A 41,558-nucleotide genomic window follows, 5' to 3' on the forward strand; every position below is an offset into this window, starting at 1 on the left:
TCCATATCCACGGAGTCTCTGCATCTCCGACAGCATTACATGATGAAAGAGGAAATGCTGTATTTTTAGAAGCTCAAGATAGTCCGATGATTGAACATATTGCAAGGGGAGTGGCTGTGCGGATGGGTGGTGTTGCTCATGCAGCAATGTACAAGATGACAGGAAAAGAAGTAAAAGATACATCGATTCATAATACGATGAGTTTATGCATTGATTTAGGCAAAGCCATTCGTGAAACACAAATCACAAAGCAAAACCCAATTGAAGTCATAAAACATGTGACGAAGAATTCTATATATGGCGAAGCCATTGTTCTGTTTGAAGGAAAGGTAACAGATGTTGAACGTAAATCAACAGATGGTTTTGTAAGAGGTAAGGCCACTGTGTCTGGATTGAAGTCGTTTATAGGTAAAACCTTACAAGTGGATTTTCAAAATGAAAATTTATGTGCTCAAATAGATGGCAAAGTTGTTGCTATGGTTCCTGATTTAATTACATTTTTAGATTCAGAAACTGGACTCCCGATTACAACGGAGGGTATGAAGTATGGTTTCCGAGTTATCTGTATAGGTATTCCAACGCCACCAATTATGCGATCTGATAAAGCCATTGAGGTTTGGGGACCTCGCTATTTCGGTTATGACATGGATTATGTAGAAATAGAAAAAATTCATGATAAGGAGGAAAGTCATGTATAAAATTGGTATAGATGTCGGTGGAACAAACACAGATGCCGTTGTATTAGATAAACAAAATCATGTGATTGCAGAAGTAAAATCCTCAACAACAGAAGATGTCGAGTCGGGTATTTATCAAGCATTAGAAAAAATATTGGAAGTTTCTCAGGTCGACCCAAAAGATATAGATACAGTGATGCTAGGAACAACCCATGCAACCAACGCTATTATAGAACGAAGCAGATTAACAAAAATTGCCTGTGTTCGAATTTGTTTACCGGCAGGAACTGCGGTTGAACCTATGTTTACTTGGGATGAATCTCTAAAAAAGGCAGCAGGAGATACTTACTATTTTGTACATGGAGGTTGTGAAACCGATGGACGACCTCTTGCTGGAGAACATCTTGATTATCAGGAATGTGCAGATATTTTATCTAAAATTAAAGAATCAGATGTGCAGTCACTGGCAGTTACAGCCGTTTTCTCTCCAGTCCTCGACACGTATGAAAAAGAATTTCAAAAAATCGCTTATGATGTTTTAGGAGAAGAATTCCCAGTTACAATTTCTTCAGAGATTGGAAGTATGGGCTTGCTAGAACGTGAAAATTCCGCAGCATTAAATGCCGCCCTCGTTAATGTTGCAAAAGCCGTTTCCGATGGACTGGAACAATCCCTTTTGAAATATGGTATAAACGCTCGCATCTATTTCGCGCAAAATGACGGGACGTTAATGGAAATGGAGCATGCGAAAAAATATCCTATTCTAACGATCGGTTCAGGTCCTACAAATAGTATACGGGGAGCAGCGGAATTAAGCGGTCTTAAAGATTGTATTATTTGTGATATTGGCGGAACAACGACTGATATTGGGATTTTAGTAAATGGGTTCCCTAGAGAATCAAGTGTCGCTGTTACCATAGGTGGCGTGAAAACCAACTTTAGAATGCCAGATATTGTATCTATCGGTATTGGCGGCGGGAGTATTGTCCGATTTGATGACGGGAATGTGACTGTCGGTCCTGATAGTGTTGGTTATAGAATTACTGAAGATGCAATTGCTTTTGGTGGAGATGTATTAACAGCAACGGATTGTTTGTTAGCCACGGGTCGAGTGCATATTGAACATCCGAATATAAATTTGGATCGATTAAAAACAATACCCCAATCTGTATTGGATCAAGCAGTATCCACGATTACTGCCCAGGTTGAAATGGCAATAGATAAGATTAAGACAAGTGCTGGTAGTGTACCAGTTGTTTTAGTTGGTGGTGGATCAATATTAATTCCTGGTGACATCGAGGGAGCATCTGAAGTCATAAGGCCAAAACATGCAGGATGCGCTAATGCATTAGGTGCTGCCATTGCACAAGTTAGTGGAGATATAGATAAAATGTATTCCATGGCAGGGGTTTCAAGAGAAAAAGTGCTTCAGCAAGCTTCAAAAGAGGCGAAGGATAAAGCAATTGCTGGAGGTGCATTAGCTGAAACTGTTGAGATCATCGACCTTGAGGTATTGCCGATGGCTTATGTAACATCTGAATTTGTACGCATCAAAGCTAAAGCAGCTGGTAAGATGAACATATAGAAAATAGTTGAAACACAAAAGAGGGGCGCTCCCTCTTTTTTGTGTTTTCTTAAGATGTTTTTGGTTTTTGTCACTTACTTTGGATTTTTATTGTATTACTATATAGTACAGGAATTATTAACATTATATGATCGAATTCCTTCAAATATGATTAGTTTAAAAGGGTTTAATTATGTAATTCATGAAGTAATACTTCCCTCTATGAGTCCTTTATTGGGCTTATTTTTTTGTCACAAAAATAGTAAAAGAGTCGATGCTCAGTAAAAAGTATGGACTCTTGATTGTTATTGATCCAAAAAAACTATTGTGTTGAGAATAGATAACTACCGTTTTTTCTTAGAAATAATTGTTAATCCTAAGGGGAGATTTGCAACTTTGATAAAACTATTTCAATATCTATTGCCTAACATTTAAACCTATTTATGTTTTTTGTTGAAAAATAGATTTAATCATTTATTAAAGCAGGATATTGCCAATCATCCCACTTTTCAAATAATAGTTGTTTTCATGTAATGTTGAATGATCTTTTTTAGGGAAAGAATCTACCACTTTATCGCTTTTCTTATCAACAGCTACAAAATCAATGTGAATACCTTTTATTTTTTACTTGAACTTAGTTCTTTTTTGGTCCAAATGTCTCCTACCTTCTTTTGAACACTTGGATCTTTTTACATTTAGTAGGACCCATGGGATTCGACTTTCATCAACACCATTTGAGCAATAATCAGTTTAATGAATCAAATGATTTTGCCTGTGGATCACTATTATCAAACCTTAATTTTCCTGTTTCGTAAGCATCAAAAGGTAGAACTTTTTTGTTTCATTTGTCATCGCCCTAACAGCCTGTCGGGAACTAGGTTCCTTTAAATATCTTAATATATAAAAAAACTGTATAGAGATTATTTACTCAAGATTAGGTACCATAGTTATCACAGACTTTTGCTCCAATAGATTATAACACCTCGTAAAGAATTTGAATGTTAGTTAAAACAGAATGTATTATTAGATTATTAAAATAATTTGTAAGAATATCTAACATTAAACTTGATCTTTAAAAATTGTGAAGTATAATTTGTCTACATTAATTCAATTACGCATTTTTTAATGCACCAACGCATTATTTTATAAAAATCCCGTAAAAATTAATCTTCAATAATTTACTACATTTTGTAATGGGAGGGGAATTAATGATAGGTGGATTAAGTCTTTCAAATGAGTTGTTATGGAAAACAATTGATAATATACCGAATCCAGTTATTGTAACATCGTTTAAAGGAGAGATTGTTGTTGCTAATCAAGAAGCAACTCCTTTAGTAATAAATAATAATATAAATGATTTCGGGAAATATTTAGTCGAAGAATGCTTAGAAAAAGATTTGATATTATTTGGTGAGAAATCTTATCGTAGTAAAAGTAAGGAAATTAATCAAGAATATATTGTTTGGTACTTAATAGATTTTACGGATTATATAACAATTCAAAAAAATAATGAAGAGCTATTAGAAGTATTTCAATCATCTAATGATGAAATATTTGTCACAGACGGTGAAGGAACGGTTTTAAAAGTAAATAAAGAAGGTGAGAAGCACTATAATTTGTCTGCTGATGAGATGATAGGGAAAAAAGCGGAAGATTTAAGTTTAGCCGGTTATTTTACACCTGCGCTTACACCAGATATCATTCAAAAAAGAGAAAAAATGTCTATTTTACAAACAACAATGGATGGAAGAAGTCTATATGTTACAGGAAATCCTGTTTTTGATAAAGACGGTGAATTGACTCGTATTATATATAATTGTCGTGACCTTACAGAATTAAAAGCTTTAGAAAAACGATTGGAAGATACAGAATTTCTTCTTACTAATTATAGAGTTGAACTTATGAAATTAGGAAAAAAAGAGGCATTTATACCGCTAACTTCACAATCTACCTTGATAAAAAAACTTGGAGAAGTGATAGGTAGAGTAGCCACTTTAGATTCAGCTGCATTAATATTGGGTGAAAAAGGCGTAGGTAAAAGTAACATTGCCAGAATTCTTCATGATTGGAGTCCACGTAAAGATGGACCATATATTAGAATGAAATGTAAAAAGATACCCGAAAATGTAGTAGAAAATGAACTATTCGGATATAAGAAAAAAAGTTCTATTAAAACAGGGGAAACCCAAGAAAAAGGGTTAGTTGAAATAGCTGATGGAGGGACACTGTTTATTGACGGGATAGATAATCTTAATTTAAGTATTCAAAAAAAAATCCTGCGCTTATTAGAAACAAAACAGTTTAATAGAGTCGGTGATAGTACGCTAAGAAGTTCTAATATTCGTCTTATTGCCTCCAGTAATCAAGATCTAAAATTACTTGTTGATTCAGGATATTTTCTAGAAGAACTATACTATCATCTTAGTGTTCTTCCGATTCAAGTACCGCCATTACGACAACGGTTAGAGGAGATCCCATACATTATTGACTACTTCATTGGTCAATATAATGAAAAATATGGATTAAACAAAGAGATCGATATTAAAGTTCGTGAAAGATTCTTATCTCATCGTTGGCTTGGTAACATAGATGAATTAAAAGATATTATAGAAGGTTTAGTGTTAACTTCAAAAAATCAAGTTATACGTGAATCCGATCTTCCAGACTACATTAAGCCTTACGAAAAACCACAGCTTGCGATTAGTGTGCATCGTATTATTCCTTTAAAACAGGCAGTGGAAGTAGTTGAGTTAGAATTATTAAAAAAAGCATATAAAGAATGTGGATCAACTTATAAAATGGCTTCTATCTTAGAAGTCAATCAATCTACTATTGTTAGAAAGATGAATAAAATAAAGAAAAGTTTTCAGGAGAAATAACAAAAGTTATTGAATATTGACCAATCTAAATAAAGAGTCTAATTTGAGGAGGCGATGTAACACAAACACACTTAAAAATATCTAAATATTGATAATATAAAAAATAGGAGGATTAATAATGGGAAATAAAAATGAAACAAAATTTGAATTGCCTAATGCAGTTGAGATGCCAAGGTATAGTGGTATTCGTAGTTTTATGAGGTTGCCGTATGAGCAGGAGATTAGCGGAAAGGATTTTGTTATTTTAGGTGCTCCATTTGACACAGCAACAACTTACCGGTCAGGCACGAGATTTGGTCCAGAGGCAATTCGACGTAGTTCAGTTCTGTTAAGAGCAGCAAATGTTTATCATAATATACGACCTTCAGACTATCTAAATGGAGTAGATGGTGGAGATGTGATGACTATTCCAGGCAATACAGAAAGAAGCCATAAAAAAATAACTGATCATGTCAAAGCATGGGTTGAAAAAGGTGTTGTACCTATTATACTAGGTGGGGATCACTCTATTTCTTTACCCGATTTACGAGGTGTTGCAAGTATACACGGACCACTTTCATTAATTCATTTTGATGCTCATGGAGATACATGGGATGAATATTGGGGTGAAAAATATACACATGGTTCACCATTTAGACGTGCTATGGAAGAAGGATTAATAGATCCTTCAAGATCTATTCAAATTGGTATGCGAGGAACCGTCTATGACCCCAATGATATTAATGAAGCTCGCGATCTAGGTTTTCAAGTCATTACATCAGATGAAATAAGAGAAATTGGTTTAAATAAAACTATGGATTTGGTCAAGGAAAGGGTAGGACAGAATAAAGTATTCTTAACCTTTGATATTGACTTTTTAGATCCAGCATTTGCCCCAGGAACAGGGACTCCAGAAATAGCGGGATTTTCTAGTACAGAAGCTCAGTCAATGCTTAGAAGGCTGGCAGGTATAAATTTCGTTGGTTTTGATATTGTTGAAGTACTCCCAGCGTTAGATCCTACTGAAATAACCGCATTGACTGCTGCCACTGTAGTATTTGAATTCTTGAGTTTATTAGCTATTGCAAAAAAAGAATCGATTTAGGGAAGTAAGTAAAAGCTTAAACTTAAATTAATTCTATGTTTGAATATATGATATTGGAGATAGAAATTAACTATGGTTATACAAGAGCTTCCTAAAATGAACAAATAATGTGAGTTATTGAATTATAACTTTGTTCGGCTAATGAGGATGGTAATTAAAATGAAACGATTTGAAAATAAGACCGTTTTAATAACTGGTGCAGGAAGTGGAATAGGAAAAGAAACGGCACTGTCATTTGCAAAAGAAGGTGCCTATATTCTATTAAATGATTTGGAAAGTAATCCAAGAATACATCAAGTAGCAAAGTTACTTGCGGAAAGAGGTGTTAGTTATGAACTGAAATTGGGTGATATTTCGAATGCTGATAAGGTTAAAATGATGTTTAGTAATATAGAAAGATTAGATATTCTCGTTAATAATGCTGGTTATCTTAGTGAAACGAAGATAATTGATATGACTAATATGGAATGGGATAGAATGATTAAAGTTCATTTGTATGGAACATTTTATTGTACAAGAGAAGCAACTAAACTAATGCTTAAAGAGAAAACGGGTAGAATCATTAATGTTTCCTCAGATCTTGGACAGATAGGTTGTGAGAATCTGGTGCATTATTCTGCAGCTAAGGGAGGTATCATAAGTTTTACAAAAGCGTTAGCTCGAGAATTGGCTTCTAATGGAATTAACGTTAATTCAGTTGCTCCTGGTGGAACATTAACTCCTATGGTTGAGAAAATGGGAGATAATTACATTCATAATGAAGGGAAAAAGTATCCACTGCTTAGACTTGGAACCCCAAGTGAGATTGCTAATGTGATTTTATTTCTTGCTTCTAATGATTCAAGTTTTATGACGGGACAGATAATAGGTGTTAATGGTGGAGGCGTAATGAATGGGTAATAAATAAAAGGGGGGAAGTTGAATGGGATTTTATAAATTTATTGGATATGATAAAGATGGTGAAATTAGTACACTTTCTACAACCTTAAATAAAGAAAAATTAAATACATTTGAAGTTGTTTTAGCAGCTTTAGGATTCAACGCACCTGCTTGGGTTGCAGCATCCTCGATGTCTATTTTGTACTTGATTTCTGGACAGGCTGCTCCTTTAACTATATTAATAGCTTATTTTTTTCCAATGTTAACATTAGCTTTATGTATGGTTTATTTAATAAGGCACGCTCCTTCGGCCGGTGGTATTTTTACCTTTGCTCAAAAATTTATCCATCCGCATGCATCTACTATCCTTGGATGGTCCTACGTTGTAGCTTGTTCTACGGTTACTGCAATGACAACGGTTATTGGTTCATCTTATATTCAAACCCTGATTCCTAGCTTAAAAGGTGAGTGGGAAGCCAAAATAATTGGAACAATTTTACTTCTTTTTTTTCTTGTAATTTGTCTTAGAGGCATTGAGTTGACTGCAAAGGTTGCAGGAGTTTTTCTTATTTTCGAAATAACAGTAGTAGCTGGGTTAGGAATTTGTGGTATTGTTTCGCCTCATGTTGAAAACCAGTCATTTTTTGCATTGTATTCTCCATCTTCTGTTGGGGGGTGGTCAATAATTGGGCCAGGAGTTTTATTTGGTGTTTGGATGTTAGCAAACTTTGATTCTGCTATAAACCTTATTGAAGAAGCTAAAGTTCCTGTAAGAACAATTCAACGTTCACTTGTTCTTGTGTTATCCATTGCGTTTGTCGTATATAGCCTTGCAGCTATCGGTTGGCAATATGCAGTTCCTGTCAAAAAACTTGCGGCAATCGTTGAAAATGGAAATGGGGGACCAATTGCTGCAGTTGCACAGCAATATTTGCCTTCAAGTTTAAGTTGGATAGCAATCTTTGTTGTCATAACTTCTGCTACGGCAGGCTTGCAAATTTCAATGACTTCAGGATCTAGAGCAGCATATAGGATGAGTGTAGAAGGTCATCTACCAATGTTTTTAAGTAAAGTAAATAAACATAAAGTACCATGGATTATTAATTGTGGTATAACTATTTTCTCTATTATTGCCATATGGATAAAACCGATATCGAAGTTACAATGGTATTATGATGTTGTAACAGCTACTCTAGTGTTATCTTATGTATCAGTATTAATGGCTTTTATTTTATTAATCTTTAAAAGAAAAACTAAATTATTAGCAGTATGCACATCCATTCTTCCTTTACTAGCCATAGCTGTTCTTTCTTATATATTCTATACAGCTGGTGCAAAACCTGCCGTTCCAAGTGATTTATATCATGCATGGTATTTAGGAGGAATAGTCGTTGTGAGTGGTATCGGTTTAATTATTTACGAGATAAAAAGTAAGAAAATTAGAAATAATAATAATGATGAAAATTTAGAAGAAAAGAAAAACATATTATAAAAAAATTTCGGAATGGAGAAGTTTTTATAAGAATAAACAATAAGGGTGAAAGTTAATGAAAAATATTAAATGGCCAAATAAAGCTAAAATGGCATTAACATTAAGTTTTGATGTTGATGCTGAATCTGGCTGGATTTTAAATGAGGAAAATAAACAAAGGTTATCTTTATTGTCTGCTAGTGCCTATGGAAGAAGAGTTGGTATTGATAGGATATTAAGATTACTTAAAAAATTTGACTTAAAAGCACAGTTTTTTATTCCAGGATATACGGCTGAAATTGATGAGAATATAGTTCGAAAAATAGATGAAAATGGTCATTCTATTGGGTGTCACGGTTATTATCATGAACGAACAGAAACCCTTTCCTATGAGAAAGAAGATAGTATTTTCCAGAAGTCAAAAGCTATATTAAGTAAGATTACTGGAAAAAATCCAGTGGGTTATAGAGCTCCCCTTTGGGAAATAACTCCTCAAACATTAGAACTTCTTAAAAAGAACAAGTTCTTGTTTGATAGTAGTTTGATGGGAGACGATGTACCTTATGTCGTTCCAGTAAATGGATATAAATTACTAGAATTGCCGGTTGCTTGGTTACTAGATGATTGGGAGCAATTCCATTATTCTGCTGTTCCACAAAATGGCACGGTAATTGAAGAGCCCGATAAAGTATTAAGGTTATGGAAAAAAGAATTTAGCGCTCTTTATGAAGATGGTGGCTACTTTTTGCTTACTATGCATCCTGAAGTTATTGGAAGAGCTTCACGTATTAAAATGTTAGAAGAATTACTTTCATTTATCAAATCTCATGAAGGAGTATGGTTCTGTACACCAGAAGATATTTATAGGGCTTGGCAAGATAATAGATTAGAACTTAATGAGTATCCATATTGAAAATCAGCTCACTTAATATATAGGGGTTAGAAAGAGGTGTCACCAATTGAATACTTTAGTAACAGGTGGATTGGGATTTCTAGGATCAACAATTTCGAAATTACTTTCTGAAAAAGGAGAGACAGTCATTTGTTATGATCAAAGATCATCTAACGGTGAAAATAAACAATCAATTTATAATGTACAGGGCGATTTAAGAGATTTACCTTTTATATTAGAGACGATTAAAAATTATAATGTGGATAAAATTATTCATACAGCAGCAATTTCTCATCCTTATTTTTCTAGAAAAATTCCATATCAAACTGTAATGATTAATGCTGTAGGAACTACTAATATATTTGAATCAGCTAGATTAACAGGAATTAAGCGTATTGTTAATCTTAGTTCAGAATGTGTCTACGGAAATAACCGTGAATTAGGAATAATTACCGAAGAAGCACCACTTAATCCAACAACACCATATGGAGTTACAAAAGTATTTACTGAAAAAATGGGACAAGTATATAATAACTTATATGGCATGGAAATTATATCATTAAGACCGGGTTGGATCTATGGTCCTGGTCAATTTATGCAATGTTATATGAAAACATTGTTACGTAATGCTATTGATGGATTGCCAACATACGAAAAAAACGGGAAAGATTATTTATTTCAGTATGTCCATGTAAAAGATGTTGCAAATGCGTGTATTATAGCAGCAGATGTAAATATACCTTCTCTACAACATAATGTATTTAATATAACTGGTGGTAATCAAATAAGTTACGGTAATTTGGTAGAAAGAATAAAGAAAATATTTCCCCTTGCTCAAATAGAAATCGGGGGTGGCACAATTGATGTATTAGACCAGAACGCTGAATTTGAAATTAGAAGAGCTAGAGAGGAATTAGGCTTTGTTCCCCAAATTTCATTGGATGAAGGAATAAATGAATATGCTAAATGGCTAGAAAAACATGAGTACTAATGAAAATTAAACCCGTTATTTAAATATTTGTAATTAGGTATTGAAGAGGTTGTTAAAGATATCGGGAGAATTTGAGGTAATAAATTAGTTGTTCCTCTGTTCCGAGGTGCCTACCACGACCCGAGTTAGGTTAGAAATCCCAGTGTAAGATGTATTATGAAATCTACAATACCTACGAAAAGATCGAGTAGGTAATTATAAATGTCAATTATATTCAAAAAAGTACAGAATTCTCCTAAATAAAGAAGTTTTCCGTGCTTTTATGGTTTAGTTAGTGTGGCGATATTGTTTTTACCACTTCATTTTTTAGTATTGTCTGTGGTGATTACAACATTTACGAAGGAGCCGTTTTGTTTTTTTTTAGATGTTGGATAAAGGAACTAGTGCTTATATGATAGATGATAGAGGGAATAGGGAACTTCTCTATGGTGATGTACTTCCTTCTTTTTATTGGACATATGTTTTCAAGATGGAATGATGGTGGGCATTATCGCAAAGTACAGTGACAGGTACCGCAAAAGGACATTATCTGCTTAATAGTCTATGCCATATAGACACTATGAAAGTCATAGTATTACTCCGATCTACCTAGATACTTGCTATTTCTGTTTGAAAGCTCGGAATTTAGACACTAAAGTAAATGTTTTGCGTAAAGAAAACAAGATTAAATTATGAACTGCACCCTAAACGTTAGACACCAACTAACAATGTGAGGTGCAGCTTTTTTATGCGGAAAAAATGTTTTTAGAAGGGGTGGATGGTAACAAAACCCCGTAATATCAATTGGTGTGTCACACATAATGGTACCGGGTGCCGCCACTTGTACCAGAAAAAATACTTATGAGGATTTTAACAACGAAAAGACAGAATTGTCCTTTACTATGATGAAAATCAAGTGTTTGTTTTATTTGTATGATCCAATAAGCTCATAATTGTGAATGGAGATGATCTCCCATCCCCCTTCCATGAATAAACTCTTTTTAAGCAGATCCTTTGTTTTCCTGCTTTAATTGTCTTCCTTCTTTTCCATTCACAAGATGGGCTAATAAAGCGAGTAACGGAAAGGCGATGCCGATGGATAACGCTGTTGCCGCATTAAATTGAAAGTAACTATAGCTTCCAATAAATGAACCAAGCGCTCCTCCAAAAAAGAACATGGTCATATATAAACCATTTAAGCGATTTCGGTGTGACGCACTTAAACTATAGATAACTTTTTGGCCAGCAATTAAATTTCCTGAGACACCGATATCTAATATGATGCCTGATATGATTAATATAACAATGGTGAGTAGAGAATGACTTTTAACGAAAAATAAGATGCCGACTGAAAGTATGACGCATATCATGGATACATTTGTTAATGAGTAAATGTATCCTTTATCCGCTAATTTACCGAAAGTAGAGGTCAATAAGGCTCCCGCTATTGAAACAAAACCAAATAATGCAATTTCTGTATTTGTAAAATCTAATGAACGTAAAAGAATTGGAACGACGGTCCAATAAAGGCTGAAGGTTGCAAACAAGCAAGCATGATAAAAACCTCTTTGTTTTAAAGGTGATGTGTTTTTAAGAATTTCAACCATTGAAACGATTAACTTGGAATAGGTTAAGTTCTCAGATTCAACATCAAAGTTTGGTAGAAACTTAGTCACCAACAGTAATATTATAAGTAAAAGGATTGTTGAAAAGAGAAATACCGTTCGCCATCCAAACCAATTGGTTATTTCGATGGATAGTGGTCGTGCAATCATGATGCCAATCAGCAAACCGCTCATCACTTTTCCAACATAGTTACCAATTTCTTGTCTTGGTGCTATTCTGGCTGCGATCGGAACTAATATTTGAGCGGCACAAGCGCTAATGCCAATTAATCCTGTCAAAAACAAGAAAAGCATTTCATTTGTTGCGATCGCTGCAAATGCCGAAGCAATGATCGTAATACCTAATAAAGTAACAATTATTTTTTTGCTTTTAATGAGATCTGCCATTGGTACTAAAAAGAACAACCCTAAACCATAGCCAACTTGAGTCAATGTCGTGAGCAGACCGGATAAATGAGAAGACATATGTAGATCTTTTGAAATGAACTCAATGATAGGCTGTGTGTAATATAGATTAGCAACAAGAGAACCACAGCTTATAGCCAATAAAAAGATAAGAAAATTTGTTTTTCGATGCATCATATCATTCCTTTAATTTTATTTTGGTACGACCGTTCCAAAAAAGTTAAAATAAAAAATTTATAGTGATGCAATGGTCTTATCAACTAACTTAAATGCTAAAAGTTTGTCTTTTTTAAATTTTGACATTAGGTTGATACTATGATTGAGACTTAATAACGAGTAAGCAATCAATTGAATATCTTCCTCTTGAGAAATTTCATGTTTCTTTTGTCCTTTTTGAATGACTTGTTTAAACATGCTCTCCAATTCATTAAAATCATTAATTATGGTCCTTTCAATGGAAGGGTCGATGTGACCAATCAATAATGATGAATTCGTAATCATGCAACTATAGGGTGTTCTATCGGAATACACTTCTTCAATATGTCTATAAAAATACAATATGAGTGATTCTTTTGCACTATCCTTTGAAAATAATAATTTTTTCTTTTCCAACCCGCGATTCTTATAATTTTCTAATACAAGTGCAAATAATTGATCCTTATCTCCAAAACTATCATAAAGTGTTGATCGGCTGATCTCCATTGTTTGTATAAGGTCAGAAATGTGTGTTGCCTCATATCCTTTATCCCAAAATAGGTACATAGATTTGTCAAAAGCTTTCGTTTTATTAAAATCTGGTTTTATTTCCAAAAACATCACCTTTGATTGGATAACCACAGTATAAATATTTTGGTACGAAAACTCCAAAAAGGTGCTTAGTGTGGTAAATAGATCAAAATAAAAAGAAAGATCACCGTTTTCATAGTAAATGGAAGGACCTATCACAGAACTTCCAATTACCTAACCCCACCATAAGGGATGAAAACGGTGGTCTATGGAGCAGCTTTCATCCATCGTTTTGAAGAGTCCAATTCCTACAAACAAATTCAATTATTAGAAAAGAAAACCAAAGATATATTTGTTCAGACTGATGGAGCTTTCATACTAAGTGTTTCTAGAATAGGTGTTGTGACGGGTTCAAGTCAACGAAGTCAAGATGATGCTCAGTCTTCTTGTTTATAACTTAACCAAACAGCTGTGAACATTGACTTTCCCAAAGGGACAAAAGACGATGCAACTTGAAACCATCCGCACCCGGATTATTAAAGCGGCGAGTAAAATTATTATCAAGTTTTAACTATCAGAAATTCTTTTGGAAGACAATAGCTACAGCTGGAATAACGCATTCTTTTAACCATATTCAGTTTGAATAGAATCATGTTTTTTGATTTGTTTTAAAAAAATCTAATATATTTTAAAACAATATAAAAAAGCGGGAAATTTTTTTAAAAAAATATAAATAATTATAAAAAATTAAAAATAATATGTTAGCATTTCTTACATTAGCCTTGTATTTTTTAATTTTTTAAAATAAAATATAAATTATTAAAAGTTTTATAAATGTTTCATCCGTTTTAAATATTTAAAAATAGGAGGAGTTGACAGTGACTAATAAAGAACAAATACTCCATCACTATAAGTCAACTGCAGATATGATTGTTGAAACGTTTGGTGAGAATTGTGAAGTTGTTATTCATGACCTAACCAATCTAAATGAATCTCTCATTTACATAAAAGGAAATGTGACGGAGAGACAATTGGGGGCACCAGCCACGGATCTAATATTAAAAGAGCTTTATAGATTTCAAAATGATGTGAAAGATAAATTTGGATTCATGGCGAGGACAAGCTCTGGAAAGATTATTAAAACATCTATGACATTTATTAGAGACAATGATGAAAATGTTATAGGGTGTTTAGGAATTAATTTTGATATAACGGATTTGATTATGGCAACAAGGGGTCTTCAATCGATATGCAAAACAAGCGGGATTGAGACGATTGATCAGCAATTTACTGAAGAATACTATCCAAAATCTATCGAAGATGTATTTCAACATGTTATAGACCAAACAGTACAACAATTTAATGTGTTTGGAAGTAGTATGAGTCGTGAAGACAAACTGCGGTTTGTAAGAATGCTTGATGAAAAAGGAATCTTTATGATTCAAGGAGCCATTGAAAAAGCAAGTGAAATATTACATGTATCCAAACAGTCTGTTTATAACTATTTAGATGAAATTCGTAGTATAAAGTCTTAAATATATAAAAAATTGATGGGGTGAAAGAAAATGAATGAAATGATTTATGGTAATACACCATGTTTTTTAGGAGCTAAAAATGTATCTAACGGAAAAGGTATTGATCAATCCGATGTTGTTGTTTACGGTGTGCCTTGGGAAGGTGCAGTAACTTGGGGAGATTATACGGGATGTGAGCAAGGTCCAAAGGTGATAAGGCTTTGTTCAGCACGTTATAGTGGTTATTTACCAGAGCTTGACGATATAGATGTATTTGAACATTTAACGTTAGCAGATATAGGTGATATCGATGTTATACCTGCTGATGTTCCAAAAACAATTGAAAGGATTGATGATTTTTCAAAGAAAGTTTGGGATTCAGGGAAATTTCCAATTGCTTTAGGTGGAGATCACGGCATAACTTACCCTATAGTTAAAGGTTTAACTCGATCACTCGAAGGTAAAAAAATTGGCATTATTCACTTAGATACGCACTACGATAATATGCCATCTCATAACGGTGATGAATTTGCTCGTTGTTCACCCTTTGCTCGTATTTATGAATTAGACGGCGTCCGAAATGAAAATATTATCCATACTGGGATTCATGGGCCAAGAAATAAACCGGAAAGTGGTCGCTTTGCGAAGGCAGCTGGTGCAAAAACAATAACGAACCGAGATATACGTAGGGCAAACGATCTAGTTCAGTTAGCTGATGACATTTATAAGCAAGCAAGTGAAGGGGTAGATGCGGTATATTTAAGCATTTGCAGTGATGTTCTCGATTACGCTTTTAATCCAGGTGGACCTGTAGATGGGAATGGATTGACTTCTTATGAGTTATTAACACTTGTATATGAGTTCTGTAAAAAGGGTATCATCGGTATGGATTTTGTAGAAGTTTATCCTCAACAAGATCCTAATAAATTTTCAGCACACTTAGTTTCAACTGTAGCTTTGTATGCGATGGCAGGCGTCATACTTAATAAACAAAACCAAGTTGAACAAAATGCAGTTCATGCTAAATAATAATAGATTGACTTTCTTACAGAATACAATGAATTACAACAAAAGAGTTGTCAGATAATGATAACTCTCTCTATACATTATAAAGTTTGAAAATTCAAAAATATGTTAATTCTTACCGGAATTATTGATATAGTGGAGGTTTTCTGATGAAAAAAATATTTATGTCTGTTTTAGTTTTAACACTTTTACTTATTGTCTTAGTTGGTTGTGGTTCGAAAGGATCAGATAGTTCAAGTAGCTCAAAATCGGATAGCACATTAGAAAATGCTAAGAAAAAAGGTGTTCTTGTGATTGGTTCATCTAATGATGCTCCATTCGCTTTTATTGATCAAAAAACAAAGAAGTTTTCAGGAATTGATGCTGAGATTATAAAAGAAGCTGCCCGTCGATTAGGCATACCAAAAGTAGAAATGAAAGAAATAAAATTCGAAAATTTATTGCTGGAACTGAATCAAAAGAATATTGATATGGTAACAGACGGCATGTATGTCACACCTGAACGTGAAAAAATAGCTAAGTTTACAAATACTTGGTACAAAGAAGGTGAAGCGCTTGTTGTTGGAAAGAATTCAACGATCAAAGGCATTGCTGATTTAAAAGATAAAATAGTGGGTGCACAAAAAGGATCAGTATTCTTAAATTTGGCCAATAAATTGCAAAAAGAAGGAAAAATTAAACGAGTTGTAGTTTTTGGCTCGCAATCTGAGCTCTTCTTAGCAGTTAAAACAAACAAGATTCAGGCAAGTATTGTTGATGGATTCGTAGCAGCTTACAGTCTTCAAAATGATAATTCTTTAAACTTAAAACTCGTATCACCATATAAACCACAAAATACGGGGATTATTGCTGCAGCCGTTCGAAAAAATGATACAGAACTCTATAATGCGATAAACAAACAAATTGATGAATTAAAAGAAAATGGTTTTATCCTAAAAGTCTTTAAAAAATATGGTGTGACAAAGGATTACTTTGTTCCAGTTTCTGAAGAAAAACATTAATTTTTATAATAAAGAGGTGTATATATGGATGTACTCAATAATTTAGATTTTGCGACGGCTTTCCGTGCGCTTCTCCCTGATCTTCTGGGAGGGCTATGGATATCAGTAGAAGCTACGGTTGCCGGATTTATACTTGCCGTTGTCATTGGAGTACTGATTGCTTTAGGACGACTATCTAAGTCAAAACTACTAAATGGAATTCTGGTAGTATTTTTGGAAATCGTTCGAGGAACCCCTTTACTTGTCCAGCTTGTTTATATGTATTATGTTGTACCTTTATTGATTATGCTTGTTGTACAATTTTGGCAACCAAGTTTTCAGTTTACCTTCAGTCCTTTTCTCGCAGGAATGCTTGGATTAGGAATAAATTACGGCTGCTATCTATCGGAGGTCGTTCGCTCAGCTATTTTATCAATTGATAAAGGACAAACCGAAGCGGCATTAGCTTTAGGATATACAAATCGGCAGTCCATGTGGTCTATTGTCATGCCACAAGCAATACGGAATTCTGTACCTGTGTTCGGTAATTACCTTGTTATGATGATTAAGGACACGTCCCTCCTTGCTTTTATCACTGTTAGTGAGTTATTACTGCGTACACAAACTTATGCATCGCAAACATTTTTGACGATTGAATCTTATACAATATTGGCACTTGCTTATTTAGTTATTAGTCTACCATTAGCACAGATTATGCGCTTATTAGAAAAGAGGTTGTTAAAACATGGTTAACGCGATGATAGAAGTGAAGCAGTTGCATAAATCATTTGGTTCAAATGAAATTTTAAAAGGAATTGATTTTGAGGTCAAAAAAGGTGAAAAAATAGTCATAATTGGACCATCAGGATCAGGGAAGTCAACACTATTAAGATGTTTAAATTATTTAGAGAGACCGACTTCCGGAAGTGTGAAAGTTGAAGGTCAATATTTTGTAGAACCTCAAAATAAATTTAGTGAAAAGCATGTTGCCTCTCTAAGAACTGAAATTGGCATGGTTTTTCAACGGTTTAATCTTTTTCCAACCATGACAGCTCTTGAAAATGTCATAGCTGCACAAGTGAAAATACGAAAAAGATCAAAGGAAGAGGCCCGAAAAACGGCTGAGCACTATTTAAATAAAGTCGGACTAGCTGAAAGAATGGATCATTATCCGAGCCAACTTTCTGGTGGGCAGCAACAACGTGTCGCTATTGCAAGGGCACTCGCTATGGAGCCAAAGGTCATGCTTTTTGATGAAGCGACTTCGGCACTTGATCCTGAATTAGTAGGAGAGGTTCTAAAAGTAATACGTGAATTGGCTGATGAAGGAATGACGATGGTCCTTGTCACGCATGAAATGAAGTTTGCAGAAGAAGTGGGAGATCGTATTATTTTTATGGATAATGGTTTTATCGTTGAAGAAGGGCATCCGAAGGAATTCTTTCGTAATCCTAAGAATGAGCGGACAAAAGCTTTTATTAGTCAGGTGGAGCATCCAGAGAATATGGTAGCGCATTAATCTAGAGTACCTGATTTTGTATGATTGGAAAAGAAACGCCAATATGTGTCTTAATCTTTAGATAAAGGATGGATTAAATGAGTGATGAAGCAATAAAACCCATTTTAATTAATGAAATTTTGGTTCGTCTCTTTAACCATGTTTACAGAGTAATAGATCAAAATGCAGGTGAAAAAGGTATCGAATGTGTTAAAAGAGGTATTGCATTAATTGGAGACAATAGAGTCTCGCAAATAAGAAATGCAATACGTGATATAGAAAATTCAGATCTATTGATGGGAATCATTGAAGAGCAATATGCTTTTACACAAGAAAAAATAGATACAAAAAAACAATTAACGATATACGGTTTAATGGCTGTGTTATTTGAATATATTTCTAAAGAAGTAGTTGACACCTTTGGTGAAAAAGGTGAAGATCTTATGAGAGAAGGCGTGACACATTTTGGATTGGAACGTGGACAAGATATTGCAAGAAGGGCAGAATTAAGGGGTCAAGTGAATAATACGCAAAATTATCTTCATAATTACGATATGGGTAGAAGCGACCTTTTTGAATATGATACGATTTATAGAGAGAATGAAATAGAGCAGACCTTTCATCGTTGTCCTTTTGGAGAACAATGGAAAAATGATGACATGGGAGAGTATGGCATATTATATTGCCAAGTTATAGATCCATCTATTGCAAAAGGGTATCATTCCTCTTTTCAAGTTATCCACGATCAATATATTATTAATGAAGGAATTTGTCATTTTAAATTCCAACTTTTAGATAACCCACAAACTGAAAACAAACATTAAGTGAACCAATTGAAATTCAGTGGATTGTTCCTTATACTCCAAAAAAATTCAAACTCCAGTCATACATCAAATCTATCTAATTCCTGATTTAAGCTTGAATTTTTTGTTTGAAGGTTTAAATGTAGGTGACAGGTAACGCAAATGACTTTAACGCCATAATAATTCACCTCATATAGACACTTTCAAAAACTAGTTTTTTTCTAATCTACTTGGCTAATTACTACTTCTATCTTTAAGCCAAGAATCTAGAGGCAACCTTTATGCTCGGCACATACAATGAAAAACTAGCCCAAGTTCACACCTAGGCTAGTTTTTTTGCCTTATCTTCATTTTTACCTTTTTTTCTGCTTTGTAGGAAACACCAAGTTATTGACAAGAGGATAGCTACCCTTTAATATAATCCGAACGTATATTCTCGCATTTATAAGAGGCTTATCATGTGGCAACTATTGTTCAGGGCATAGGTTTAAAAGGGCTAGAATAAGGTCAAGGTCGAGGTACAAGTGATGCCGGGTAAAGAAAGTGTCTGTATTGTATGTTTGCCAGATGCGCGTGTGAAAGAGTCGAAGGAAAGAGTGGTTGGTGCACTCTATTCGCTAGAATGTGAGTTTCCAGATAAGAAAGAGATGAATCTTTCCCCCGCGGAACATAGGAGAAATAGCCAGGTGTTTGATTTGACTATAGCCGTTGGGATGGTGAAAGATGTTAATCATTTTCAAGATAAAATACCTGATGATGCTGCGTTCTTAGGTGCTTGTCACACGATGGAACCATTAAACCGATGGAAGGGACTTCCCGTCATTTTTGCCGCAAAGAAAAAACGACTCTATCTCCCTATTATTCCAGACTTGCCTTTGACAGGGTGGGCATTAATCTCTATTTTGTCCATTGATTAGAGGAGCTGCTGTAAACACTTTTTGGACAACTAACTCTCCATACCTCTACAAACACCTCAGGGGGGGCAACTTTAAAGTTAACGATTAAAGAGGGAATAAAACGAATGACAAACAAATAACAAGGTAGGTAAAGTATGGGTAGAAAAAAGCGCATTTAGCTGCCAAACTATTTTTACCATGTTGTCTGCCGTGGAAATCGTAAGGATCCTCTATTCAATAACGCTTCCGATTTTCTGACCTTCATGAATATTCTTATGAAAGTTTATGAAAAACCTTTTTTTGATTTGATCTCCTACTGCTTGATGACAAATCACTTTTACTTGCAATTAAGATCTCTAGAATACCTATTTCAAAAATCATGTCCCTCATTAATAAGTGCAATGTAAATTATTACAATACATGTTACCACCTAACAGGCCATGCATTCCAATATCGTGTCAGGCACCGCAAAAAGACACTTTGTTCAATAAGTACACCTTGCACAGACATTGGTATGGTAATTAGTCTTTTGTTAAGCTTAAGTTTTGATATCCTTCTTAATTCTCCTTACACCTAATCGTTTACCAAAAAATAGTTGTTAAAATGTGATAATTCAAAAAATATGTTAGAAAACCTTACAAACTTGTTGCCGAGTCTTTTGTATTCACACTATACTTAGTTACAAGAAGAAGGACAACAACATATAGGTTTTCACAATTTGTTGAAAACAACAATGCTGTCTAGGGTTCCGTTTAATAGCTTATATTAAAGCCAGGTCCGAGAGAGAGCGTACGGAAATTTCGTATACACGGAAGGACAAAAGCCTGGGAGAATGTAAACCATTCTCCCGGGCTTTTTTTAGTGCGCCCGGCATGGGCGATAACTTGGTGGTGAAAGTCCACTACAGGCTTGGCAGTAGGAACTGTTAGCCAATGGCAAGGGTGTCCTCCGTGAGAAGGAATCTGAAGGAAGCCGGAGGCAAATTCTCGAACTGACGAACAGAAACTATATACAAGGCTGAATTGGGACGGACGAGTCTGCTAAACATGATAAAGTCCAATACTGCCCGAATCCCATACAGTAAATATAGCAGTTACATGAGAAGAAGGTTATCGCTCTTACCCGGGGAGGTCTCATGGACGAGCAATTTACGCTTGGTTGAAACAAGATTTATCGTGAGAAGTCAGCAGAAGTCATAGTAGTTTCCGCTGGAAATGAAGGACTGAACAATCTTAAATCTTGGAAAACAAGGAGGTGTAGGCATCACCGCCTAAGCGCAGAAAACATCGCGGTACATACCAAAAGATGACTACCTATGAAGAAATAGGTTGGAAACCGAAAGGTACATAGGAGTGCGTAGGGATGCCAACATGGATATGAAAGAACAAGATGGTATCAATCAAATCAATAAAGTTATCGCAAACGAGAATCTTTGGAAAGCATATGAAAAAGTGAAAAGTAACAAAGGAGCTCCCGGAGTTGATGGGATTACTGTATACCAATTGAAAACACATATGGAGAAATTATTCCAACCACTTAAACAGAAACTTTTGGACGGGACTTATCAGCCTCAACCTGTTAAAAGAGTTGCCATTCCAAAACCAGACGGTTCCAAAAGATATCTAGGAATACCATGCGTGTTGGATAGAGTAGTACAACAAGCTATCCTCCAAGTAATTGAACCAATCATAGACCAACACTTTTCTGAAAATAGCTTTGGTTTCCGTAAAGGGAAAAATGCCCATCAAGCAATTAAACTTGCAGAGCAGTATTATCAAGAAGGATACCGGGTAGTGGTGGACTGTGACTTGAAAAGTTATTTTGATACAATCCACCACCAAAGAGTTAGAGCATATTTGGAAGAGTTTATCTCGGATAAAATTGTCCTTAAACTTATCTGGAAATTTCTTCGTTCAGGCATTCTTGACAAAGATATTTATATTGAAACCACAGAGGGAGCACCGCAAGGTGGTCCATTATCCCCCATTTTAGCAAATGTCTATTTGAACAAATTGGACAGAGAGCTAGAAAAGAGAGGACATCGTTTTATTAGATATGCGGATGATTTCGTCATCTATGTCAAAAGCAAACGTGCGGGAGAAAGGGTAATGGATAGCATCACAAGCTACATCGAGAATGACCTCGGGTTAATTATTAACCAAAGGAAAAGTAAAGTCTGTGGGGCAACCTCTGCTACATTCCTTGGATTCAATTTACAAAACCTCATGGGAAAGTCGGATGCCGACCTAGTAAGTCGGCAAAACAACGCTTTAAGGATAAATTGAGAAAGTTGACCAGTAGGAAGCAACCTGGAACTTTTGAAGAAATTATCAAGAAAATAAACCAAGTAACCACTGGATGGGTTAACTACTATGGAATATCACGAATGAAAAGGTTCATTACAGACACCCAGGGATGGTTAAATCGCCGACTTAGACAGCTTATCTGGAAGAGATGGAAAAAGCCAAAGACCAAATATAGGATGCTTCGCAAATATGGAATCAACCATGATGAAGCCATGAAATTAGCAAATTCCCGGAAGGGATATTGGCGGATATCTAAAAGTGAAATCCTACATCAAGCGATAACAATAGGAAAACTCATAAAGTGGGGATTGAAAAACATCTCCCAACTTTATGAGTTAAGATACTTAAAAGATTGAACCGCCGTATACGGAACCGTACGTATGGTGGTGTGAGAGGTCGGGGATTAAACTCCCCTCCTACTCAATTTTTCAAAAAAACAGGGAGAAAGAAGGTCTAAAAATGAATCAACAAACAAAATTAGTAAAGTCCTTGAAAGTTCATCACCTCGTTTTTTTCGGCTTAGCATGGATGACACCGATGATTTATTTTACTGTATTTGGTGTTGCATACGAAGCGGCAGATGGCATGATGGTAGCTGCTTATTTGGTCGCATTTCTAGCAATATTCTTTACAGCATATAGCTATAGCAGGATGGTAAAGGCTTATCCAATCTCTGGTTCTGCTTACACGTATACAAAAAAGTCAATTCATCCGCTATTTGGTTTTTTTGTTGGATGGGCGCTTTTGCTTGATTATATTTTTTCTCCCATTATTGCGATTTTAACGTTTGGTATTTTTATGAATACTGAATTCCCTTCTATACCCATTTACATGTGGATTATCGTAATGAATGTTGTTTTAGCGATTGTGAACATTGTTGGAACTAAATCAGTCGCTAGAGTCAGTTTTATCTCCGTTATGATTCAAATCTTGTTTATTGCTCTTTTCTGCTTATTTATTGTAAAAAATATGGTGGTCGGCCAAACAGGTCTTTCTCACTTTTTTGCTCTTGGCAATCTCATTCATCATGATGCACCTATCACAACGATCTTCTCTGGGGCAGCTATTATTTGTTTTTGCTTTTTAGGATTTGATGCTGTCACAACCATGGCGGAAGAAACCATCCACCCTGAAAAAACAATTCCAAAAGCCATCTTTTTAATTGTTATGATTGCTGCAGCCATGTATATTGCTACCTCGTATTTTACTCAAATCGCCTATCCAAACTTTTCATTCACCAACCCAGATAATGCGGCATATCATTTGGTTCAGCTAGTTGGCGGTTCTCTATTAAATACCATTTTCATGACTGTATTAGTCATTGCTACGTTTACGCAAGGCGTGTCCTCCGTTACGAGTATCACTCGGTTCTTATATGCCTTAGGGAAGGAATCTATTCTTCCTAAAAATGGATTTGCGTCCATCCATCCCAAGTTTAATACACCTGTATTTAATATTATATTGGTTACCATTCTATCATTTTTAGGGGTCTTTATTGATTTAAATACGGCAGTGACCTTTGTTAGTTTTGGCTCATTAACGGCTTTTATGTTTGTAAATTTATCTGTTATTGGTCACTTCTATATTAAAATGAAGCAAAGATCAGCGGTTCAAACTTGTCTATATTTTATTGCTCCACTGATTGGTGCAGGATTCATTGGCTGGTTACTGACTCTATTAAATAAAGTCACGCTTGGGATAGGTGTCAGCTGGCTTGCTTGTGGATTTATCTATCTATTTATAAAAACGAAATGGTCTAAAAGACAGATCGACTCAACTAAAGACGAAACGGAATTAGATTTACTACCTAAAGAAAAGATTCAATAATTAGATTAATCTAAAAAAACTATGTCAGGAAACCTGACACAACAGTTGCGTTTCTACTTTTGTTCGCACTATACTAGGTATAAGATATCGGACAACATCATAAAGGTTTTCACATTTTGTTGAAAACAACTAAGCTGTCTAGGGTTCCGTTTAACCATCGTTAAAGTCTGGTCCAAGAGAGAGCGTACGGAATATCCGTATACACGGAAGGATAAAAGCCTGGGAGAGAATTCTCCTAGTCTTTTATCCTTTTTTATTTTATAAAGGAGGCAAACAAAATGAAACAGGTTTGGAGTAAAACAATTCCAGCAGGTGGAAAATGGTCTGGTCGCATCGGTCGGGGAAAACTGGTCACTTTTACAGCACTTGAAGAGGGAGCAAACGTCTCTCTATTACTTTATAATGCTCAAGATTTAACAGAAAGATATAACATGCCAGATACTTTAAAAGCACAACACACAGCTCATCTCACTAAAGGAAATATATTAATGAGCGACAATGGTCGAGCTTTCGCTAGTATTGTAGATGACACACTAGGTTGGCATGATACCATTTCCAGTTATACAACACGAAAGTTGACAGATGAAAAATACGGGAAGTCTTCATACCAAGAAAGTCGAAATGAGTGGTTACGTAGTGGTGAAGAAAACTTTGCTATGGAGTTATTACGCAATGGGTTAACTAAGCGTGACTTGGTACCTAATGTTAATTTGTTTTCAAGAGTTTTTTGCGACGAGGAAGGGAACATGCACTTTGATCCTACCCATTGTAAAAAAGGTGCTACTGTGACATTAAGAACCGAAATGGATTTATTATTCATTCTATCTAATACACCTAACACGCTTGATCCTAAAACAACGTATCCGTCAGTCCCTATTCAAATAGACGTTCAGGAAGCAGAACCGGTTCGTGCAGATGATGATTGTTTAAATTATCGTCCTGAAAATAAACGAGCTTTTGAGAATACATGGGAGTATGATGCATTACTTGGTCAAAAATTAGTTACAACAATTTAAAGGAGGAAATTAAGATGGCTGTATTTAACCGAGTAGAAAGCGAAAAAAAAGTAGAGGATGCAATCTATGATAAAACGTTACTTGCAGGAGATGGCTGGATGCATATACTTGAGCCAGGTCAAGTATTTCGGATTGTAGATCTAGAAGGCAACCAAGCAGCAGATACGTTATTTTTTGATGCTGATAATCTAGAAGATCATTACAGCGCTGTAGCCACTATCACGAATCAAAGCAACATTTATTTATCTACGGGGACCGTACTTCTTACGGAATCTGGAAAAGAACTTGTCAAAATTACGGCAGATACATGTGGACGACATGACACTTTAGGCGGAGCGTGTTCTGCACAAAGTAATACGGTTCGCTACGCTCATGAGAAACTCCATATGCATAACTGTCGTGATACGTTTATGAATCAACTTTCAAACTATGATCCTCGTTATACAAAAAGAGATTTAGCACCTAACGTCAATTTCTTCATGAATGTTCCTGTGACACCAGACGGTGATTTAACATTTGAAGATGGTGTCTCTGCTCCAGGTTATTATGTTGAGATGCAGGCTATTAATCGAACGTTAGTGTTAATTAGTAATTGCCCACAGTTAAATAACCCTTGTAATGATTACAACCCAACGCCTATCCGTTTATTGATTTGGGACTAGAAGAGCAATTATTTACTATCTAATGAGGAGAGATACATCATGTTTACAAAAGTATTAATTGCCAACCGTGGTGCCATTGCCGTTCGAATTGAGCGAACTTTAAAAAAAATGGGTGTCCAATCCGTCGCTGTTTATACAAAAGCCGATCAAGATAGTTTACATGTTGATGGTGCAGACGAAGCCGTATTGATTGGTGATGGACCTGCGAAAGAAAGCTATTTAAATGCGGATATCATTTTAGATGTCGCAAAACGTACGGGTGCTGAGGCCATTCATCCTGGGTATGGATTTTTAAGTGAAAATGCTGATTTTGCTCGTCGCTGTAAAGAAAATGGCATTACATTTATTGGCCCTACCCCTGAACAAATGGAAGTCTTCGGTTTGAAACATGCAGCACGTGAAATGGCTGAAAATGCACAAGTCCCATTATTACCTGGTACCCCTCTCATTGTTAGCCTTGAGGAGGCCGTAGTCGAAGCGGCTAAAATTGGCTTTCCAGTCATCTTAAAGAGTACAGCCGGCGGCGGTGGAATTGGCATGCGTGTTTGTGAAAATGAAGCATCTCTGCGAACGGCATTTGATTCAGTTTGCCATTTAGCCGAAACAAATTTTAAAAATGCAGGGGTATTTTTAGAAAAGTATATTAAAAAAGCAAGACACGTTGAAGTACAAATCTTTGGTAATCGATTTGGAGAAGTCATTGCCCTTGGTGAACGTGATTGCTCGATTCAACGTAGGAATCAAAAAGTCGTAGAAGAGAGTCCAGCGCCTAATTTTCCTCAACATGTTCGTGAAAGGATGCTTACAGCAGCTACACGCTTAGCGAAAGAAGTTGGATATCGAAGTGCAGGAACAGTTGAATTTTTATATGATCCAGCATCAGAGGAATTCTATTTTTTAGAAGTTAATACACGACTTCAAGTAGAACATGGTGTAACAGAAGAGGTCTATCACGTTGATCTTGTTGAGTGGATGGTCCGAGAAGCAGCAGATGAACTGACTCATCTTACTTTAACTAAACCAAAAGGACATAGTATCCAAGCACGTATTTATGCAGAAGATTGCTTAAATCAATTTCGCCCAAGTACCGGCCAGTTGGATCAGGTTCAATTTTCGTCTGAAGCTCGGATTGAAACCTGGGTAAGAGATGGTATGACGATCTCGTCACTCTATGACCCTATGCTTGCAAAAGTCATTGTTCATGATGATACACGAGAAGGGGCAATAGCTAAGTTAATCTCCGCTCTTGAACAGACCAGATTATACGGAATTACAACAAATCTCCAATACTTACAAGCCTTATTGCAAGAAGACTCATGTAAAAATGGAGATGTCTATACGCAGCTTCTTACGGATTTTACACCAAGTGAACAGGCACTCGAAGTGCTAGATGGTGGTATTCAAACAACGGTGCAGGATTATCCTGGCCGGATCGGGCATTGGGATGTTGGGGTTCCACCTTGTGGTCCAATGGATCCTTTGGCGTTTCGCATTGGAAATAAACTACTAGGTAATGATGACGATGCTCCTGGACTGGAAATGACATTGCGAGGTGGTACGTTCAAGTTTCGAGATACACTCTCCTTTTGTTTAACAGGAGCGGATATGAAAGCGACTCTCGATGGCAAGGCGGTTGACATGTACAAAACCATTGTCGCAAAAAGAGGGCAAATACTAGAGTGCGGAGAAGCCTCAAGAGGCATGAGAACCTACTTACTGATTGGTGGCGGCTTTGATATGCCAAAGACACTCGGAAGCGCCTCGACCTTTACACTTGGTGGATTTGGAGGACATGGGGGTCGTGCACTTCGAACGGGAGATGTCTTACGTGTTCATGGGTCGCATCCTATTAAAAACACACTTCCGCAATCTTATCGACCAGCTGTTTCTCATGAATGGACTATTGGTGTGATACCCGGCCCACATTGTACGGAAGAATTTCTACAGCCGGACTATTTAAACCAATTAGTCGAAACAAAATGGGAAGTTCACTTTAACAGTTCACGAACTGGCGTAAGATTGATCGGACCAGCTCCAAACTGGACACGCGATGATGGGGGCGAAGCGGGTTTGCATCCATCTAATATTCATGACAATGCCTATGCGGTTGGTACATTAGATTTGACAGGTGACATGCCCATCCTTCTCGGTCCAGATGGTCCTAGTTTAGGTGGATTTGTCTGTCCAGTTACAACAGCTTCTGCAGAGTTCTGGAAAATCGGACAATTGCATCCAGGAGATACCATTCATTTTCAATTAATCACATTAGAACAAGCAGAACAATTAAGAGAGAATCAAGAAAACTTTTTAAATAGGATAGGAACGGATCAGGCTTTACTTACACCGGAGCTTCAAATAGAAACAACGCTCTTATCAAACCAATATCCTTTATTCGTCAATAGTAGTAAAAATCGTCGTTTTCCTCTGACCATTCGCTGTGCTGGGGATGAGAATGTCCTCGTTGAATACGGAGACATGCAATTAGATTTACTGCTTCGTTTTCAAGTTCAGGCTCTAATGGAAGCTATTCAGAAGCGAGAAGATCTACCGATTCTTGATTTAACACCAGGAATTCGCTCTCTTCAAATTCATATAGATTCTAAAAAGATGTCCATTCTTGATCTATGTCAGCACATATCCGACATTGATTACTCTCTTCCACCGCTTGAAGAAATGGAAGTACCTTCACGGATTGTCAGATTGCCATTATCTTGGGATGATCCAGCAACACAATTAGCCATTGAACGATACCAAAAAAACGTTCGTCCGGATGCTCCATGGTGTCCAAGCAATTTAGAGTTCATCCGCCGCGTGAACGGTCTTAATGATATCGAAGACGTCAAACGGATCGTTTTCGAGGCAAACTATTTAGTTATGGGGCTTGGGGATGTCTATTTAGGTGCACCAGTTGCCACACCATTAGACCCTCGTCATCGTTTGGTTACAACGAAATATAACCCCGCACGAACGTGGACACCTGAAAATGCTGTAGGCATTGGCGGAGCGTATATGTGTGTATATGGCATGGAAGGACCAGGTGGATATCAATTTGTCGGTCGTACGATACAAATGTGGAACCGATTACGTGCAACCGAAAGTTTTAAATCAGGTAAGCCATGGCTTCTTCGTTTCTTTGACCAAATTCAATTCTATCCTGTAGAGGCAGACGAATTATTAACACTTCGTGAAGATTTCTTGAGAGGTCGATTTGAGGCGGATATTACAGAAACGACGTTCAAATTGGGAGAATACCTAGACTTTCTCTCCTCAATCGAAGAGAGTACGGCGGTATTTCGTGAATGCCAACAAAAAGCTTTTAAGGAAGAACGCGAAAATTGGAAGTCTCTTGGTCTATCAGAATATGTCTCTGAGCATGAAGTGAGCGAAGTGATGGAGGAAGCATTAGCTGAAGGTGAGGAAGCCATTCGTTGTACGATACCAGGTAGTATTTGGAAGGTGCTTGTTCAAGAAGGGCAAGAGGTAAAAAAAGGCGATACCATTATCGTAGAAGAAAGCATGAAAATGGAATTCTCACTTCAAGCGCCATTCGATGGCTACATTGCTTCGATTCACGTAAAGCCGGGGGATGAAGTGCATGCCTCTCAATTACTCGCGGCTATCACTAAAGAAGCTGTCATAACAAATTAAGGAGTCGGTTTCATGAAAACAACCCATATACCTGATGTATTGTCCGTTCAAAGTTTAAGAGAGATGTATCTAAAAAAGGAGCTAACTCCAAAAGAAGTCATTGAAGTTATCATTCAACGTTCAAAGCAAGACGAACCTATGAATATTTGGATTACACCACCTGACTTGGCTTTTATCCAACCTTATTTAGATGGTTTATCCAATATTGATATTGAACAAGCCCCATTATGGGGGATCCCGTTTGCGATAAAAGATAATATCGATCTAGCTGGCATTCCGACAACAGCAGGATGCCCCGATTATGCTTTTACACCTTCTGAGCATGCCACCGTGGTTAAACATCTTATTGAGGCTGGAGCGATTCCAGTAGGTAAGACAAACTTGGATCAATTTGCAACAGGTCTTGTAGGAACAAGAAGCCCTTATGGCGAAACGCACAACGCTCTCAAAGATGAAATGATAAGTGGTGGATCAAGCGCTGGTTCCCCAGTAGCTGTAGCACGAGGTCAAGCCGCATTTTCATTAGGTACAGACACAGCGGGTTCAGGAAGAGTTCCCGCTGCATTAAATCGATTGGTAGGATTCAAACCTTCCTTAGGCGCTTGGTCAACCAAAGGCGTTGTTCCTGCTTGTGCCAGTCTTGATTGCGTAACGGTATTTTCTCATAATATTGAAGATGCAAAAATAGTCGACCAAGTTGTAAGAAAATATGATGATCAAAATCCTTGGTCTAAAGATATTCCTAAACCTTCACCCAAACTGCCTAAAAAAGTTTGTTTACCAAAATCACCTCTTCGCTTTTTTGGCCCATATGGCAACCAATACAAAGAAGCTTGGGATAAAAGCTTGGAAAGAATTAAATCATGGGGTTTACCTATTGAGTGGATTGATAATCAACTTTTTTCCAATGTAGCCAAGTTACTTTACGAAGGCCCTTTCGTTGCCGAACGATGGGCAGATTTAGGAACTTTTGTTGACAGTCATCCTGGGAGCACCTTCCCTGTTACCGAAAAAGTCCTAAAGTCAGGAGCCAATGAAACTTTTACTGCTTCTTTACTATTTGATACCATGCATAAATTGAAGCAATATCAACTTCAAGTGAAAAAACGCCTATCTGATGCTGTCTTCATCACACCGACGGCAGGAGGCACATGGTCTAGAGAGCAAGTCCGGAAAGATCCCATTCAAACGAATAGTGATATGGGTGAATATACGAATCATTGTAATCTCCTCGATCTTTGTGCGATCTCTGTTCCGTTTGAGGATGCGGCTAAAGATATACCATTCGGTGTGACTTTCTTCGCTCTTTCAGAACATGAAGATTTTATTCTAGGATTGGCGGAGAAAAGCCAAGCTCATTCAACTAGAATAAAAGAGAGCCCAGCATACAAAGAATTAGCAACGACTAATGACAGTGTCCTATTAGCTGTCTGCGGATTGCATATGAGAGGACTCCCACTGGAGCATCAATTAAATGAACACCGTGCAACCTTTATTTATAAAACAGAAACAGCCAAAAAATATCGCATGTTTAAACTCCCTACGAATCCACCTAAACCTGGGTTAATCAAAACAGAGCAGGAAGGTTCTTCAATTCAAGTAGAACTCTGGGAATGTCCTACTGAAACATTTGGTGCTTTTGTAGCCGCCATACCAGCGCCACTTGGCATTGGAAAAATTGAACTTAAAGACGGTTCTGAAGTCCAAGGCTTTATATGTGAACCTTATGCAACTGAAGAAGCCGAGGATATTTCAAATCTAGGCGGGTGGCGGGAGTACTTAGGTCAACCCATGAATTTTATTTAAATAAAAAGTATAAATAGATTAGTTGTTTATTCTGTAGGTTTCTGTCATCGAATTATTTAAACGCAGGGTCACTCTTCATAATGAGAGTGATCCTGCGTTTTAATTTGATTAAGCTAAAGGTGGTGGTGGTCTTTCTAAAGCTAATGAATTCTCTTTCCCATAACTTTTGGGTCCTAGTCACCGCCCGAATTATATGAAACATCATTTAAAAATGAAATATATTAGTCATCTTATTTTATTATTTATTCCTTATTATTAAGCTCGTAAGCATATAATGAATGTAAAAACTTGAAAGAAGGGATAAAATGAAGGAACGTCTATCTATCCGTAAACGTGGTCAAGTGACTTTGCCAAAATCCATTATGGAACAATTCAAGTTGGAAGAAGGGGACACGTTAGAATTATCTATTAATGGAAACGGAGAAATTACGGTTGTTCCAATGGTTCAGATTCCAGCAAATCAACGTTGGTTTTGGTCGGATGAGTGGCAGAAAGAAGAACGTGAGGCTGAGGAAGATATTAAAGCTGGACGTGTGAAGTCTTTTGATAATATAGATGAAGCGATTAATTGGCTTGACAGTGATGAAGCTGAAGAATGGTCCGATGGGAAGAAACAATGAAACTGGAATTTACAAAACCATCTGTATGGAAGTATAAAAAGCTAGAGCCTCCTTCCCAAAAAAATCAAAAAGGGCTTTAGTAATTATGGAAAATGATTTTTTACATTCTTCCTTACGAGTTAAAAAAATGAGAGGATATTACAATCCGAATGTTTGGGAAGCAAGCGCCAATATAGATTTACGAATCACGTTTGAAATTGAAAAGCCGGATAAAATCATTTTACGAAATTGCGGCCATCATGATGAAACTTTAGGAAACCCTTAATAGTAAAGGGATTATTCAATGAAGGCTTTTTGAAAAACCCTTTATTACATATCCCAAAAAAATCATCACTTTTTTTATTTGGTTCCACACTCCCTAACAAGATATAACTATTTTGCTCGGATTTTAATATTAATAACATTTTTATTTTTCATAACTCTCGGGAAATGAGTATAACGCTTTGGCAGTGAGTAATCGTTGTTTAAATACTTCCAATATATTTTCCATGCCTGTTTTTCATCGACTATTTTGTTAAACCACTCAAAGGCATAACTCTTCTTCATATCCAATGAATAGCCTAGTTTTACATAACCTTCAAATAATTTAAACTTTTCCTTGGTTAATTTATTGTTCTCTCTGAATGTTAATTTATAAAGAAAATCATGATAGTCTTTTAATATTGAACTTTGACAAATCGTATTAACAAGGCCTTGTTTTCTATGTTTAATAGCTAATTCTTTGTAATGATCAGGAACCCTCGTATCAACGATAAACTTTAGGATATCTTTCTCTGCAATTAATTTCTTCGGCCATTTTTTTAACATTCTCATTCGTCTTTTCGAGTGCATACATAATATACTCGTAATTAACCATGAAATATACTTTTTCTTTAAAACATGATCGCAAAAAAGTAAAACACCACTCAAGTTCGGTGATATTATTGTTGATAACAAAACAAGGGACCTTTTTATTAGGAGAAAGAACCTTTAATGAGTTGTATGCATTAATGCCTTGTATCAGTAAGAGTTCATTAGCTGAATTCCGATACAAACGCATTAAAGGACCATCCGTATTTTTTGCCAAACGGTAGTCTTTCTTTGCAGTCTTATCTGAAGGAAGGTAATGATGGAGAACCTTGATATCATTAGCTGCGAACCATTCGGACACCTTCATCAACTCCGATTTTCCTTATTGTTAAAGGATATGAGATGAGTAGATCGTCCTATACACGAAATAATAGCTAAAATATTGGAGTTGGTGTCGATCAATAGATTTACTACAAATTGAAAGTACCAAGATTCTTCATCCATCGAATGGAGAGAAGGGTGAATTTAGAGAGGGAATTAGGCATCTATGTGCGGGTTATTAATATTGGGATTAGTAACATAAAGAATGTCAAAAGACACACTCTGACAATAATAAAAATAACGCCAAGACAATGCTATTTTTCATACATTGACTTGGCGTTTTCATTATAAATTCAAAGTCTATATACTCTCTATCTCAATATTTTATCTTAAATGTTTATGATTGGCAGGTGACAGGGCTCTTTCCAGCCAGCCCATTAAAAAGTCGGCGAGTACAGCCATTAAAGCTGTTGGAATCGCACCAGCTAGGATAATCGCTGTTCCGTTGGAGATGTTCGTTCCGCGTACGATAATATCCCCAAGACCGCCGGCTCCAATGAAGGTACCGATGGTCGCAATTCCGATGGCGATAACAAGCGCTGTTCTAAGGCCTGCCATGATAACTGACAGTGACAATGGCAACTCGACCATTTTCAGCACTTGCATGCGCGTCATTCCCATTGCATGTCCCGCTTCGAGAAGTGTTCGATCTACTTCTGTAATCCCCGTATAGGTGTTCTTAACGATCGGGAGCAAGGAATACAAGAATAATGATAAAACAAGTGTATTCGTTCCAAGACCCATGACAAGCATTAATACAGCGAGCATCGCAAGGGCTGGAATTGTTTGAATAACGTTCACAAGGGACATCACCCAGGGGCTAAGTCTTGAGTATTTTGCGATGAGAATACCAATCGGTATACCTATAATGGCGGCAAAAAGAACACCATAGGCCGACATAAGGAAGTGCCTGTAAATCTCTGCCCAAACATAGGCCGCATTCTGCGAGTAATAATTCATCAATTTTGTTAAAATATCCATTCGTTAACGCACCTCCTTACTCATTCTCAAAGTAATTGTGTTTTTCTACGAATTCTTTAGCAATGGTACTTGGTTCCTTTGATTCCACATCTGCTTGGTAATTGAGATCAAGGACGGTATCTGAATCAATTTTTCCGACAAGTTTCTGTAACACCTTATCAAGTTCTGGGTGCTTCTTCAATAAGTCATAGCCAATAACCGGTGAAGCATCATAAGGCGGGAAGAAATGTTTATCATCATCAAGCAACTTTAAATTATACAATTTCAATCGTGCATCCGTAGAATAGGCAAGAACGGCATCCATTTTCTTATTTGCTAAAGCTGTATAGACGAGACCAATTTGCATGGGAAACACACTATCAAACTTAAATCCAAATGTTTTTGTAAATGGCTCATAACCGACACCTTCACGGTTAATCCAGCTATTATCCACGCCAAACTTATATTTAGGTGCATATGGTTTTAAATCAGATATTTTGTTTAAGTTTTTACTTTTTGCTTCTTCACCCCGTACGGCTACGGCATAGGTATTCGCAAAACCGTAAGAATCATACCATTTCTGATTGAACTGTTTTTTGAATTCTCGTTGAACGATCTCAAGGGCTTCTTTTGGATCTTTGATAAGATCTAAACCTAATGCACCGGATATATCCGTTCCCGTATATCTGACAGCTGAAATGTCAATATCCCCATTGATGTTTGCTTTATTCATAACGACGGATGAACCGAGGTTTGTGATGACTTCAGCGTTTAAATCTGTATAATGTTCAATCATATACTTTTGAATATAACCAATGGTTTGTGTTTCTGATGTCGTAACCGTTCCAATCTTCACAGTGTTCTCCGATGAACCGCTTAGTCCAGGCAGAGCACAGCCAGAGAGCATAAGAACCGTCATCATACAAAGAAGAAGGGGCTTCATTAATGTCTTCATGTCTGTATATCTCCTTTTTATTAAGCTAGTTCACTTTGCTTTGATGTTGTTGTTGGTGTTAATTTTCGTTCCAATAATCCGAGTGTCCAATCCGCAAGAAGAGCGAGTATCGTCGATGGAATCGCACCTGCTAGAATGAGTTCTGGCATATAAAGGTTTAAACCATCAAAGATAAAATCACCGAGTCCTCCAGCTCCAACGAAAGAAGCGAGTGTTGCCCAGCCAATGAGATAGACGGTGGAAATACGAATTCCTGCCATGATTACTGGAACAGCAAGTGGAAGTTCAATCTTGTAAATAAGCTGCCAGCTCGTCATTCCCATTCCCCGGCCAGCTTCCAAGAGATTCTGATCAGTATTTTTTATACTAATGTACGTGTTTCTTAGGATAGGTAACATAGAATAACAAAATAAAGCAATAATGGCTGGCAATTTCCCTACACCTAAAATAGGAATAAAGAAGGCGAGGATCGCCAGACTGGGCAAGGTTTGAATAACACTGACAATACGTATGACTGTCTCAGCCGCTTTTTTGAAGCGTGTAAGAGCTACACCGAGAGGTACGGCAACGATGATACCGAGTAGAACAGCTGTAATTGAAATAAATAAATGTTCCCAAGTCTTGTATAACAGTGTTGTTCCTTGATCATTTAGAAATTGTATCATAGCGTTCAAAATCATCATCTCCTTTCTCTGTTATTGAAGTGTTGTCAGTTCCTCTTCCGATTCCTCTTCACCCCAGATGGAATCATAGACGAGATCCGCTAGGGTTGCACGAGTAACAATTCCTTTTAACTTATTGTTCTCATCAACAACAGGTACATATTTTGTATGGCGTTTTAACATTTTTTGAATGGTATCTCGTATTAAACTATTTTCTTTCACTTTGTATAGCTCTGTTTCGACAATTTCAGATACTGTGGTTGATTTTTTCCTATTTTGCTCAATATCTTCAACGTCGATATATCCTTCCAAATGATGCTCATGATCAATAACAAGTAGAGAATCCACACGTTTTTCTTTCATTTGCTTAATTGCCGTTGAAAGGGTTTCTTCTTTATGAATCGTCGCGGGGACTTTATTCATAATTTGTCCCACTTTTGTAACACCTGGCTTCGTTTGGATAAGCCGATCTTTACCGATAAAGTTCTCAACAAATTCATTGGCAGGATTGCGTAAGATTTCATCTGGAGTATCGACTTGAACAATTTCACCATCACGCATAATAACAATACGGTCAGCCAGTTTAATGGCTTCATCCATATCGTGTGTGACGAATACGATTGTTTTTCCCAGACGTTGTTGAAGATCCTTAAATTCCTCCTGGAGACCATCACGCGTTATAGGGTCCAATGCTCCAAATGGCTCATCCATTAAGATTAATGGCGGGTTGGAAGCAAGTGCACGCAAAACACCAATCCGTTGCTGCTGACCACCGCTTAATTCCTGCGGATAGCGATCTAAATAATCTTTGGATAAGTGTACAAGTTCAATGAGTTCTTCCGCACGTGCCTTTCTTTTTTCTTTCGGCCATTGAAGTAATTTAGGTACAAGCGTAATGTTTTCTCCTATTGTCATATGAGGAAATAAACCGATTTGCTGGATAACATAACCAATGTCACGACGAAGTTTAACTTTCGGTTGGTCCATAATATCCTTACCTTCAATTAAAATATGACCTTCTGATGGCTCAATCAATCGATTAATCATCTTCATGGTTGTCGTTTTTCCGCAACCACTTGGACCAATAATACAAATAAATTCCCCTTTATTGATATTCAAATTTAGCGAATTAACCGCTTTTTTTGTTTTACCGTAGACTTTTGAAACATTTTTAAATGTTAGCATGCTTTGCCCTCCATGATTTTAAAAGTTAAAGTTATCAACATGTCGTACAATTTCTGAAATATACATCATCGTTTTTTTCATTGCCTTTTCTGGGTCAATGTTTTTCCGATGATTGAGAATATTACTGAACATGCCTTGCCAGATTAGAATCGTTAGTTCGTTTATGGCATCAACTTTATCCTCTGTGATTCCTCCTTCTTCAAGTACCATTTGAAGAACCGATTTTCCGCGTTTCTCAATATTTCTTTCAAATAGTATAGGTACCAATTCATCTGGAACTTTAATTAAATCCCTTGGAAATTTTTCATAATAATGCTCAAGCATATGCTCAAGGTTTTCGCCTAAATCCATCATAAAAATAGTGTAAAAAATTTGGGGATTCTCAAAAGAATGCTTGCAAATGCATTCCCATGCAAGCAAGTATTTTTCTTTTGGCTTATCTGCTTTTTGCATATAAATAGCTACGTCTTTTGTATAGTCTTTTAATAGGGTCATACAAGCGAAAAAGATAAGATGTGACGCTTCGGAAAAGTAGTTATAAATCGTTGCACTATTGTAACCTACTTTATCTGCAACTTTTCTTATGGTTACTTTCTCTACTCCCTCTTCTTGTATCACGTCTGCAGTCGCTTCAACAAACAGTTTCCATATACGGCTTTTTTTTATCTCTTTATTGTTCATCAGCCATTCTCCTCAACCATATAAAATAATTTTTCATCGAAGATTTCAAATGCTTCTGCATAACGTTCCTATTCGGATCTTTCAGCCAACATTCAAATACTTAAAAGGTGCAAATACGTCTTTAAATAACAATTTTTATCACGCCTTAACGGCAAGTAAAGACCCCACCTCAAGATTCTGATTATTCAAAGAGGATAGGTGGGGGATCAACTGCCCGTAAAGGTCCGATTGGTTCAGCTAACCATCAGTGGGGGATGAAGTAAACCCCACTGATGGAAGTTTCACTTTATCTTGCACAATAATGGTATTGTTTATGATATTTACGTTTGACAGTTTGCATTTTCACCTTGTTATTTAGGGATAGACTATTCCAAATGATGATGACCCATTTTGCTTCGGTTTCCTAACCATTGATAATATAATCGCTGTTAAAAAAATAATCATGATTATAAAAAGTATAACATAAGACAGATTTAGCGCAAATTAGATGGGGGTCAGGCACCGCAAAAGGACACTATTTGCCCAACTGTACATGTCATATAGACATAGTGAGATGCGTGGTACGCTGTCACTATCCGAAGTTTGTCGGCGTGTTCGGAATGCCTGTCTCCAACCTTTAATACAAAAAGAACGCCAAGACAATGCTATGTTTCATACATTGACTTGGCGTTTCCATTTTAAGACACTTTATCCTTCGGCAAGGTCTTGACAATCGCGTTCGGTAGCTGCGTAACAAATTGGAAGGTTGATGAAAATAAGCAAGTTTCGGGAACTAGAGCGAAATATTGGTTGATCCATCCTGAGACAGAACAGCGTTTTCTGTTTAAAATTCCAAAAGCGAATACTGGAGAAGCCTGGGCAGAAAAAATTGCATCTGAAATAGGAAAAGCCATGGGGCTTTCTATAATGGATGTAAATTTAGCAAGGAGAGATAACACAGTAGCTGTCTTAGCAGCAAATTTTATAGATAAGCAGGAAGAGTTATTTGAAGGTGGAGACCTTTTTTTTAATGTTGCTGATGACTTTGATCGCTATAATCTAAAGTATTATGATATCTTCAATATCATGAAAGTTCTATCTGAATTTAAACTTGAACGTCACTTTATAAAAATCCCTGTATTTGATGCATTTATCGGAAATCAGGATAGACATTGTGATAATTGGGGTATAATATATGGGAGAGATGGTTATCGACTAGCACCTATTTATGATAGTGGTGCATCATTAGGATTTCAATTAAAGGAAGACAGAATTAATTTAATGTTCAAAGATATAAACATGTTCAAGGCTTTTAGCAACCGTAGTTTTTCTTTAATTGGCTTGCCAGATAAAAAGAAACCACGATATCTGGATTTGTTGACTGTTATTAGAAAATACTATCCTACAGAAGTGCAAGAGGCATTGCACTTACTTAATATTATAGATGAGGATTTACTCGAAGGAATAATGAAGTCCATACCAGAGGAAGTTATGAGTTTAACTTATAAAATGTGGGTTAAAAAGTTACTGTTTTATCGTAAAAACTGGTTGTTAAGTTGGTATAAAGGAAGTGTTTAAATGGTAAAGAAACCTTATGTCTTATGGTTAATTTGGCAAAATCAAGAGACTAGACAACGCTACCATGTAGGTAATTTATTTCATGAAGATGGAAAATATACTTTTTCCTATGAGTTGAGTGGAAGGCGCCGAACTTTATTTGAAGCGATGGAAAATGGATATCAGCCTCATTTGTCATTTCGTAATATAGAAAAGTCATATGTTTCTAACCGCTTGTTCGGACCATTTGCACGCAGATTACCGGATAAAAGAAGGCCAGACTTTAAAGAAATCTTAAAAGATTTTGCTCTGCCTCTAGACTATACAGAAATGGATTTATTACGCGCGACAGGTGGACGCTTGGCTACTGATCCATATGAGTTTGTAGCTCCTATTAGTGTTTTAGGTGACCATTTCCATTTTGATTTTTTTGTTGCCGGTTGGCGTTACTATGAAGGAGATAAAATAGAAAATCAATTACAGGCAGAGTCTCATGTAACTTTTGAGTTAGAGCCTTTAAATGACGAGGATAACAAAGCAGTAATTGTATTATCGGGTAAAAAAGGATACAAGCTAGGATATATTCCGGCATTTTATAGTGGATTTATGTTTGACGTTATTAGAAATAAAGATATTTATGAAGCGAAAATTGAGAAGATCAACCCTTACGCAAAACCACAATTAAAAGTTAATATTTCAATTGTTGGTCGGTTAAAAAAGGGTTATTATACTACAAGTCATGAAGATGTTGAACCAGTACAATATGTCTAACAAAATTAAAGAATAGCTCACTACCTATAAAAAGAGTGGTGGGCTGTTTTAGTTTTTGATTGCCTTCTACCATCCCGAATTAAGGTTGGGAAAATTCAATTCAATCATTGAGGTTTTTTACTGAATTAGGTTATTTATCTACATTTCTATACTTGTAATTAAATAAACATTGAAAACCGTAATATAATACAAAAAAATAGAAAATATACATAAATTAGCTTGACAACTTATATATTCTAGATTAAGATAAAAAACAAGAACATATGTTCCTTTATTTGGCGGTTTTAACGATAAATGAATGGATATTTGCTCAGTTAAAGAGGGGGAATACTATGCCAAATCCAGCAAAGATATTTATCAGTTCCGCATATGACAAAGACTTAATCCCTATGAGAAGGGGCTTAAAAAAGGAATTAGAAGATGCAGGGCATAGCGTTTTAATGTTTGAAGACAATTTTTACCCTTGGAATCCTAATTTTATGAAGACATGTTTGCAAAAGGTAATAGAATCAAATATCTTTATCTTACTATTAAATGCAAATGAGGGTACATATTGGGAAGAACATAAATGTACCCCGACATATCAGGAGTTTCGAACAGCTGTAAAAGAAGGTAAATATATCATTGCTTTTTTAGATACAGAAATAAAAAATATGTATGAAGAGCATATAAAGGCAGATCTTATTAAGAGATATGATGGATATGTTGATCAAAATCATCGTAAACCAGATTACACAATGGATTTAGTCAATTGTGTAATTGAAAATGATCTTGGAAATAGGCAGAGAGAAAAGGTGCTACACATTCATCCTTTTGTTTGGGCTTTTATCTTTGATGTGCAAGCAGAGAACATATGGACAGAAGAACTCGTATTAGTGGAATCTGAAGCCGCTTACCGAAAGATAAAAGGCTATCTTAGTGATAGTTTAGGTGAAGGTATCAAACTTGTTCCGATGAAAGAAAATATTTATGAAAATGCAATAGCTGCAGAAGAATTTGCTACTTATCAAGATTATACTATTACTTTGCTATCTTATATGGATAATGGAACAATAACAAATTGGACAGAATTCTTAGAAGCAGGTATTAAGCCGTTAATGGGAGACAAGATATATCAACGTCCGGGAACTGTGTTGGCAGAGGAGATTGGACATTTTGAACACTGTACGGCATTAACTGTCTATAAATTAATAGATGATACAATGAAACTTTGCGGAAGCTATGGTGCTAAAACTCCAACAACAGGATATGCATTAACTAATGAAGATTCATATGTTATAGAGACCTTTCTTCAGAAGAGTGATGTCATAGGCTATTCTAAAGAAAAGAATTTACTTTATTATACTTTGAATATCAAGGATTATGTATTATGTTTCCATTACCCTTTGGATGATACATGGAATGAAGTTAAAGTTGAAGCATTTAAAAATGAAATAAGTTGTGCTATAATCAAGACAACTCTATTTACAGATTTTTTAGCTGATTTGATAGGAGGTATTCGTTATGTCTGATAATAAGAAGAATTATGATAATGGAAATGTAATTCTTGTGGCCTCTGAACCTTCAAAATTAAGTGGTAGATATACAAAAGATAAAATGAAGCAACTTAGGGTTTCCAGTCAAGTTGTTTTAAAAGCATTGAATGAAATAAACGATACTTATCCCCATAGGTCAAGCAGGTAACTACTTAAGTAATATAAGATTCTTCATTCTGTATTGTGTAATGTGTAAGATATTGCCTGAGAAGTAGTATAGTAATACATAACTTGTTGCGCCATACAACCAGCGACACGTTATTTATTACTTGGTGATAATACTCACTATGCCATATAATCAGTGGTGCGTATTATTAATACCAGAAAAA

At 36.2% G+C, this 41,558-nt stretch carries 38 protein-coding genes, 2 pseudogenes and 2 riboswitches (1 of these 42 only partly in view); of the genes and pseudogenes, 31 read left to right on the forward strand and 9 right to left on the reverse strand.

Annotated elements, in window-relative coordinates:
- The 8 genes from GMB86_RS09270 to GMB86_RS09305 all read left to right on the forward strand — a co-directional run.
- On the forward strand, nt 1-698 hold the 3' portion of the coding sequence (locus tag GMB86_RS09270) for a DUF917 domain-containing protein (RefSeq protein WP_155218929.1). The gene continues 421 nt to the left of window position 1, outside the view; 698 of the gene's 1,119 nt are visible here — the last part of the coding sequence; its start codon lies off the left edge, out of view; its stop codon occupies nt 696-698.
- The gene (locus tag GMB86_RS09275; RefSeq protein WP_155218931.1) at nt 691-2,262 is read left to right on the forward strand and encodes a hydantoinase/oxoprolinase family protein; all 1,572 of its coding nucleotides are present in this window, start codon (nt 691-693) and stop codon (nt 2,260-2,262) included. The genes GMB86_RS09270 and GMB86_RS09275 overlap by 8 nt, the downstream gene beginning before the upstream one ends.
- A gap of 1,187 nt (nt 2,263-3,449) precedes the next feature.
- Complete coding sequence (locus GMB86_RS09280) at nt 3,450-5,120, forward strand: sigma-54 interaction domain-containing protein (protein WP_196220179.1); 1,671 nt, start codon at nt 3,450-3,452, stop codon at nt 5,118-5,120.
- Between the two features lie 118 nt (nt 5,121-5,238).
- Nucleotides 5,239-6,204, forward strand: coding sequence for an agmatinase (speB, locus tag GMB86_RS09285; protein ID WP_155218935.1), 966 nt, complete (start codon nt 5,239-5,241; stop codon nt 6,202-6,204).
- Nucleotides 6,205-6,363: 159 nt separating this feature from the next.
- A complete protein-coding gene (locus GMB86_RS09290; protein ID WP_155218937.1) occupies nt 6,364-7,104 on the forward strand; it encodes an SDR family NAD(P)-dependent oxidoreductase in 741 nt (246 codons plus the stop codon).
- Between the two features lie 22 nt (nt 7,105-7,126).
- Nucleotides 7,127-8,575 (forward strand): APC family permease, encoded by a 1,449-nt coding sequence (locus tag GMB86_RS09295; RefSeq protein WP_155218939.1) that lies wholly within the window; start codon nt 7,127-7,129, stop codon nt 8,573-8,575.
- A 55-nt stretch (nt 8,576-8,630) separates the two neighbouring features.
- Complete coding sequence (locus GMB86_RS09300) at nt 8,631-9,467, forward strand: polysaccharide deacetylase family protein (RefSeq protein WP_155218941.1); 837 nt, start codon at nt 8,631-8,633, stop codon at nt 9,465-9,467.
- Nucleotides 9,468-9,513: 46 nt separating this feature from the next.
- Nucleotides 9,514-10,437, forward strand: a complete 924-nt coding sequence (locus GMB86_RS09305; protein ID WP_155218943.1) for an NAD-dependent epimerase/dehydratase family protein — start codon at nt 9,514-9,516, stop codon at nt 10,435-10,437.
- A gap of 980 nt (nt 10,438-11,417) precedes the next feature.
- Here the strand turns inward: GMB86_RS09305 and GMB86_RS09310 are convergent.
- Nucleotides 11,418-12,620, reverse strand: a complete 1,203-nt coding sequence (locus GMB86_RS09310; protein WP_155218945.1) for an MFS transporter — start codon at nt 12,618-12,620, stop codon at nt 11,418-11,420.
- A 60-nt stretch (nt 12,621-12,680) separates the two neighbouring features.
- Complete coding sequence (locus tag GMB86_RS09315) at nt 12,681-13,208, reverse strand: TetR/AcrR family transcriptional regulator (protein WP_155218998.1); 528 nt, start codon at nt 13,206-13,208, stop codon at nt 12,681-12,683.
- Nucleotides 13,209-13,433: 225 nt separating this feature from the next.
- Between GMB86_RS09315 and GMB86_RS09320 the strand changes: the two genes are divergently transcribed.
- From GMB86_RS09320 to GMB86_RS09405, 19 genes and pseudogenes are all read left to right on the forward strand, one after another.
- Entirely contained in the window at nt 13,434-13,628 is a 195-nt protein-coding gene (locus GMB86_RS09320) for a hypothetical protein (protein ID WP_155218947.1), read from the forward strand.
- Nucleotides 13,588-13,819 (forward strand): annotated as a pseudogene (locus GMB86_RS16160) (transposase); the annotation flags it as partial. The gene GMB86_RS09320 and the pseudogene GMB86_RS16160, both read left to right, overlap by 41 nt.
- 231 nt (nt 13,820-14,050) lie before the next feature.
- Entirely contained in the window at nt 14,051-14,707 is a 657-nt protein-coding gene (locus GMB86_RS09330; RefSeq protein ID WP_329602845.1) for a helix-turn-helix transcriptional regulator, read from the forward strand.
- Nucleotides 14,708-14,737: 30 nt separating this feature from the next.
- Nucleotides 14,738-15,715, forward strand: coding sequence for an agmatinase family protein (locus GMB86_RS09335; protein ID WP_155218951.1), 978 nt, complete (start codon nt 14,738-14,740; stop codon nt 15,713-15,715).
- Nucleotides 15,716-15,861: 146 nt separating this feature from the next.
- Nucleotides 15,862-16,713, forward strand: a complete 852-nt coding sequence (locus GMB86_RS09340) for a substrate-binding periplasmic protein (RefSeq protein ID WP_155218953.1) — start codon at nt 15,862-15,864, stop codon at nt 16,711-16,713.
- Nucleotides 16,714-16,737: 24 nt separating this feature from the next.
- Complete coding sequence (locus tag GMB86_RS09345) at nt 16,738-17,445, forward strand: amino acid ABC transporter permease (RefSeq protein WP_155218955.1); 708 nt, start codon at nt 16,738-16,740, stop codon at nt 17,443-17,445.
- A gap of 4 nt (nt 17,446-17,449) precedes the next feature.
- Nucleotides 17,450-18,211 (forward strand): amino acid ABC transporter ATP-binding protein, encoded by a 762-nt coding sequence (locus GMB86_RS09350; protein WP_155219000.1) that lies wholly within the window; start codon nt 17,450-17,452, stop codon nt 18,209-18,211.
- A gap of 77 nt (nt 18,212-18,288) precedes the next feature.
- Nucleotides 18,289-19,014: an L-2-amino-thiazoline-4-carboxylic acid hydrolase gene (locus tag GMB86_RS09355; protein ID WP_230459067.1), complete on the forward strand. Its 726-nt coding sequence runs from the start codon at nt 18,289-18,291 to the stop codon at nt 19,012-19,014.
- A gap of 503 nt (nt 19,015-19,517) precedes the next feature.
- Complete coding sequence (locus GMB86_RS09360) at nt 19,518-19,910, forward strand: magnesium chelatase domain-containing protein (protein ID WP_329602846.1); 393 nt, start codon at nt 19,518-19,520, stop codon at nt 19,908-19,910.
- 158 nt (nt 19,911-20,068) lie between these two features.
- Nucleotides 20,069-20,346: pseudogene (locus GMB86_RS16165) on the forward strand (transposase); the annotation flags it as partial.
- A 272-nt stretch (nt 20,347-20,618) separates the two neighbouring features.
- A riboswitch (guanidine-I (ykkC/yxkD leader) is annotated at nt 20,619-20,722 on the forward strand.
- A gap of 537 nt (nt 20,723-21,259) precedes the next feature.
- Nucleotides 21,260-22,174, forward strand: a complete 915-nt coding sequence (gene ltrA / locus GMB86_RS09365; RefSeq protein ID WP_329602847.1) for a group II intron reverse transcriptase/maturase — start codon at nt 21,260-21,262, stop codon at nt 22,172-22,174.
- A 5-nt stretch (nt 22,175-22,179) separates the two neighbouring features.
- Entirely contained in the window at nt 22,180-22,551 is a 372-nt protein-coding gene (locus tag GMB86_RS16090) for a group II intron maturase-specific domain-containing protein (protein WP_329602848.1), read from the forward strand.
- 103 nt (nt 22,552-22,654) lie between these two features.
- The gene (locus tag GMB86_RS09375; protein ID WP_155218961.1) at nt 22,655-24,022 is read left to right on the forward strand and encodes an APC family permease; all 1,368 of its coding nucleotides are present in this window, start codon (nt 22,655-22,657) and stop codon (nt 24,020-24,022) included.
- Between the two features lie 127 nt (nt 24,023-24,149).
- A riboswitch (guanidine-I (ykkC/yxkD leader) is annotated at nt 24,150-24,250 on the forward strand.
- 50 nt (nt 24,251-24,300) lie between these two features.
- Complete coding sequence (locus tag GMB86_RS09380) at nt 24,301-25,038, forward strand: urea amidolyase associated protein UAAP1 (RefSeq protein ID WP_155218963.1); 738 nt, start codon at nt 24,301-24,303, stop codon at nt 25,036-25,038.
- A 14-nt stretch (nt 25,039-25,052) separates the two neighbouring features.
- Nucleotides 25,053-25,700, forward strand: coding sequence for an urea amidolyase associated protein UAAP2 (locus GMB86_RS09385; RefSeq protein ID WP_155218965.1), 648 nt, complete (start codon nt 25,053-25,055; stop codon nt 25,698-25,700).
- 39 nt (nt 25,701-25,739) lie between these two features.
- Nucleotides 25,740-29,348 carry an urea carboxylase gene (gene uca, locus GMB86_RS09390; RefSeq protein WP_155218967.1) on the forward strand — a complete coding sequence of 1,203 codons (3,609 nt, stop codon included), beginning with the start codon at nt 25,740-25,742 and terminating at the stop codon, nt 29,346-29,348.
- 12 nt (nt 29,349-29,360) lie between these two features.
- Entirely contained in the window at nt 29,361-31,154 is a 1,794-nt protein-coding gene (gene atzF / locus GMB86_RS09395) for an allophanate hydrolase (protein WP_155218969.1), read from the forward strand.
- Nucleotides 31,155-31,459: 305 nt separating this feature from the next.
- Nucleotides 31,460-31,774 carry an AbrB/MazE/SpoVT family DNA-binding domain-containing protein gene (locus GMB86_RS09400; RefSeq protein ID WP_155218971.1) on the forward strand — a complete coding sequence of 105 codons (315 nt, stop codon included), beginning with the start codon at nt 31,460-31,462 and terminating at the stop codon, nt 31,772-31,774.
- Nucleotides 31,775-31,859: 85 nt separating this feature from the next.
- Nucleotides 31,860-32,039 carry a hypothetical protein gene (locus tag GMB86_RS09405; RefSeq protein WP_196220180.1) on the forward strand — a complete coding sequence of 60 codons (180 nt, stop codon included), beginning with the start codon at nt 31,860-31,862 and terminating at the stop codon, nt 32,037-32,039.
- A 107-nt stretch (nt 32,040-32,146) separates the two neighbouring features.
- On the opposite strand, the gene GMB86_RS09410 is transcribed toward GMB86_RS09405, so the two are convergent.
- The 7 genes from GMB86_RS09410 to GMB86_RS09435 form a co-directional block, all read right to left on the reverse strand.
- Entirely contained in the window at nt 32,147-32,581 is a 435-nt protein-coding gene (locus GMB86_RS09410) for a hypothetical protein (protein WP_155218973.1), read from the reverse strand.
- Nucleotides 32,520-32,924, reverse strand: a complete 405-nt coding sequence (locus GMB86_RS15530; protein ID WP_196220181.1) for a hypothetical protein — start codon at nt 32,922-32,924, stop codon at nt 32,520-32,522. The genes GMB86_RS09410 and GMB86_RS15530 overlap by 62 nt, the downstream gene beginning before the upstream one ends.
- A gap of 344 nt (nt 32,925-33,268) precedes the next feature.
- Nucleotides 33,269-33,925, reverse strand: coding sequence for an ABC transporter permease (locus GMB86_RS09415; protein ID WP_155218975.1), 657 nt, complete (start codon nt 33,923-33,925; stop codon nt 33,269-33,271).
- Between the two features lie 16 nt (nt 33,926-33,941).
- Nucleotides 33,942-34,859: an osmoprotectant ABC transporter substrate-binding protein gene (locus tag GMB86_RS09420; RefSeq protein ID WP_155218977.1), complete on the reverse strand. Its 918-nt coding sequence runs from the start codon at nt 34,857-34,859 to the stop codon at nt 33,942-33,944.
- A 20-nt stretch (nt 34,860-34,879) separates the two neighbouring features.
- Nucleotides 34,880-35,533, reverse strand: a complete 654-nt coding sequence (locus GMB86_RS09425) for an ABC transporter permease (protein WP_155218979.1) — start codon at nt 35,531-35,533, stop codon at nt 34,880-34,882.
- 21 nt (nt 35,534-35,554) lie between these two features.
- Entirely contained in the window at nt 35,555-36,706 is a 1,152-nt protein-coding gene (locus GMB86_RS09430) for a betaine/proline/choline family ABC transporter ATP-binding protein (RefSeq protein WP_155218981.1), read from the reverse strand.
- A gap of 18 nt (nt 36,707-36,724) precedes the next feature.
- Complete coding sequence (locus tag GMB86_RS09435; RefSeq protein WP_155218983.1) at nt 36,725-37,387, reverse strand: TetR/AcrR family transcriptional regulator; 663 nt, start codon at nt 37,385-37,387, stop codon at nt 36,725-36,727.
- Between the two features lie 705 nt (nt 37,388-38,092).
- On the opposite strand from GMB86_RS09435, the gene GMB86_RS09440 reads away from it, so the two are divergent.
- The 4 genes from GMB86_RS09440 to GMB86_RS09455 all read left to right on the forward strand — a co-directional run bounded on the left by GMB86_RS09440 (nt 38,093) and on the right by GMB86_RS09455 (nt 41,377).
- Nucleotides 38,093-38,944 (forward strand): HipA domain-containing protein, encoded by an 852-nt coding sequence (locus GMB86_RS09440; RefSeq protein WP_155218985.1) that lies wholly within the window; start codon nt 38,093-38,095, stop codon nt 38,942-38,944.
- Nucleotides 38,945-39,694, forward strand: coding sequence for an HIRAN domain-containing protein (locus GMB86_RS09445; protein ID WP_155218987.1), 750 nt, complete (start codon nt 38,945-38,947; stop codon nt 39,692-39,694).
- 332 nt (nt 39,695-40,026) lie between these two features.
- Nucleotides 40,027-41,205 carry a DUF4062 domain-containing protein gene (locus GMB86_RS09450; RefSeq protein ID WP_196220182.1) on the forward strand — a complete coding sequence of 393 codons (1,179 nt, stop codon included), beginning with the start codon at nt 40,027-40,029 and terminating at the stop codon, nt 41,203-41,205.
- The gene (locus tag GMB86_RS09455) at nt 41,198-41,377 is read left to right on the forward strand and encodes a hypothetical protein (protein ID WP_155218992.1); all 180 of its coding nucleotides are present in this window, start codon (nt 41,198-41,200) and stop codon (nt 41,375-41,377) included. Before GMB86_RS09450 ends, GMB86_RS09455 begins: the two co-directional genes overlap by 8 nt.
- The last annotated feature ends 181 nt before the right edge of the window (nt 41,378-41,558 follow it).

The organism is Terrilactibacillus tamarindi, from assembly GCF_009718825.1.
GTDB lineage: Bacteria > Bacillota > Bacilli > Bacillales > Sporolactobacillaceae > Terrilactibacillus > Terrilactibacillus tamarindi.

Excerpts from the sequence above, each read along its gene's own strand:
- atzF (WP_155218969.1), top strand. The coding sequence starts at position 29,361 with ATGAAAACAACCCATATACCTGATGTATTGTCCGTTCAAAGTTTAAGA.
- GMB86_RS09380 (WP_155218963.1), top strand. The coding sequence starts at position 24,301 with ATGAAACAGGTTTGGAGTAAAACAATTCCAGCAGGTGGAAAATGGTCT.
- GMB86_RS09385 (WP_155218965.1), top strand. The coding sequence starts at position 25,053 with ATGGCTGTATTTAACCGAGTAGAAAGCGAAAAAAAAGTAGAGGATGCA.
- GMB86_RS09290 (WP_155218937.1), top strand. The coding sequence starts at position 6,364 with ATGAAACGATTTGAAAATAAGACCGTTTTAATAACTGGTGCAGGAAGT.
- GMB86_RS09295 (WP_155218939.1), top strand. The coding sequence starts at position 7,127 with ATGGGATTTTATAAATTTATTGGATATGATAAAGATGGTGAAATTAGT.
- GMB86_RS09355 (WP_230459067.1), top strand. The coding sequence starts at position 18,289 with ATGAGTGATGAAGCAATAAAACCCATTTTAATTAATGAAATTTTGGTT.
- GMB86_RS09405 (WP_196220180.1), top strand. The coding sequence starts at position 31,860 with ATGGAAAATGATTTTTTACATTCTTCCTTACGAGTTAAAAAAATGAGA.
- speB (WP_155218935.1), top strand. The coding sequence starts at position 5,239 with ATGGGAAATAAAAATGAAACAAAATTTGAATTGCCTAATGCAGTTGAG.
- GMB86_RS09400 (WP_155218971.1), top strand. The coding sequence starts at position 31,460 with ATGAAGGAACGTCTATCTATCCGTAAACGTGGTCAAGTGACTTTGCCA.
- GMB86_RS09340 (WP_155218953.1), top strand. The coding sequence starts at position 15,862 with ATGAAAAAAATATTTATGTCTGTTTTAGTTTTAACACTTTTACTTATT.
- GMB86_RS09435 (WP_155218983.1), bottom strand. The coding sequence starts at position 37,387 with ATGAACAATAAAGAGATAAAAAAAAGCCGTATATGGAAACTGTTTGTT.
- GMB86_RS09315 (WP_155218998.1), bottom strand. The coding sequence starts at position 13,208 with ATGTACCTATTTTGGGATAAAGGATATGAGGCAACACACATTTCTGAC.
- GMB86_RS09430 (WP_155218981.1), bottom strand. The coding sequence starts at position 36,706 with ATGCTAACATTTAAAAATGTTTCAAAAGTCTACGGTAAAACAAAAAAA.
- GMB86_RS09345 (WP_155218955.1), top strand. The coding sequence starts at position 16,738 with ATGGATGTACTCAATAATTTAGATTTTGCGACGGCTTTCCGTGCGCTT.
- GMB86_RS09350 (WP_155219000.1), top strand. The coding sequence starts at position 17,450 with ATGATAGAAGTGAAGCAGTTGCATAAATCATTTGGTTCAAATGAAATT.
- GMB86_RS09450 (WP_196220182.1), top strand. The coding sequence starts at position 40,027 with ATGCCAAATCCAGCAAAGATATTTATCAGTTCCGCATATGACAAAGAC.
- GMB86_RS09300 (WP_155218941.1), top strand. The coding sequence starts at position 8,631 with ATGAAAAATATTAAATGGCCAAATAAAGCTAAAATGGCATTAACATTA.
- GMB86_RS09375 (WP_155218961.1), top strand. The coding sequence starts at position 22,655 with ATGAATCAACAAACAAAATTAGTAAAGTCCTTGAAAGTTCATCACCTC.
- GMB86_RS09420 (WP_155218977.1), bottom strand. The coding sequence starts at position 34,859 with ATGAAGACATTAATGAAGCCCCTTCTTCTTTGTATGATGACGGTTCTT.
- GMB86_RS09410 (WP_155218973.1), bottom strand. The coding sequence starts at position 32,581 with ATGTTAAAAAAATGGCCGAAGAAATTAATTGCAGAGAAAGATATCCTA.
- GMB86_RS09275 (WP_155218931.1), top strand. The coding sequence starts at position 691 with ATGTATAAAATTGGTATAGATGTCGGTGGAACAAACACAGATGCCGTT.
- GMB86_RS09310 (WP_155218945.1), bottom strand. The coding sequence starts at position 12,620 with ATGCATCGAAAAACAAATTTTCTTATCTTTTTATTGGCTATAAGCTGT.
- ltrA (WP_329602847.1), top strand. The coding sequence starts at position 21,260 with ATGGATATGAAAGAACAAGATGGTATCAATCAAATCAATAAAGTTATC.
- GMB86_RS09455 (WP_155218992.1), top strand. The coding sequence starts at position 41,198 with ATGTCTGATAATAAGAAGAATTATGATAATGGAAATGTAATTCTTGTG.
- GMB86_RS09335 (WP_155218951.1), top strand. The coding sequence starts at position 14,738 with ATGAATGAAATGATTTATGGTAATACACCATGTTTTTTAGGAGCTAAA.
- uca (WP_155218967.1), top strand. The coding sequence starts at position 25,740 with ATGTTTACAAAAGTATTAATTGCCAACCGTGGTGCCATTGCCGTTCGA.
- GMB86_RS09280 (WP_196220179.1), top strand. The coding sequence starts at position 3,450 with ATGATAGGTGGATTAAGTCTTTCAAATGAGTTGTTATGGAAAACAATT.
- GMB86_RS09445 (WP_155218987.1), top strand. The coding sequence starts at position 38,945 with ATGGTAAAGAAACCTTATGTCTTATGGTTAATTTGGCAAAATCAAGAG.
- GMB86_RS09415 (WP_155218975.1), bottom strand. The coding sequence starts at position 33,925 with ATGGATATTTTAACAAAATTGATGAATTATTACTCGCAGAATGCGGCC.